Genomic DNA, 57,671 nt, shown 5'->3' with positions numbered 1-57,671 from the left:
TCTTATGTTCCTATAGACATTAAGTCCGGACTTGCTTTTGAGGGGGCTAATAGTGACGAGGACGAGGAAGGAAAACCTAAAAAACATTATGCAGTACAGCTAGCTTTATATGTTGATGTATTAAAAAAGAATGGTTTTAAAAACAATGATTGTGCTGTGGTTCTTGATATTGAGGGAAAGGAAGTCACCTACAATCTCAATGACGCTATGGGGCAAAGAGATAAGCGTACATGGTGGGAATTTTATGAATCAATAAAAAACAATGTTGGTATTTTGATGGAAAATAAAGCAACGAATAAGCCAGCAATGTCTGGAATTTGTAAGTTGTGCCCATGGTATCTAAGTTGTAGTAAGTGGGCAAAAGATAATGATGACCCAACTAACATCTTTTATGTCGGTCGTTCAGTAAGAGATGTTCTTGCCGAGGATGCAGGTGTAAATACTATTGATAGTCTTTTAAAAATTGATACTGACGGACTTCTGGAACAGAAAGAGAAAGACAAAACCTTTCTTAAAGGGGTAGGTAAATCCACTCTTGAGAAAGCTGTTAGGAGGGCACAAATTCTTAAGGTATCTAAAAAACCTCTTATTTATGGGGAATTAGATTTCCCTGAAGTATCTCATGAGTTATTTTTTGATATTGAAGATGACCCCACTCAAGAGTTTGTTTATATGCACGGAGTTTACGAGAGAACAAAGGAAAGAGAACGCTATTTGCATTTTACTGCACACGAAATAACAGCGGACGCGGAGAAAAAAGCGTGGGGAGATTTTTGGACTTATGTAAAATCATTACCTAAAGGAGATTTTTCCGTGTATTACTATTCTCATCATGAAAAAACTACATATAGCAAGATGCAGAAAAAATATCCTGAGGTAATTTCAGCGAAAGAGGTTGAAGAATTTTTTGATAATCCAAATGTTATTGATTTATACCAAGTTGTACTTAAGATGACAGACTGGCCGGTAGGTAGCTATTCTCTCAAAGCGCTCGCTACATATCTAGGATTTCATTGGCGCGACGAAACACCATCCGGGGCACTGTCTATTCAGTGGTTTAATGATTATATCAATACAAAAGACGAAAAAGTTATAAATAGGATACTTGAATATAACGAAGATGACTGTAAAGCCACGATGGTACTAAAGGATGGACTGGTTGCTTTAGGATAGATGTTTTTTATTTTGCTAAAATATAAATATGCCCCCAGACCCCCTAACACTCCCTCCCAAAGATACAACCGTTTCCGAACCCTCCCCTGTGCCCCCTGAGGCCGTGGAAGCCCCCGCAAGCGAAGTTATATCGTCTCCGGTCATTGATACGCCTGCCGTTTCTGAGCCACCAAACGAGCCTACAGCCCAAGCCCCCGAACCCGAGAAAACGGCTCAACCGGAAGCCCAAAATGAGCCTGATTTAGCTCTTGAACCGGTTGCCGAACCAGCCCAAACCCAAACGGCTCAAATACCGGCAAATGAGCCGTTGAAGCCCGAACCAATGGCTCAAGTTCCGACTCCGGCAGTAGAACCAAGAAGCCGAGCCCGTGAATTGCTAGCGATTGCGCGAAACGCAATGCAGTTCCGGAAACGAAAGAAACTGGAAAAGATTTTGGTATTGCTTGAGAAGCGGGCAAGCATAACTAACGACGAGGTGGAGAAACTCCTGCATGTGTCTGATGCCACAGCGACAAGGTATCTATCAACACTGGCGAAAGAAGGGAAAATCAAACAAACAGGCAAAACAGGAAAAAGCGTATCGTATTCTAAAATCTAAACAAGGGAGCGGGTGCGTGCGCGCACGGGAGGGAGGGGCAAGCACATGCATTTGCGCCTCGGGCATTTCCGCTATGGCGTCCATGACTAAAGGACGAGCGCCGACTCTATCTTGAAACGCGAAGCTAAGTAGCGGAAGCGACACTACTAAGGAAATATTGAAAACGAGGAGAGGGGTTGTGCGAGGGCGGACTCCGTAGGCACATAAAAGCGAGAGGAAAACACAGGCAAACCACTAAGGAAATACGGCACTGAATACTCCCGCTAACCACTGCGAGGAGGAGCCCGACGCTGGGGAGAGGATAACTTCCTCTCCCCAAATGGTCGCGGGCAAGCGAGCCGAACGGCTCATCTCCTGGTATTTGAGCCGTTGGCGAGAGAATGCCCGCTCCTAGACATCTAGGCGCTCGTAGCCATAGCGGAAATGCCCGAGGCGAATGCCGAGGATGGACCCCTTTAAGTCAGGAAAGCAAAATGATAGAGTAATGACCGAGACACGATTGATGTATTCTGAATTTGCATTTCGCCCGAAGCCCCATCGCCCATACCTAAATCAAAGAATTTCCCGCCGGACTGATAAAGAATGGAGAGCGATGGGGCGAAGGGCGACCGCGCGTAATCGCGCGGTGGGCGCCGAGTGAAGCGAGGCGTTACGAGCTCCGCTCGAAAAAGGTTCGTGCAAAGGATAGAATTACATCACAAACTGAAACTTCTTCGGCTCCTCTAAAATAATTTATGCCGATTTATATAAATAATCCGATTCTCTCAACCAGTATATTTATAGTAATTTTTGTTTTTGTTCTACTTATATCAATCAGGCGAAAAGAAAAACATGAGCTATTTTCTTTGGAGCTAACACGTGAACTTAAGGGATTGGCGATTTTAGCCATAATCTTTTCCCACGTTGGTTATTTCCTTTCAGATAATCATAATTTTTTATTTCCCCTATCTATTATGGCGGGCGTGGGGGTAAACTTATTTTTATTTTTATCTGGATACGGGCTGACCATTAGCTCGTTAAAAGAGAAGTTGCAAATCAGCGAGTTTTACGAAAAACGTTTATTAAGATTGTTCGTTCCTTTTTGGATAATTCTTATCATCTTTTTCCTACTAGACTTTTTCCTTCTACACATTTCATATAGCTCAACATACATTCTCAAAACTCTATTTGGATTTTTCGGAAGCGCTGATCTATTTACTGATATTGATTCACCTCTTTGGTTTTTTACCCAAATCCTCTTTTATTATCTAGTTTTTCCGTTACTTTTTCTCAGAAAACACTCTTGGTTCACAGCAATTCTTGTTTATATTTCTTCATATTTCATACTTCAGTTGAATCTTCCGGTCACTGAAAGTGTTTTCCATTTATATCAGTTACATATGTTGGCCTTCCCTCTTGGTGTAGCTGTTGCTTCGCTGTTTTCTAAATCGTCAGTTTGGCTACCGATAATTCTTAACAAAATAAAAAAATTAAATATATTTTGGAATAATCTAAGAATTATGAAGCATGTTATATATTATGGAGTTTTAACAGCCCTGTTAATCTTAGTTGGTTATACTGCATACTATTCTGGTGTAGGAGAAAGCTTATGGAAAGAACAGTTAATTAGTCTTGTCACAATGAGCGCTGTAATATTTCTTTTTTCTCTGAAAAAATTCGAGATTAAAGCTTTCTCGCTTTTTGGCCTTTATGCTTATGAAGTTTACCTGCTTCACTGGCCTCTGGTATCGCGCTACGATTTCTTTTTTAAATTTTTTCCCGGCTGGTTAGCTATGGTCTTACACCTTATCCTTATTCTATTTTTAGCTTGGCTTCTAGTAAAGATACAGAACCGTATCCATCAGATTAAAATGCCTCACAAAATATTAGAGTCAGAGCGTGGCATATAACCTAATCTTTAGACGTCAAAATTTAACCCTATTCAAATCGTTAAAAAACCATTATTATGCTTAATTGTTAGTTATTTTGTATTTATACGCGCGGTTAGCTCAGTTGGTAGAGCGACCCCTTGACGTGGGGTAGGTCAGAGGTTCGACTCCTCTATCGCGCACCTAAAAATAAGAGAAGCGCATTTTTATGTGCGCGATAAGCAAGTAACAAATTCACTTGCGCGAGAAGTCGAAAGTCGCAGTCTGTGAGGACAGACGAGACGGGGTCGCGGAATTTTTCAGCAGAAAAATATCCGTGACCGACCCCTCTATCACATTTACTTTTAATTTTTCAAAAACTTTAACCATCCCATGAAAATACTAGCCATAGAAACATCGTGCGATGAAACCGCGATTGCGATTTTAGACATTAAGGAAACTAAAACTGAAACAAAAGTTTCTGTTTTGGGTAACGCCCTAATTTCTCAAATAGAAATCCACGAACAATATGGTGGTGTATACCCAGCACTAGCAAAACGCGAACACTCAAAAAATCTTCTTCCAATTTTAAAAACTGCACTCAAAAAGAGTGGTTTACTAAAAACCAACAAAACTAAATCTTTTGACACTAAGACAATAAATAAACTAAAAACTTTACTCTCACACGAGCACGAACTTTTTGAATTGATGTGCTCCGATTTACCACAAATAAAAATTCCGAAAATTGACCTAATTGTTGTAACAAGTGGCCCAGGTCTTGAGCCAGCGCTTTGGGTTGGTATCAATTTTGCTAAAGCGCTAAATTTCATCTGGGGTATACCTGTTATTCCAGCAAACCATATGGAGGGGCATCTACTCGCCTCACTCCTTAAGGGCTCCACAGGAGAGAAATTTTCGCTCAAAAAGCCTATATTCCCAATGCTCTCACTTCTTATCTCCGGTGGCCACACAGAGCTTGTTTTGGCTAAAAAATGGGGTGTTTACAAAGTAGTTGGACAAACAAGAGATGATGCCGTCGGCGAAGCTTTCGACAAAGTAGCCAGAATGCTTTCTCTCCCATATCCGGGTGGTCCTCACATATCGCGTCTTGCCGAAAAATATCGAGGAGAGTACGGAGACGAAAAATCTTTATATCCCCTTCCTCGTCCAATGCTCAATTCAAAAGATTTTGATTTCTCTTTTGCTGGGTTGAAAACCGCTGTCTTGTATACTATTAAAAAAATCCCGAAGATGAGCGAATCTATTAAAGAATCAATTGCGTGTGAATTTGAAAATTCAGCGACAGAAGTTCTTGTTTCAAAAAGCTCTAAGGCTATAGAAAAATTTGGCGTAAAAACATTTACACTCGGGGGCGGTGTGTCAGCCAACAAACACATTCGTTCTTCGTTTGAAAAAACAATTAAGAATGATTTTCCAAAAACTGCACTCTTTGTTCCCTCTCAAACACTAACAACCGACAATGCAATCATGATTGGACTTGCTGGATATTTTAAATCAGACAAATTAAAAGCGCGGGTCCCCCTTTCTAGGATCCGCGCTGATGGCAATCTCTCGTTTTAGGCGACATGGACCAAGGTTCGGTCGATGTATGAAATGAGCTTCGGGTTGGCTTTGCAGTTTTCCCGAAACTTCTTCCACACCTCCGACCATTCTTTGTCCGTGATCAAAACGGAGATGAAGTGCCGATGAACCAAGTGTTCCCTTAGGACACTGTTCGCGTGGCAAATTCTTGGACTCTTTCGCAACACAGCAAAAGCACATTTTTTTTGGCTTTCCCATGCGCGACGACCTCTCTCGATTTCAGACTTACTCTTTTTCCCAAAAGAGCTTCCGAACCTGAAATCTTCGAGGGCCACAAGAAGTTCCCCAACGAACGAGATGTCTGGAGAATATCCATTGTCCACTGGATTTCCAAAAATCTCTAGGAAGGCCCCATCTGTTTTTTGTTTCTCACTCATGGCCATGCTCCTTTTCAACGTTTACAACAAAACCTCTGGTTATTGTACAACAAAAGATGCAGAAAGTAAAGCACGGTAGAAAAAACCCTTATTTATGATATGATTTTGTCATTATGGACGGAAAATTCCTTAAGCCGTACGACCCTAAAGAGACTGAGTCTAATATCTATAAACTCTGGGAAAATAGCGGATTTTTTAATCCAGATGTTTGCGTTGAAAAAGGTGTGACCGAAAGCAATGCTGAAATTTTTTCAATCGTTCTCCCTCCACCAAACGTTACCGGCACATTACACATAGGGCACGCTGCAATGTTAGCCATAGAAGATATACTGGTGCGTTTTAATCGCATGCGTGGAAAACGCACACTTTGGCTACCAGGAACAGACCATGCCGCAATAGCCACTCAGGAAAAAGTTGAAAAGGAACTTTACAAAAAAGAAGAAAAAACTCGCCACGACCTAGGGCGTGAAATTTTTCTGAAACGAGTAGAAGATTTCGCTCAAGATAGTCACGACACAATTGTTAACCAAATCAAACGAATGGGTTCATCGATAGACTGGAGCCGTGAAGCATACACTCTTGATAAAGAAAGAAATCTTGCGGTCAAAACGGCCTTCAAAAAAATGTATGATGACGAATTAATCTACCGTGGACATCGCATTGTTAACTGGGATCCAAAACTCCAAACAACAGTTTCCGACGAAGAGATTGAGCGCGTGGAAGAAAAAACATCTTTTTATTATTTTAAATACGGTCCGTTCGTTATTAGTACAGCACGCCCAGAAACAAAATTCGGGGATAAATATATCGTGATGCACCCAGACGACAAACGTTATGCGGAGTATACGGAGGGACAACAAATAGAGCTGGAGTGGATAAATGGTCCAATTAAAGCAACTATCATAAAAGACGCGGCAGTTGATATGGAATTTGGAACTGGTGTTATGACAATCACTCCATGGCACGATGCTGTCGACTTTGAAATCGCAGAGAGGCACAATCTTGATAAAGAACAGGTTATTGATTACAAGGGTAAGCTCCTTCCGATTGCTGGAGAATTTGCTGGGTTACATATAAAAAAAGCTCGTCCACTTATCGTAGAAAAATTAAAAAGTAAAGGATTGCTTGTAAAGACCGATGAAGACTATATCCACAACATTGCAACGGATAGTCGCGGTGGTGGAATCATAGAACCTCAAATTATGATGCAGTGGTTTGTGGATGTTAACAAGGAATTTAAACTACCATACTCGGAAATAAACGGTATCTCATCAGGAGACACAGTAACACTAAAAAAGTTAATGATTCAGGTTGTTGAAAATGGTCAGGTAGAAATTATTCCCGAGCATTTCTCAAAAATTTATTTCCACTGGATAAATAACCTAAGGGACTGGTGTATCTCAAGGCAAATATGGTATGGGCACCGTATCCCTGTTTGGTACCGTGGTGACGAAACTTATACAGGAGTGGAAACCCCAGAAGGAGATGGGTGGGAACAAGACCCAGACACCCTTGATACTTGGTTTTCATCTGGTCTTTGGACTTTCTCAACCTTGGGGTGGCCAGAAAAAACTAATGATTTAAAAAACTATCACCCAACTGATGTTCTTGAAACTGGATATGACATCTTATTTTTCTGGGTAGCAAGAATGATCTTAATGAGTACTTATCTAACGGGACAAATTCCATTCAAAAAAGTTTATCTACATGGATTGGTTCGTGATGGGCAAGGACGCAAGATGTCCAAATCTCTTGGAAATATTATTGATCCAGTTAACATGTCGGATAAATTCAGCACAGACGCAGTACGTCTCTCACTTATCATCGGAACTGCTCCTGGGAATGACTCAAAAATTTCTGAGGACAAAATACGCGGCTACAAAAACTTCGGCAACAAACTTTGGAACATCGCACGTTTTGTTCTTGAGAATACCGAAAACATAAAAACTGAAGATATAAAACTAGGAAACTGGCAGTCTAAACAAATGAAAGATTTTGAAAATATTTTAGCTGAAATTACTGGGGACATTGAAAACTATCGTTTCTACTTAGCTGGCGAAAAACTATATCATTATACCTGGCACGTTTTCGCCGATAAAATAATCGAGGAAAGCAAAACTCATTTAGGTGGTTCTGATCAAGATGACATAAACGCTACAGCATTTATGCTTAAAAACATACTTCACAACTTATTAAAAGCGCTTCACCCGTTTATGCCCTTCGTAACAGAGTCAATTTGGCAACTACTTCCCAACTCACCATCAAAAGGTCATAAAATATTAATGATTGAGAAATGGCCAATATGATACTCCCCAACATAGATGCTTATTTTTATTCTTTATTAGGTGGAGTTTTGCCGGCAATATTTTGGCTTTGGTTTTGGTTGAGACAAGATAAATTAAATCCTGAACCAAAAAGACTTCTCGCTTTCGTTTTTATAGTTGGGATGCTGAGTGTTGCGTTTGTCATTCCCCTTCAACAATATGTTCAATCTTTTCTCGAAGAAGGTGTGCAGACCTTATCGGCTTGGGCATTCATAGAAGAGGTAATAAAATTTTTAGCATTTTTCATAATTGTTTGGTCAAGTCGTTTTCTTGATGAGCCAATAGACTGCGCGATGTATCTCATTACTGCTGCGTTGGGTTTCGCTGCTGCTGAAAATGCATTATTTTTAATTGACCCGATAGAAAATGGAAACTTGGCGGAAGGATTCATAACTGGAAATCTTAGGTTCCTTGGGGCAGCTGTACTACACGCAGAAGGTAGTGCTCTTATTGGGATAGCGCTTGGGCTTGCTTTTTATGCAAGAAGTTATATTCGCACCATTGCGCTTATTTTAGGTCTATTTGCTGCAACTGCATTGCATACTTTGTTTAATTTTTTTATAATGAATGACGAACACAATAATGTACTTGGAGTATTTGCATTTTTTTGGATTGTCGCAGTCTTAATCCTTCTTGTCTTTGAAAAAATAAAACAAATAAAAGAGTAAATTTTTAATAAATAATAAACCAAAGCCTTTATGTCTAAAGACAAACGATCATTTTTCGAAAAATTAACTGGGAGTGTTTCTTTAAATGACGATAACGAGGAAACTCTTGAACAAGACGACGAAAAAGGAACCCATAAGGGCACAGCTCCTTGGATGGAAGAAGAGGCTGAGGACGCACAACTAACTGTTGATGTTTACCAAACACCAACTGAAATAATAATCAAATCTATTGTTGCTGGAGTAAAGCCAGACGATCTTCAAATCTCCATAACTCGCGACATGGTAACAATCAAGGGTAAAAGAGAGGAAAACAAAGAAGGTGAAGAAGACGATTATTTCTATCACGAACTGTATTGGGGCTCATTCTCTCGAACAATAATGCTTCCACAAGAAATAGAGCCGGAGGAAACAGAAGCCATTGAAAAGCACGGGCTACTCGTTATTCGCCTTCCAAAAGTTGACCGCGAAAAGCAAACGAAACTAAAAGTTAGGTCAATTTAAATACAATAAAAAATCCGCTTACGCGGATTTTTTATTGTATGGTGTTGTTGTGGTGCCGAGAGCCGGATTCGAACCGGCGACCCCTTCCTCTTCAGGGAAATGCTCTACCAACTGAGCTATCTCGGCATATTTATTTTTTATCTCTGAACATTCAGTCCTTTCAAAAAGTCACTGATAATATTCGCATCTGGAAATGATTGAGTTTTTTGCTGAATATCCTCAATCCCACCAATTAAACTAGTGTATGTTTCAAGAAGTGTCGTAATGTATGGCTGAAGATAGTAATATACCCCAAAAGTAATACCGACAATGAAGAGCCAGTACATTGCACTCATTACCATAGACCATCGCTGAGAGCGATGCATTTTCTTCAACAAATCGTTATTTTCCTCCGATATCTTAAGGGTTTTTTCAAGCAACTCACGCAATTCCTGATCCATAACAAATACTATAGCACATAGATAACCGGTGATAAATGTTAAAGGCGCGCTGTTTTAAGCGCGCCTCCTACTACTTATTGGCCATTTCTACAGGCCGCTCACGACCTGTGACTTCAGGGCGTAACAGTGCGGTGTCGTCATATTCGTGAAGACGACGACCTCGCAATCAGGGCCCGGGTCAATGACCTCGCGCTTCATTCGGCGCATGTGCCGACCCCTTTTCGCTTCGATCTCGACCACCTTCTTTTTGCCGATGACCGAAACATTGCTGTTGCGGAGAAAGCCACAAAGCTCGGAAAGGTTGGCGTTGATTCTGCCATTTTCCCCGACACGACACGGAATCATGTAACGCGCCGTAAAACCCGGCGAATACGCGACGGCCGGACGCTGGTACGGAGCCGGGGTTTCCTTGTCGAAAAAAAGATCGACGCGGGTAACCTTCTTCCTGCCGAAAGCTGGCTTGGCCTTCTTTCCGGTGGCAGGTTTTGTTCCTGATACAGTTTGCGAATCTTGCATGACTGTTTCCTTATTGTATGTTTTTAAACAATTAAAAACCTCCAAAGCTTGTTAGGCTTAAAGAACTTGTCCACCTTTCTTGTTAAGATTAAATGGGTAAAACCAGCCCAAACTATACAATACCGGATAAAAAAAGCAATAGTGTTGATTTGTACCATTGGCAGGAATCGGTCACTAATAATTTTGAAGACAAAATTTTCTTGACCACGGAAAAACAATTCAGCAGGAATCGCGAGTACGCTTTCGGTCACGGATAATTTTTCGTCGCCACTCAAAATTTCCTCGACCCCGGCTCACTTGTTTTTGTTGCTACAAAAACATAGTTCCGCCTTTCGATTCCTGCACGCGACTGAAGCAGTTCAGTCGCTCTCGGGCATAAAATAAAGAAGAACGGCTCGCTAGCCGTCTTCTTTATTTTATGCCCTCGGCAGGAATCGAACCCACAATTACCCCTTAGGACGGGGTAGTTATATCCATTTAACTACGAGGGCCTTCTGTCTATTTAATTACCGTTATATCTTACCTTAGATTCAACAAAAAACACTAGAAATCCTAGTGTTTTTTGGCCTTAATTCCTTTAAATTAGCTCTACAAACCAAGCAATTCTTCTACTCTTGGCTTATTAAATCCAACAATGGCTTCCCCTTCTATCACGATAACTGGAACTCCACGTTGTCCCGTTAGGTTAATCATTTCTTTTTGTCTTTCCATATCTTGTGCAACATTAAACTCTTCAAAGGAAACATTCTTATCTTTGAAATAATTTTTGGCCATATTGCAGTAAACACAAGTTGGGGTGCTATAAATAGTGACTTTTTTCATATAATTTTTACTATTTTTAATGAATGCTGATTATATCACAAACTTAAAATGGTAATAAATATTAAATTTTGTGCGGGTAAGCGAGCAAAGCAGTTTGCTCGCTTACCCGCACAGCTTTTCACTTTACTCAATCTGTGCGGGTACCGGGAATTGAACCCGGGTCTCAACCTTGGGAAGGTCGCATTCTGCCACTAAACCATACCCGCAAAATTAAAATTGATTCAAAAAAATTCAAAAAACTTACTGAGCCACGACTTCGATGTTGTTGCCTTTTTTTCTTCCTCTTCAACGACAATAATAACTCCTTCCCCATTTTTAACAACCCTAAATTTTGTTCTGAGTTCCTCTTCAATTCCTCTCTCGGTTTTAAGTGTTCCGATTTGTGCCCGAAGGGATTCTTCCCTTATTTGGACTGCAAGCAACTCATCTTCAGCAATTTTTCTTTTATCTGCGGTTAAGCGATTGGTTTGATACATATCAAATGTCGCGTTCCCAATGAGTAAACAAAAGAAAAAAACTATCCCAAACGTAACCCTAGAGTACAAAATACGGCGAAACCTCTTTTTGTCTTGAAATTCGAGCATTTTCTGATATTATAACCCTTAATTAAACTTTAGATATTATATGATATTCAACAAAGGAAACCGTAAAGTCGTCAGAATCACTTGGATAATAGTGAGTTTGCTCGTTGTGGTGAGTATGATTTTGTTATACCTCGCTCCTCTTTTTAGCTAAACTCTACTGATTTTTCATCATCGTCAAAAATACCTCTTTAGGTATATTAACTCTGCCTCCCGCTTTCATTCTCTTCTTTCCTTTCTTTTGCTTCTCTCTAAGCTTCATTTTTCGCGTAATATCGCCTCCGTAAAGATACCCTGTAACGTCCTTCCTTAGTGCTTTTAAACTACGGGACGAAAGGATTCTCCCGAGCGCTGTAGCTTGAATTTTGACCTCAAAAAGCTGTCTTGGAAGAACTTGGTGCAATTTTTCAACTGCTTTTTCCGCGTCTTCCTGCGCCCTTCTACGCGAGATAACGCGGGTAAAAGCCGGAACAACTTCGTCCGCAACAACAACATCAAGCCTAGTAACATCAGCCTTGCGCATCTCATTGATATCATAGGAAAGGGAGGCGAAACCAGACGACACGCTTTTCAGTTCATCGAAAAAATTTCTCATCAATTCACGAAGTGGAACCCTCGCACCAATCGAAACGCGGTTGTCTCCGAATATACTTGATTCTCCAACCTCTGCTTCGTGTTCATATAAAAGTTGCATAATTCCACCCACATAATCTGGCGGTGTAATGAGTGTAATCGAGGCCCACGGCTCAAAGGCTTCCGCGTAAGTTCCATCTCTTGGAAAAAGATGTGGGGAATAAATTTTTTCCCTCTTCCCTCCCTGATAAACAACTTCGTAATTAATAGATGGCGATGTGACAATAAGCTCAAGATTAAATTCTCTCCTTAACCGCTCGGTCACAATTTCCAAGTGAAGCATCCCGAGAAAACCACAACGAAAACCGCGACCAAGAGAGCCTGAAACTTCTTCCTCAAAAGAAAGAGACGAGTCAGATAATTTAAGTCTAACCAATGATTCTTTTAGGAGATCAAAGTCATCCTGACTTTCTGGATAAAGCGAAGCCCAAACAACCGGTCTTGGATTTTGATATCCCGGAAGTGCGGGTAATGGATTTTTTGTTAGCGTAATTGTATCTCCAACAGAAGCGATGCCGGGTTTTTTGATTGCCGTAACAATATAACCAATTTCTCCCGCAGAAAGTTTATCCGCAGGTTTTTTCTCGGGAGTGAAAATTCCAACATCGGCTGAAATAAACCTCTCGTTTGCTTCGCGAAAAGATAAATCATCCCCTTTTTTAATTTCACCATCCAAAACTCTCACGTAAACGATAACCCCTTGATGGTTTGAATATTCAAAATCAAAAACCAATGCTCTGAAATTATTTTTTTCATGATACTCCTCTTTTGGTGGAGGAACACGTTTTACTACCGCCCGAAGTAGTTCCTCAACCCCCTCACCGGTTTTTCCAGAAACAGCCAAAATATCACTTTCTTCACAGTCTAGTAAATTCATAACCTCATGCTTAACTTCCTCAACGCGGGATATTGGAGAATCTATTTTAGTCACAACGGGGATAATCTTAACCCCAAGCTCTTTGGCCATTGCAAGAGTTGTAAGAGTTTGAGCCTGCACACCTTGCGTTGAGTCGACAAGTAAAAGCGATCCTTCAACAGCCTGTAGTGCCCTGGAAACTTCGTACGAAAAATCTATATGCCCTGGGGTATCAATCAAATTTAATACATACGATTCCCCATCCACCATATAATCCATACGGACAGGTGTCATTTTGATGGTAATGCCACGCTCGCGCTCTAAGTCCATACGATCCAAGACTTGGTCGCGCATTTTGCGCTTTTCGATTGTGTGGGTTGCGTCAAGCAAACGATCGGCCAAGGTCGACTTGCCGTGATCAATATGCGCGATAATACTAAAATTACGAATGTGTTTTAAACTCATAAATTGAGCCGTATTTTAGCATAAATTTTGAACCCTGCCCCTTATATAAATAACAGTTTTTCTCTTCTCCCCTAACGAGGCTAACTACCTAAAAGCTAACTTTCTATACCTATAGCTCTTCTTGTGCCGGGGCAACAACATCCGCTTTCCAAAACTTTTTATGTAACGCAAATGAAATATCTCTAATTTCACTATTTTTTAAAATTTTTAAAACAATAATACCGAAAATAATCCCTATTCCTCCCGACAAAAATCCTTGGAGAAAAATTCCAACAGCAGTTTGGGTGTTTAAAATTAGAGCAAAAAAATTCAAACAATTATAGGCGACAAAACCCATAATGACTGAGGCGGAAAAGCTTTCAAAAAACGTTTTTCTTATTATGTGATAAAGGTCAATGTTAAAATCTTTTTCGAACATAAACCAATGCATCGTAGCGTTAATTATCGAAGCAATAGAATAAGCGAGTGGTAGCATCAAAACAATCGTCCCGGGAATATAATCAACACGCAAGATAGATTCTATAAAATACTGAAAGAAAGTATTTTTTTCAAAAAGTACCACCAACCAAAATGCTCCACCGATAGCACCGACCGAGGAAAATAAATTAATAAAAAGTGGTTTCCTCGTATCCCCGGCCGCATGATACCCTCTTGAAAAAAGAACTGTCAAACTTTGAGTTAGCACCGAAAAGGAAAATAAAGCGAGTGCCGCTGCTGTAAGGCGGGTATCATTCCAACTAAAAGCACCGGAGCCTAATATTGTACGCACTATCTGTGCTCGTAAAACAATAAAAAGTACTGTAATTGGTACAGACCAAAAAATTATGTGTCTTAAGGCGGTTATCATGTGCTCTACAAATCTTTCTTTTTCACCTCGAGTAAAAAACGACGCAAGCATCGGGAAGGCGGCCATTGAATATGCGACCCCAATTGTTGCCAATGGAACTGATTGCAAGTTAAACGAGAAATTGAAGATTGAAATAGACCCAACATACATAGTCGACGCCAAAGCACCTAAAGCAATCAAAACAAAATGGTTTGCAGAAAGGGTTATTGTTCGTGGCAAAGAAACAACAACAACCTGGGAAATGTCTTTCCAGTTCATTTCTTTAACAAAACGAGGCATAAAACCACGCTCGATAGCAACCGGCAATTGAACCAAAACATGTAGCAGGGCCCCAAAAACAACACCAAAAGCCAGGCCTTTCATCCCAAATGTCGGATAGAAAAGAAAAACACCGACAATTATTCCCGCGTTATACAAAACCGGAGCAAGAGCATAAACAAAAAACCTCTTGTAGAACTGGGTGATACTTCCAAAAATATTATTTGAAAGTCCTAGAATAAACGGTGACAAAAGCAGGATTCGGGAAAGTACTATAAGTGTATTTATTTGTTCTTCTGAAAAACCAGGGGCGATAAGTGGCGCTAGGTATGGAATTAAGAAAAAAACAACAACACTAGAAAACACCATCACTAGAGAAAAAATGGTGAATATCTCTGAAACAAATCTCTTTGCTTTTGTTTCGTCCCCTTCCATCCGAGAAAGAAATGGAATGATGACCGACACAGACACGAACGAAGCAATAACTACATACAACGCATCTGGAATGCGGAATGCCGCGTAATAAACATCTAGTGTTGGTCCTGCTCCAAAATAATTCGCGAACAAACGGTCTCTCAAAAGAGCCAGGATTTGTGACGCCACAGCAAAGAACCCAAGAAGAAAAGCGGCCTCGTGTAGACCGCTTACTTCTTTACTTAATGCGTCTATGATTCTTTTAACCATTTAAACAAGAATCATTACCTGATATTAATTTTCTTTTACTGGAGGATTACTCTTCTTTTCTGGGGATGGTGGAGGAACATCAGTTAACGCACTCTTTCCATCTCTAAGGTTAACAAGAATGTTCTTAACCTCTTGGTTGTCTGGATTTAGTGCTTCAACTTTTTCAAACTGAGCAAGAGCATCAGCCTTTCTTCCAACCTTGTCGTAACTTAAGCCAAGGAAGTACATTGCGTTTGAATAATTCCCATTAAGCTGTACTGCGCGCTCCAAAGAAAGAATTGCACCATTGTAGTCTTTGTTGGTGTATTTCAACAAACCCAACTGGAAGAACAAACCGACATCATTTGGTGACAATAACGAAGCTTGATCTGCTCTTGAAATCGCTTCTGCTATATTTCCCTCTCCTGCTTCAAGCTGAGAAAGGAAGAAGAGCGCATCTGTGTAATTGCTCTTTAGAGCGAGTGCTTTGTTAAGGTTTTCTCGAGCGGCCTTGTTGTCTTTGTTTGCAACCTCAAGACGAGCAAGTGTGAGGTATACAAGCGGACTTTGTGGGTTTAAAACAGAAGCCTGCTCGTAAGCTTTCTTTGCTTCGTCGTAAGCACCAGTAACACCGAGCTGAACAACAGACTCGTAAACTGATGCTAGATTCATCCAGTTCGTGTAGTTTGTTGCGTCATAATCGCGAGCCTTACGAGCATTTTCTATAGCATTTCCAAGAATAGCTTGAAATTGTGATTTTGCCTCTGCTTCAGTAAGGTTTTGCTGTTGGAATAAATTATTCAACTTAACCAAATAAACCTGAGAAAGTGATCTGTAGTAAAGATCGTTCTCTGAAAACTGAACTGCTTTAAGCAAGCCAACTTCAGCCTTGTCAAAATCTCCATCAGTATTCAAAGCCTGAATAGTCTTCTGGAAATTAATAGATGATATTGCTTTCTCAACAAAAACATAACCAAGTGCAGCCGAAGCAATCGTTAGAGAAATTAAAGCAAGCACAGAAACAAAACCAATTTTAGGACTTCCAAGGAGTGAGATTTGGTAAGTTTTAACAATCCCCTCGTTTATTAAGGTGGCAATGAAAACTCCTGTCATAAGGAATGCCAAGGCATAGATCACAACATTAGGAACGTAGAACATTGCGAAGAGCCATAAATACACAGACAAAAGGAAAGACGAGAGTATTGAATACTGAGCCATACGTCCCATATCAAACATGAGAATGCTCTTGACCCCACGGAAGAGGAAATATCCAAGGAATAAAACCCAAGCCAAAACACCAAAAAGTCCAGTTGTGACAGCGAACGATGGAATCAAACCAATCCCGGCGTTAAAGTCAGTTGCCCAGAAAATTGTTTCATTCAAAACTGCTGGTCGGTGCAATGCCCACTCTGATGAAAAACGGTTAGGACCACTTCCTAGTAGAAGATTCTGAGAAAGAGAACCCTTCACGATGTCATATGTAGCACTCCAGGATGGACGAACCTCTACTTGTGAAGCATTGAACTGTGTTGGCAAGAAACCACCAATTTTATCTCCGGAAAAAACATAAAAGAGTGAAATTAGAAGTACAACAAGTGCAATTACTGGAACCTTTGTCTTTGGTATCAAAGAAGGAGCTTCTTGATCATTTGTTGGGTTTTCGCTTTTGTTTAAGTAAATCGCAAAAACAAAAATCATAAGAGAGATTACAGCGAGAGCAATCCAGGCAAAACTGAAGTTAACAACGGCCAAGAAAAATACTGAGACAGCAAGAGACAAATAAGTGAGGTACTTAACAAAACCCTTAAGAGGTAATGTTTCAAGGGTTATCATGGAAAGAATAGCTATCATCCCAAAAAATGCCCCTAAATCGTTCCATTTACCAACAGTATTGGCGATTACACCAGAGAAGTTTCCTCCTAAAGTAAGGACATCTGCTCCTGCAAAAAGACGAATTCCTTGGTAAATAGCTACTACCAAGAAAGAAGCCATTGCCGACACGTAAACTGTGAACACTTTGTCTCTTGAATTAACCAAAATAGAAGCCAAGAACAAAAGAAGGAACATCACAAAAGTGAATGCAAATGTTCCGACTTCAAAACCTTGACCAAAAAGTGACATCGCTGGAACTTTTGAAGCAACAGCTGAAACTAAATATTCAAGTGGAAGTAATGCTGCGAACAAAACAAGAAGTGTTTTTGGTACAACAATCTTGCCATCCACCATACGCCCCACTAGCCACAAGGCTGTCGCGGCAACAATTAAGATAACTGCGAGGACACTCTTACTTACATCAAGAGAAATCCCACTTACAGACAAGAAAAAAACTGGTAATAAGAAAACTAAACCAACCAATAATCCAAACGGTAATGCCTCCAATGAAAACAATTTTTTTATTCCTTGCATGAAAATGAAAGTTATTTAAATTTATTAATTAAGTGTTCAATATTATATAAGAAATTTGGAATAACACACAATCTTAATTGTGTGTTAAAAAGTGGACAACAAAAAAGACCATAAAATATGGTCTTTTTTGTTTACCCTGAACCTATAAGCCGAATTCTGTACCCCGTGAGATGGCGGCGTCTTTCGACGCCTATCTCACGGGGCGACAGCCATTTATCTGGGCTCGTAATTACTTACGGGCTCAAGCGGCACTCCATCATAAAGATGGCACGGCCTTGCACTTAAGTAAGGATTTAGCCGTTTCACCCCTATATTTCTATAGGATTCCTCCACGTGGGAGGTCTAGCCTTTCGGCATCGACGTCACTGCTCGCACCTCTCGGATTGCTCCGGACGGGCGTTACCCGCTACCCTTCTACTGTCGCCGAACGGTTAGACAGTAAGTGTTCGGACTTTCCTCCCCAACAATAAAGTTAGAGCGACTGTCCGGTTCAAGGCCAAAATACTATAACACAAATCTTTAAAATTTAAATAGCTGGAATTTTTTCACACTAAATATTAAGAAAGAAGAAACGAGACTGTTTGTGGTAAATATTTTGCGACAATGTCTGGTCTTTCCAAATCGTGATCTCCCCCTTTAACTAAAATTGTCTTAAAATTTTTTAGGGAATTACCCTGACTTTCGAGTGGAATTGATCTATCGCTATCACCTTGCACAATAAGTAATTTTTCTTTAGGAATTATCCCCATCAATTCGCGATAATCTCTATCTTTATTTTCAAGGTAGTGAAGATTGGAAATAACGTGAGAATAGGTCATCATTCTATCTTTTTTCATTTCCCGACTAAAAGCGCGTTGGTCAAAAAACTTTTTGTAATTTGCCCAAGAAATTTTTCCTCCAGGATAACGCCTCTTCACAAAAGAATATTTTAAAATTTCACCCATATTAAGAGCCGGCCCAAGAAAAACAACCCTATCAAAAACATCTTTTTCTCTCGCGCATAAAATAATAGTCGCGGTACAAGCAAAGCTATGGGAAACTATCCGAATACTTTTAAGACGAGGCACTCGCTCACGAAAGGCTAAAACAGCAGCTCCTAGCTCTTTTGAAAGTTTGTCCGCCGTAATATCTTCGAACGACCCGTCTGACAAACCGCAACCAGAAAAATCAAAACGAAATAGATTTACCTTACCTTCTAGTTTGTTGGTTATATTCTTAAACTTTGGCTCCATCGAGGTTCTTCCAAATCCATGAGCAAAAATCACACCAGTACTCGATGGTGCCCGCTCAAAAATTCCACGCAAAGTTTCTCTTTTGTGATTCTGAAAAGAAATAAGCTCGCCGTTCATCCCGTTAGAAATAAGAAGTGCTGGCACTTCTGTATACCCGTTTAGTAATAATATCTATATTAATAATTTTCCCAATAATTATCCTCGTTAATAAAACATAACATCGTAATTTCGAACGGGATTCATTCGCGCTATTGTAACAGACGAATAAAATCAAAGCACGCAAAATAGCCTCTTATTTCCCTATTAATACTTTTTTAATTCCTACAAAGACGAAATAGATTCTTTGTTTTTAAAATAAATTAAAAGACCAATCATTAGAGCAACCAAAAAAATCGCCGAGCCAATAAAACAAGGCGTTATAAATGGGTTAGTAATCAACTGTCCTGAACACCCACGAACTGGCCCACCAGAACTAGCGTAAAAATTAAATGCATCTGGAAGAAAGTTACTCCATGCAAAAATAGTTGCTAGAGATAAAAACCAAGACATGAATTTCTCATGCTTTCTTTTCTCTTCTTCGCTCATCTTGGCCATACGAAGTGACCAAATAAAAGCTCCTATAAACGCAAATGCTCCGTAAAAACAAGGAGTTGCTACTGGGTTTGGTATTACGCAATTATCTAGTTTGAATATAGTTCCTTCGTATCCGTAAAATTTCTGGAAATCAGTAAACACGGTAACCCATGCGAATAAAGTCCCTATCAATAAGACAAGCGACAATATTCTCGGTAAATGTTCCCACGCCTTTTCTTTGGTCATATTTTAAGAGTTTATTATTTCTAAAACTATTTTACGATCACTACCCCTTTATCAACTGGATTATTCTCATTGTGATAAGCCCATGTGCCAGCAGAAACAAAAGTAAAATCATAGATTCCTCCACGACCAACGGTCTTGCTTTGATTCATTTCACCATAAAGAGAGCTTGTCTTGTCATCAGCAAAAATTCTCATTGCCTTGCTTGCATTATTAACAAAGCGAACTGACTTACCAGCTTTAATTTCAAGAGTTTTTGGAACAAAGCCCTTATCCGTATAACTAATCAAATAATATCCCTCTTTTGTCATGGCTGGTAAGGTAGTCCCTGTTTTTGTTGTGCTTGTCACAGCCGATTTAGTTGTTCCTGTTTTACCAGCAGTTTCATTCGTACTGGTTGAAACACCTGATTGTATTTCGTTCTGCACAGGGGCCACTACCTTTTGACTTTGAAATAAATAATAACCAACTGCAACGACAATAACTACACCGATGATAATATTCTTCTTGTTTGTTAGTTCCATAATTTTAAGCAAATATATAATATTGAAGACGCCACGCGACTGTAGCCGTCTTATATTTAAATACTATACCCTCGTGAATATTTTTGCGAACCACTTTTCCACTTTTTAAAAATTATTATTCAATAAAAACTATCATCGAATTATTTGCGTTACAACAATTTATAAAGATTGGCGTAATTTCTGCGCGGAAACCGCGAGAAAAAGAGGAAACTCTTTTCTAGCTTCATCTTCTGCTTCACTTTTAGGACCTTTTTCACTTTTTCTATGAGATACCCATTCCTCCATCTGAGTAACAACAAATCCATTTTTTGAAAGCGCCTTCATATAAACTTGAAGTGGGCGGTGAAACGAGTACGTCACCGCTGATTTTTTTCCGGCGGCAGTTTCTCCTGGGTGCATGTCAATTTTAATGCGCGCTTCCTTAAGATAGCCGTCTAGTCGACGAAATTGTATTTTCTTTTGTCCGTCATAACCCCACTCAGAGCGCTTTGGTATACGAAAACACGGATGATTCAAAACAAATACAAATTTACCGCCTGACTTAAGAACGCGCGCCACTTCTTTAAGAGCTTCATCCAAATGCTCAATGTTCTGCAGAGCAAGAACGCAAACTGCTTTATCAAACGACGAAGCCACAGCAAACTCCATTTTCCCGGCAGGCGCTATAAAAAAAGAAATTTCTGGTGACTGTTTTTTTGCTTTTTCTATAAGCTCACGGGCGATATCGGCGCCAACAACCTTCGCCCCATTTTTCAAAAACAATCTTGAAAAATATCCCTCACCGCAGGCAACATCAAGAACTTTTTCACCGCTGTTTAAAGCAAGAAGTCGGAGTATATTTGGGGAAATAACTTTCTCGTGATAAGTATTTTCATCGGAAAGATGCTCTCGATACCAGTCAGCAACCTCGCCCCATGATGTTTTTTTGGGTTTTAAAGTCATATTCTGCCTATTATATAGGAGTCTTTATTTCAGCACATCCCACATAGCTGGGTCTTCTCCACCATCAATCTTAAATATCGAGACTCCACGCACACCAAGTTTTTTCGCAAGATCGACTTTATCTTTAATTGCTTTTGCATCGCTCCACCACACAATATTTGTAAAATTTGAAACATTGCTTGTTGATAAGTTTTCAGCGACTGTTGAGGTTTTTATATTCTGATCTGGGTTATTACTTGGTTGTGTAGGAGGTACTGTTTCTACCGGAGTATACATAAAACCTATTTCGCCGGAAGAATTTCGTTGGGGAGTTATATTAAGAGAGAGAGCAAGGTCGGTTGCGTACCTGGGGTTAAATGCCCACTGTAAATCATAACGATATCCGTATTCTGATAACTTTGTCACCTTATATTCATAACCATAAGTAGCAATGCCTATTGATATTTTCCGTTTAGAAATATCTTTCATCGCAAGCCTTATTGATTTTTCTACCCAAGCAGGATCTGCCACTGGTATATATGGTGCTGTGCGGGCACGATTTAAAACAATATCTATTGTCCCTTGGTCATATGTCATAAAGCGCACGCGGTCACAATATTTATTTATCGCCACAAAATCATTCGCATATCTAATATCCTTCGGAATATTGTCGTACCTAGAATCAAGCGGTGTACGTGCTTCAATAGTACACATCACCCACTTGTTTCCCATACGCTGATAAAGCCCTTTTAAGAAAGTAGAAAAATATGGTTTTGTTTCTGCTTTCTTACCCTCAAAATCAATATCAATACCATCAAAACCTTTTTCTTTAACTAGGGCGGCAATTTCATCCTCTAGGGCAATTCTAGTTTTTTGATTAGACAAAATACGATGCAACATCTCTCCGTTGCTTGTCATAACAGTTGGAATAATACGAACTTTTTTCTTCTTCGCTTCTTTTATTAAGGTAAGCCAAGGCTCTTCGTCCATCTTGGCTGTATCGTTTAAGGTGCCGTCATTTTTGATTGTATATCCAAATGGATTTAACTCTGTAAAAGTATCGAGGTGAACCAAAGCATCCGCGGTCCCAGTCGCCTTTCTCCAGTATGGAATCCAACCGGAAACCTCAAGTGTACTTTTAAGTGGTGGTGCTATTTTTATACTCGGTTTAGTTGTCGTGGTTGTTGCCCCATAACCAATAAAGGGCAGAAGCACAACAAAAGCCACGAGGGTACCCTTAATAATTGTGTTTGTGATTTTTCCTTTCATTTTATTAATTAAGATGAACTCATTATATCACCACCAAAAAACTATTTACCCAGAACAAATCTTGCTAAAATTATCTAAATGAAAATTTCTCCCGAAGACTTTTGAAAAAATAATTATCCTCTAGCTCCGCAAAAGTTACCAACTGTGGTGAACCAGAAATAATAATCTTATCTTTTTTCCTCAATGGGAACGTCGTATCGCCATCGGCTTGTAGTAAAACGTCAATTGACTCCCGTCCGTTCTGGCTCGCCAAAAGATGATGCTCTCTAAACTCACCTACAACAATCTCTACACTATGTTCTGGCTTTATAACAATACTAGGCGTTGGTAAGCCATGATCCAACAATTCAGTAATAACGAGACATTGAATATCTGGAGAAATGATCGGGCCATGAGCAGAGAGGTTGTAGGCAGTCGAACCTGTAGCCGTCGAAACCAAAATACCACTTCCTCTAACCGACTGTATTCCGTAACCACCGATTCCGACTTCGAGCTCTACAACCCCGAGCAAATTGTGCACCAACACTTCATTTACAGCAGACGCCGAAAACACCTTTTCCCCGTTTCTTATGACTTCCGTTAAAAGCGTTGTTCTCTTAACAGCCTTGTAATCTCCATTGAAAAACTTTTCCAGTGCGGTAAAAAAATATTTCTCTTCACGAACCGAGGCCAAGAAACCAACATTGCCAAGATTAAGACCGATAATAATTGCATTTTTTCGTTTTACCATTCGCGCCGCCTCTAAGATTGTCCCATCGCCACCAAGAACGATGATTGCCTCGGCGTTAAGAATTTCCTCTGTTGTAGAAATATTTTTAGAATCAAGCCATTTTTTAATCTTTTTTGCACAATTAACAGCCCTCTCGTTCTCTTCTCGATAAAACAGAAAAATATTTTTTTTTGAATTTTTTAGGGATTTTTTCATGAATTTCTGAGCAATTAAACTAGAATGAAAATATAGCATGAGATAAAAAATTCATGTACTATTCGCAAATGACCAATAAAAACTGGGGATTTGATGTGCGAGACATGGACAGAAACGTGCGCCCACAAGACGATTTCTATCACTACGCGGGTGGTGGTTGGCTCAAGAAAAATCCAATCCCAGCAACAGAATCACGCTGGGGCTCTTTCACTATCCTACGATACGAAACTGAAAAAAAGCTTAAACTTCTTCTTAAAAAACTAGACAGTAAACAGCATTTTTCGGCAAATACACCTGAGCAAATGATTCGAGACCTCTATCGTTCTGGGATAAACACAAAAGAGCGTACACGCCTCGGCATTAAACCAATCGCCAATTACTTAAATCTGATTGACGATATTAAAAATACTGACGATCTCCTTTCTTGTATCACAGAATTTCACGTTATTGGCATCAACGTTCTGTGGGGTTGCGACGTAGACCAAGACATGAAGGATAGTAATAAGAACATTCTTTATTTTTATCAAGGAGGATTGGGTATGCCGGATCGAGATTACTATCTTAAAAACGACAAGGAGTCGTTGCGTGTCCGCGATGCTTACCGTCCCCACATATCGGCAATCTTTAAATTATCCGGCGCTAAAAAACAAATTCACGGCGAAATGTCCGAGATAGTTTACAAAATTGAACACCGTCTCGCAAAACACTCAATGACAAAAGAGGATATTCACGAAGTCGAAAAAATCTACAATAAAAAAACCTTGCCACAACTCAACAAAATTGCCCCAGAAATAAATTGGGGAGAATATTTAGTCCGTATCGGGGCTGGCACACCAAAAACACTCATAGTTTGCCAACCTAACTTTTTTAAAGAAATAAATCGCTGTATCAAAGATATTTCTATCGAGGATTGGCGCATTTACCTAAAGTGGCACCTACTGCGAAGTATGTCTAGTTTTCTAACGCCAGCCTTTAAAAAAGAAAGTTTCCGTTTTTACGGAACGATAATGCTGGGTTCAAAAAAAATGAAGCCACTTTGGCGCCAAGTTTTATCTGTTGTAAACGGTAGCCTTGATGAGTTATTAGGGGAAATCTATGTCAAAGAATATTTCAGTGCCAGAACAAAAGACCGAGCAATTGAAATGGTGCGGGATTTATTTAGCGCATATGAGGCACGCATTAAATCTCTCGACTGGATGAGCCCACAAACAAAAAGAAAGGCTCTCCAGAAACTACACGCAATGGTTTACAAAATTGGTTATCCTGAAAAATGGAAATCGTATCGTGGCCTAAAAATAGACGCGAGTGACTATGTTGGAAATATTATTCGTATCTCTATCTTTGAGCACAATCGTGCTATGAAAAAACTCAGAAAGCCCGTCGACCGGAAAGAGTGGCACATGAGCCCACAAACCATAAACGCATACTGCAATCAAACAATGAATGAAATTGTGTTCCCTGCTGCAATTCTTCAACCACCATTTTTTAACCCAAACTCCGATGACGCAATAAACTATGGCGCAATGGGTATGGTTATTGGACACGAGATAACACACAACTTTGATGACCAGGGATCAAAGTTCGACATAAACGGAAATCTTAAAAATTGGTGGACACCAGCTGACTATAAAAATTTCAAGAAAAAATCACATCCTCTTGTAAAACAGTTCAACTCCTACAAAGTAGCGGATGGTGTCTCAGTCAATGGCCAATTAACGATTGGCGAAAATATTGCCGATTTGGGTGGTCTCGCCATTGCTCTTGATGCATACAAACTAAACCTCGCTCGAACTGGCCGCCATGATATAGCGGGATTTACTCCTGAACAAAGATTTTTCCTCGGATACACTTTATTTGAGAGAGAAAATACTCGTCCTGAATTCCAAAAAATGATGGCAATTAACGACCCGCACTCGCCATCAATATTTCGAGTAAATGGACCTATCTCAAATCTTTCTGAATTTTACGAAGCATTCAACGTAAAGAAAGGAGACAAATTATATCGCGAACCAAAAGATCGTCTAAAAATTTGGTAATTGAAGAAATAGATATTAAAAAACCACAGGCTTTAACTGTGGTTTTTTAATATCGAAACTTAAGCTGATTTTCGAAGTTTCCTTAAATAAGGAGAGATGAAGTAATCAACCCCGTAATATCCAGCGACGCGCCAAGAAAGCATTAGGAAAATTCCTAAAATGAGAAAAATTGGATTAATACTAACTGTTCCAGCAAGTAAGAAATTGAGGTTCATAAATGCTCCAAAGAATGCCGCGATGCCAACAAGACATCCAACCATTAACCCGAGGCCGACCAAAACCTCCCCCACAGCAACCGCATTTGACCACAACATCACATTTGGTAACACAAAATCATTCAAAAAGGATGCGTACCACATCTGCACATCAGGATGTGCGCCAGAAGTTTTGGCTAAAGCTCCTTGTATAAATCCGGTCAATTTTGCTCCAGCTGTATAGCCAAACCATGCTCCATCTTGAACCTTGTCCCATCCTGCGGTAAACCACCCCCATCCAATATAAAGTCTAACCAAAAGCCACAAAGCCGCGCTCTTTGGACTTGAAAACAAAAAATGAGATATCGCCGACTCTTGAACAAAATGTATCGCCATAAAATATATTTAAAAAATTATTACTATCTACCACAATCACACACGTAAATTATACCCTATTCCCGAATCTTTTCCGACAACAAAGTGTTCTTAAAAAAATAACCTCCATTTCTGGAGGCTATTTTTTCTATTTAGGAAGTTTGGCTAGGTGTGTACACTTAAGACAAGCTGTTTGGCCATCGCGGGTTTTAATATATTTATAACCACAAGCACATTCAAGCACTTCGGTTACATGCTTCTTCTCTACCCATTTGCCATTTTTCTGAAACGTTCTAGTTGATGTTGTAAGATTTGGTTTCATATTATTTATGTTCAATAAATGTTAATGCTTTACCTTTCTTGCCCCCACGACCAGTTCGGCCTATGCGATGCACGTAATCATCGTAAGTCGCAGGGATATCATAATTGATGACATGAGAAACGTCTGGAATATCAAGCCCACGAGCAGCCACGTCGGTTGCAACCAAGACTTGTACACGATTGTCTTTAAACATTCCAAGCGAACGCTGTCTGCGAGCATGGTTTTTGTCACCGTGAATTGACTCCGCCTTAAATCCGCGTTCAACTAGTACATTTGATAACTTCTCAACGCCATGTTTTGTTCGCCCAAAAATAAGAACCTTAACAAACTCCTTTTGATTCAAAAGGTCATGGAGAGTATCAACCTTATTGGAAATATTAACCCTTACCACATCCTGATCCACATTTTTTGAAGTATCTCCTGTCTTAACGGAAATACGGACTGGTTCGTGTAAAAACTCATGAATTAGTTTTTCAATTTCTGGTGAAATTGTTGCCGAGAAAAATAGAGTGTGATGCTCTTTTGGCATTCCCGCCATAACAAAACGCATATCATTCACGAATCCCATATCAAGCATTCTGTCTGCTTCATCAAGAACGATGGTGCTAAAATCAGAAAGCTTAATTTTTGCTCGCTCAATCAAATCTTTTAAACGTCCTGGGGTTCCAATAATAAAATTATTTTTATAACGGAGTTCAGAAATTTGTTTTCCAATACTTGCTCCCCCGACACAGCACACAGAAAAAATCTTTGTACCGGTCCTTATTCCACGAGTAAATTCTTTTAGCTCCTCATCAATTTGAATTGCCAATTCGCGAGTTGGAACAACAATTAAAATATTATTCTTAGGATCAAGGCGAACTTTGTTTATAAGAGGAATAAGAAAAGCTGCAGTCTTTCCTGTACCAGTGTTAGCAATACCAACAATATCAGAACCTGAAAGAATGTGCGGAATAGCCCTGTCTTGAATTGGAGTTGGTAAGATATAGCCCTTTTTTATGATTGCCTCTTTTAGCTCTTGTTCAATATTAAAATCAGCAAATTGATGTTCTGGCTTGAAGTGCTCAATTTTTTCAGCAACAACAACGGCCTTGTTTATGAATCTTGAGAAATCAATTCTCTCGCCTCGCATTCCACTTCCTTTTGACTGACTGCGTGAGCTTCCACTTCTACTTCTACTATACCCTCCCGTACTAAAACGTGATGAACTGCCGCCACTTCTAAAAGAAGATGTTGGTCGTGAGTGTGATGAAGAGCTACCGCTCTTAAATGATGACGTTGGTCGTGATGTCGACGAAGAACTGCCACTTCTAAACGAAGACGCGGGTCGTGATGAATAAGACCCCTCTTTTTTAAAAGATGATGGTCTTGATTTAGAAAAAGGTTTTTTAGCACCCTCTCCAGCTCCAGATTTAATATTTCTTGTATACATAAAACGAATTAATTAGGGCTTTTTGCCCCCATAAACTACGGGTCATTAAGATAAAAGGCGACCGTTATGTCTCGCCAGTTTTTTAGATAAAGCTCCGATTTTGTGTGAGCCTTGGTATTTCGGGGAAACCCCTCAAAAACAAAAACCAATGAGATATTTAGTTATTTGAATATACTACACTCTAAATAGTGGGTTGTCAAGGCTAATATCTTCCCCGTTTTGTACCAATTAATACATTGCTCTTAGCTCTGATAGATGATAATCGAGGTCACTTCGTAGTGGATGATTTGGCCAAGCCTTCTTTATTGCCTCAATAATCTCAACATAATGCTCAATAAGATTCTCTTTTGGAACATTAAATCTGCGGAAGGTGTCGTCCCCTTCTCGGCGAAAATCTGAGATAAGTTCTGTGCAGTTTGCCACAGTGTCAGCCGCTTTTATAAGCAGGGAGTTCTTTGGGAGAGTGGCTATTTTTTTCACATTTTGTTTTTTGCGCTCAAGCCAAGGAACATGTCTATTTTTTTCGGTTACATCATCAACCATCTTAGAAACTTCTTCTCCAAAGCGTTTTTTAATCATCCCCACCGTGACTTTCTTGGTATCAACACTGTCCTCAACGGTATCGTGCAATATTCCAGCAACAACAACGTCTTCGTCTTTTGAAATACGAGAGAGGATAAGCCCAACAACAAGCGGGTGGATTACGTAAGGGACATCTTTTCCTTTTCGTTTCTGTTTTTGGTCAAGCTCGTGGACTCGAATAGCAACGCGGATAGATTCTTTGATTTTTTGAGTATATTGCATGTGAAAAAACAACTTTTATTAACAATGGAGTCAGCAGTATAGCAGGTCGTTTTAAAAATGAAACCTTTGACAATAAATTTTTAACAAAATTGATACAAAAAAAATACACCTTAATAAAAAACGGTGCATTTTAAAATGAATTTTATAGAAAAAAGTAATTAAAGCATTTGCCCAAGCTTAAACCCGACCCAAATTCCCAGAAATCCACCAACGGCAGTCAAAATAACCGAGGAAAAAGAAAATACGCTATCTCCCCACAGTAAAGGAAAGTATCCGCCGATAGCCGAACCGATGAACATTCCACCCCATATTAATTTTTTTGAATCTCCCACGAAAATTTAGTCTACTTTTTTCTCTACAACAATCGTGCACTTAGTGACTAGCGCTGCAATAGTACCTACAGCAGCAAGAGCTGGTGCCAAAATTGCTCCAACCGCGCCTATAGTAAGAGGTATCTCAATTAGGGTTTTTCCCTTTTCGTTCTTGATGATTATTCGACGGGCATTACCTTTTTTAACCAGCTTTTTGACAGTCCTAATAACATCCTCCCCAGAGACCTTAAATTCTTCAGTGTTATTTTTCATATGCCTATTTTACCGCACTTTTAAAAAACAAAAAGTGGTTTAAATATATTACTTAAGAGGAGCGGACGCAGCGGTTTTTGAGACGGCTTCGATAAGAGATTGACTCCTGAAAACCTTTGGAAGTTCGTTTCTCCAGTTTGGATTTTTGATATCAATGTCTGGATCAACGCCACGTCCTTCTATTGGCTGATTATCATCTCTTAGGGTTATGCTGTTCACGAGAAAAAGAGAATATTTTTCCCCTTGTGCGATGGTCGTCTCTATCGGATAAGTATTTTCAACTGTTCCCCAACCCCTTGTTGCCGTTCCGACAACATATGCCAACCCAAAGCGCTTAAATGCCGCAGTGGTGAGTTCTGCTGTTGATTGAGTCATGTTATCGGTAAGGATGGCAAATTCTTTATAGCGCTCAAGTTGATCAAATTTTGCCAAAACAGTACGTTGAACCTGATAATCCCCTTGATGAAACAAATCAAAAGCGTATTGCTTCTCTCCAATAAAAAGACCTAGAAAATACTGTAGAAAATCGAGCGCACCACCAACGTTTCCACGAAAATCAATTATCATACTGTCTAATTTTAGTGTCGTACTCGCATTGTTAACTATTACCCCAAATTCCTGCAAGGTGGTTGGAGAAATTTTACTAATCGCAAGATAAAGCGTCTTTCCCAAAACACGTCCAGAGACAGTTGGTTCTATTTTATTCTCATCATACAAAGCTTTTGAATTTTGGTCGGTAAGAACTTTGTGTGCATAGGTTATTTGCTCAAGTTCTTTCTTTGCTTCTGGTGTTCCATCCTTTGCAAGAACAGCCTCCTTTTCTTTAAACGCTTTTTCAACCACTTCTGGTGTTGCCCCCTTTTCTACACCAAGATTTTTATAAAGATCTGTTTCTGGGTTTATATTACTAACATTCTGTCTAAGAGCAGTCTCTTCCTTTGAAGAAAGTATTCCGTTTCTGCCAACCGGTTGGAGATTGTAAGTCACAACAACCAAAGTATCGAGAGTAAGCTTCTTTTTTGCTTCATCATCAGGAAGAGCTCCAATTGCATCAGAAATCATTTTAGCTGTCCCTGCGCGGTCTTTGGTAATTAGTGGTGGAGTACTTGAAGCATTCTGAGCTTTTTGAACAGAGAGCTGGAAATGTGTCGCGAGGTCTTCTTCTTTCATCTGGCTCCAATAATTTTTTAAAATACTGTCGTATGCCTCCATATCAAAACGAACGTAAGCATTGGCTTCCTCGGGGGTTTTGTATGTTATTGGCGCGATAGATGGATTGGAGTATTTATAATATCCAAACCCTGAAAGCGACAAAACGACAATCAGTGTCCCAATGAGAACGAAATTTCTTTTTAGAAAAAACATCATTTGTAATTACGACTATACCACGTTAAACAAGAAATCTTTTTGTGGACAACTCTATTTAACAAAAGAATTGGAACAAAAAACCGCCAGTTTGTGCAAAAAACAAAATATCACTAAAATGGGCACATGTATCAGGCATTGCAAAAAATCATAATCGCTGGAGTAATTTCAGTCACAGTAATTTTACTGTTGGACCTTACTTCACAAGCATTAATTGAAAAAAGTCGCCCACAAAAAACAACTCTATCAGAAAACCAAACAAAAGAAATTCAAAGAGTCTCCGCAGTAACACAACCTGTAGTATCTCAGTACATAAAAATCATTAACAGTTGTGGCCCATATTTTGCCGAACCATGTGTTAATGCTAGATCTGGACCAGGAGAAGGATATCCTGTTATCAGCCACTTGCGCACAGGCTTAATCCTAAAAACTTCTGGGCAAGTGGAGCGCGCTGGACGCGGTTGGTACAAAGTCGTGTTTGATGACTGGATTAGGTATCCAGAACGCGTGAATGAAGATTGGTTTGTATCTGCCGATTTTGTAGATTTATTTTCTGAAGAAGAAGAGTTGTTGCCAAAAAAGAATAACGATAAACCAAACACAAAACGAATTCTTGTAGACCGTGGAGACCAAATACTTTACGCCTACGACGGGAATGTTTTATTTATGAAGGAATCAATCTCAACAGGCCTTGAGTTTACCCCAACGCCTCGTGGACTATTCACTGTTTACAAAAAAACCCCAAGTCGTTATATGCAAGGTCCACTACCTGAAATTAGCGATCAATATTATGATCTTCCTGGCGTTCCGTGGAATTTATATTTTACCGAACAAGGTGGTGTCATTCACGGAGCCTATTGGCACGATAAATTTGGGCAACCTTGGTCACATGGCTGTGTAAATCTTCCACCAGAAAAAGCAGAAAAACTATACCGATGGGCAGATCTCGGTACAAGTATTCTTGTACAAGATTAATTTAATTCAACACCTTGAAAGAATTTAGAAATTTTTTATAAGAATCTGGGAAATTATATTTTTTTGCAGCATTCAATAGAATGTCGTGATACCAGCGTGAAGGCTCCACGTGTTCGCCACTTTTTTCAACAACTTCGTAAACTTCCGCCTCTATTTCTTTCCCGAATTCGTCTAAAACAACAGTGGTGAATCTTCGGTAACCAGTTGGATGCCCTTCATAACCATCCAATCTCTCTAAGTCATCCGAATTAAGTTTATGTAAAAGTCCCCAAACCTCATCTCCTTCACTTTTTATAATGTCCGCGCACCCGCACTGACCCTTTGTCGAAAAAAATGTATACGCGAGTTTGTAGTCTTTTAAGACGGCCTTGCCGACGATTGACGAACAAGGGCATCTTCCCTTCATTTGTTTTTCGTCTTGATTTGAACCGTAAGCAAAATATAAAGCCATTTTTTAATTATAGAAACTATTTGCCACAGTGCAACTCTCAAATGATTGCAAAAATATAGCTTTTAGGAGATACTGCCGACGGTTTTGAACAATCCACAAAAAAGGAGTTTCAGAATGGACAAGCCAAAGATTGTCGTATTTGCTTCAGGAACAGCCGAAGGGGGTGGTTCCGGTTTCAAAAAGTTAGTGGAGGCATCCAGAAATGGAGTCCTTGATGCACATATCATCGGGGTAGTTTCCAACCACGAACGTGGCGGTGTCTGGGAAAAAGCCTCTGCGCTTAACGTCCCATTCATCCATTTCGCGGGGAAATGGAGCGCGGCTGGATACCAAAGTATCGCAAGGGATACGAGGGCTGATTTTTTTGCCCTTTCTGGCTGGCTGAAGCTTGTGAGCGGACTTGATCCGCGAACCAACTTCAGTCCGAAAACCGTGTTCAATATTCACCCTGGTCCGCTTCCAGAATTCGGCGGCTCGGGACTTTATGGGCACCATGTTCACGAAGCTGTGATGAAAGCGTTCCACCAAGGAAAAATCAGAAGTTCTGCGGTCTCGATGCATTTCGTTACGGGAGAGTACGACCGTGGCCCCGTTTTTTTCCGGGTGCCGGTGAAGATTGAGCCTGACGACACGCCAGAGACGCTCGCAGAACGGGTCAACCGTTGCGAGCATTTATACCAAGCGGAAATTACCAACTTGGTGGTCAACGGATTTATCCGTTGGGACGGAAGGAGTCATCATTCCGTATGCCCAATCTTCAGCTCCTCCAAAAATTTCGAGTAACGAAGACTCGAGAGACAACAAAAGCGACCCGAAAGGGCCGCTTTTTTTCATATTAAAATTTTTTCCAAAAAAAAGACGGGTCAGAATGAACTGACCCGTCTGCATCTAAACTCGTTGCCGACTCCTCGACAACTAATCTTCGATGAAAAACTGCGATTCCTTCTTTACCCGCGGAAGACCGGGGGGCATTTCCGAGAACGCCGCCCGTGCAATGGCCATCGAGAGACCGGCGCTATTGCAATAAACGCCGACCTTCTCGTCCATCAATACTGGCCGTCCCGGTATCTGTGAAATCGAGAGCTCAGCTGCGAGCAACTCTTCACTTCCCGAATGGCCGAAAGCAACGCCGATAACCGGAATCCTCCAGCCGTTTGCGTGAAGGTGGGCGTCAAGAACCCCTGGCAAGGCGAATGCCTTCCCTCCGGCAGCAACGACGACATCTGCGCCGAAGCATCCTTGTTTCGTGAATTCCACGAGGTCTAGGGGGTTTCGGTGACAGCTCAATACGTGAATATTGAGCTCATGAAGGAGGCCGTTGCTCACATACTTCTTGGCGACCGCGATTGCCACTTCCGCTTCTTTGCGATCACTCACGCTACCGAAGACAACCGCCACCTTCCGCCCCGTAACGCCCAGCTTTATCTTCAGGGCCGTGGTGAGGTAGGAATCAATCCTCCGGCCGGTAATCAGCCAGAAGATGTAGCGATACATCTCGGAGGTCGCGATGATGAGGTCGTCGGGAATGGACATCCCGTGAACCTTTTTCACATCCTTGGGAGAAAGCGGGTCGAGATTGTTCACCCCGGCATCAATCCCCCAATTGCGGACCAACTGCTTGTCGTACGGCGGTGGTGCCTTGCGATTTTCATCCTTCTGGCTGGCCCGCCAGACATCCGCGCTCCAGAAACGACTGGAGTCCGGAGTGGCCACTTCGTCGCCTAAAACGAGTTGCCCTTCTTCGTCGCGTCCAAACTCGAGCTTGGTGTCGGCAAAAATGATGCCGTGCTTTTCAGCAAAACCACGCACGAACTCGTAAACGGCGAGTAAGGTTTTTGTTTCCTCGGGATATTTCACCCGCACCTCTTTGGCGTCCATCGGAATGTCATGACCCTCGACTTCTTTCGTCGTCGGAGTGTCAAACACGAACGGCAACTTGTCGCCGTCATGAAGACCTTTTGGCAAAGGAACACCAAAGACCTTTCCAGTCGTCTGGTATTCCTTGAGGGCCGACCCCGTCAGATACCCTCGAGCGATAAACTCGATTGGCACCATTTGAAGTTGCTTCACCACGAGCGCACGGGACTGCAAGTCGACATTACCCCGGAGATTGTCCGGGAGGTAATGATCGATTGCAGAACCAGCAGCAACGAGATGTGTCTTGCAGATTTTGGCCTCTTCCAGCTTGGTCATCCAGAAATGCGTCATGGCCGTCAGAATGATTCCCTTCCCGGGAATTATTGCATTCAGGACGTGGTCGAAAATACTGACCGCATCTGTTGCGACAGAAAGGAGTAAGCCACTCCCCAGATCATAGGTGTCGCGTACCTTTCCGCGATTCAAGAGCTTGAGACCCTCGAGAATCGTTCCTGCTGCCCGTGCGGGCGAGAGCTGTAACATGATGTTTCCTCCGCTTGAAAGTTTGGAATCTTAAATTGAAACATGTACATAAACCGCTCTGAAATTAACAGGAAATTGGAGAAATGTCAAATGGGGGGAGGTGTGAACTTGTGTATCAAAACAAAGTTTTTAATAACACCCAACTTGTCTTATTTTATACTTCTAGAAACCAAATTTTTCTTTTCTTTTATTGTAAAGTGTCTCTTTTTGTTTTTTAGTAATAAATCCAAAACTTTCAAGGTTTTTTATAAAACTTACTTTGTCGGTCTTTTTTTGCCATGATTTATATAAAGATAATATTGTAGAGTAAATTTGATTTCCTGCTTTGACCTCTCGCATAAAAAGTAAAGCTACAGCATTTTTTTCAACTATTTCAACAAACGTATTGTGAATCGACTCGAATGCTGGATTTTCATCAGTTTTTGAGTAAATAACCTTAAGAGAGAACTCTTCTAACATATTCAAAAACAGTATATGTTTATCTAAAACAGTTCCGTCCATCCATATATCAGGATAGTTTTTTTCTGCATCAAAGAAAATCGCTAATTGTCGATTAAAATTTACAGAAAATTCTTTTCTAATAAAATCTATAGTTTGGTTTTGTAGACTAATTCTAGAAGAAATAAAACCTGGGTTTCTCTCTTTAATATATCTCTGAACTTCGTCCCATTCAAGAATTATTTTTTCGCGAAAAAAAGTTATCTGATCTATCGTTGCAAACAATTCATCTTGTTTCTTTTTGTAAAAATAAGTAAGTAGTGCCACCCCGATTGAAAGTGACCCAGCTATGCTAAACAAGCTCTGTATCTCATTCAAACCAAATTTTAAGAACACAACCAAATAGACAAGAAAACTAGTAAATACTGTTAGTAAAATAACTGAAAATAATTTAATTTTTTTATAATTCATTTATTCCCGAGTTTAGACTAGTTTATATCATAATATATAGAGAGCTATGGAATTTCATTGGACTCGCCTCTCGCACTGCTGTGCTCGAAACCTACGCCCTCTCTTCGAGGGCTGCGGCCCGCGGTTCGAGTCCAAGTCCGTAATGTTCGCGAAGCTCACTAACTGCCGGACTTGGACTCGAACCAAGATACTCGCCTCCAGAGGGCGATGTCCTACCATTAGACGATCCGGCAACGTAATAAGAAACTTACTACAAAAAACATTATTTCTCAACCACGGAAGATAAAACCTATTTCTTGTGTCTCTTAGAAGACGCCTTCAAAAACTCAGTAAAAAGTGGGTGTGGAGCAAATGGCGTCGCCTGAAACTCAGGATGAAATTGTGTTCCAAGGAAAAATGGATGTTTACGCTTAGGCAATTCCGCGATTTCCATCAACTTGCCGTCTGGTGAACGCCCCGAGAAAACGAGTCCGGCATTTTCCAGTCGTTCGACATATTCGTGATTAACCTCATAACGATGCCTGTGTCGCTCTGAAACTTCTTTTGCTCCATAAGCTTCGCGAGCAATAGTTCCCTCTTTCAAAACTGCAGGATATGAACCGAGCCTCATGCTTCCGCCATAATCTCGTCTTTTTAATTTTTCTTTTTGCTCTGGCAAAATATCAATCACTAGATGCTCTGCGCTTGGATCTATCTCCGCAGTATTGGCGTTTTTTAATCCTAAAACATTTCTTGCATACTCAATGACAATAAGTTGCATTCCATAACAAAGTCCAAGATATGGAATTTTATTTTCGCGGGCGTATTTAATCGCCGCAAGTTTTCCGGCGATACCAGATTCACCAAATCCACCAGGAACAACGACTCCGTCATATTTTTCCAACTGTTTAACTTTCTTGGGGTCCAATTCAAAATCTTTTGAGTTGAGCCAGGTGAGCACTGGGCGTTTTTTCAAATGATAAGCGGAGAATTTTATTGCTTCAATAACAGAAATGTACGAATCGGCCAAAACGAAATCACCTGTATCGAAATATTTTCCAACAACAGCGATTTTAATTTCATCTTTAAATTTCCCGACACCTTCAAAAAATTTTCTCCAGTCAGCTAAGTCGGCGCTGTTCTTTGCTTTTAGTTTTAACTTCTTCAGTAAAATCTCTCCTAAATGATCACGCTCTAAATTGAGTGGGATATCGTAAATACTATCAACATCTGGGGCAGAGATAACACATTCAGGAGAGACGTTACAAAATAGTGCTAATTTATCTTTTCGTTTTTTGTCGAGAGGGCCCTGACTGCGCGCCACAATAATGTCTGGGTGAATTCCCGCGCTTGATAGGGCGCGCACGGCGTGTTGGGTCGGCTTTGTTTTCATCTCTCCGACTTTAGATGGCACTGGAAGATATGAAACAATAACAAACGCCACACTTTCTGGTTTACGAAGTTTCATCATACGAGCAGCTTCTAGAAAAAGAATGTTCTCGTATTCACCGACAGTTCCGCCAATTTCAATCACCACCACGTCAGCGTTTGCTCGTGCACCAGCGCGCTCTATTCGCCCAATAATTTCAAGGGGAATATGTGGAACCACCTGTACACACTTCCCGCCGTACTCTAAATTGCGTTCTTTCTTGATGACAGACTCATACACCCTCCCTGTGGTCATATAATTGGCCCGAGAGAGCTTTACACCCAAGAAACGCTCATAGTTACCCATGTCCTGATCCGTCTCGAAGCCGTCTTCAAGCACGAAAACCTCCCCGTGTTCAGTAGGGTTCATTGTGCCTGCATCCACGTTTACATATGGGTCAATTTTAATCGCGGTCACTTTAAGACCGCGAGATTGTAAAATTTTTCCGATAGATGAAACTGTTACCCCTTTCCCGACGCCTGATATAACACCCCCAACCACAAAAATATACTTTGTTTTATTTTGTTTCATTTAACGGTTATTTTAAATATTTTCTAACTGCAAGCACGCTTGATATCGCTCCCAAAAACGCACCAGACAAAATCAAAATGAAGAATATCTCAAAAAAGTTTGAAAGGTAGTAATCGAAAATATTTATTCCACCAAAAAAGTTGGTTGTAGTTTTACCAACCCAGATTGTTGTTGGGACGAAGAGTATCAATGCAAATATTGCCGAGAAAACTCCATACAAAATTCCACCGACAATAAACGGTCCACGCACATATGAATCGTTTGCTCCAACAAGTTGCATAATGCCAATCTCTTCCCTTGAGATGTAGATCACAAGGCGAATTGTGTTGAAGGAAATTAAAACCGAAAGTATTGCCAAAGCAAAAGCTAATGCAAAACCAATTTTTCTCGAACCATCGATAATGCTTGAGAGACGATCAATGACACTTTTATTTTGATTGTAATTAATTTTATCAATAATTCCACTTGATTGAGCGCCAAGACTGTCGCTTTGCAAAAAGCGAACAATTGCCTCGTACTGGGAAGGATCTTTGGCCTTGATATTTAATGATGCGCCAAGTGGATTATCTCCGAGTTCATCAAGAGCCTGAAGTGTCAGGTAATCATTTTCGTGACGCTTTTTAAACTGCTCAAGAGATTCAACACGAGAAGTATATTTTACAGAAGAAACCTCTGGTAGTTCCTCTAGACGCTTTTTTATAGAAAGAATTTGCGACTCATCCGTTGAAGTTGTGAAGTATGTATTTACATCAACGCGGTCTTTAATCTGAGTCAATGTGTAATCAAGGAGTGCCTGTAAAAAAATAAGCGACCCCAAAAAATATAGGGTCGTTGTGAAGATAAAAATAGAGGAGAGAGAGACGGTGCCAGTGCGCCAAAAGTTGGTTATGCCGGCTTTTATGATACGTCTCAAATCAGTCCCAATCATGTCCCAATCAGTATAACAGAAACGGCTAAATCGAACAAAAAATATTAAATTACATCACGTAACGGCCCTTCTCGTCATCTCTTGAGATTCGGCCATTTTCCATAGTAACCACTCTTTTCCCTAGCGAATCAATCACACCCTTGTTGTGCGTCGTTAAAATAACAGTTGTCCCTAAATCGTTGATTTTTTTCAAGATTTGAATAATTTCCTGAGTATTTATTGGATCAAGATTACCCGTTGGCTCATCGGCAATTAAAACATCTGGCTGGTTTATGATTGAGCGAGCAATAGCCACTCTTTGGCGCTCTCCACCAGAGAGTTCTCTTGGAAAATTCCACCTCTTCATACCCAAATCAACAAGCTCAAGTGCATGTGGAACGTCGGAAGCAATCTCTTCGTCGCTTCTTCCAGCCGCCTCCATCGCAAAAGCTACATTTTCATACGCGGTTTTATTGGGCAAAAGTTTAAAATCTTGAAAAACAACGCCGATTCGTCTTCGATAGCTTGGTATTTCTTTTCCGCGGAGAGTTTGTACATCAATTGATTCAAAAAAGACCTTACCAGATGTTGGCTTCTCTTCAACCATAAGCATTTTAAGGAGTGTTGTCTTCCCTGCACCAGAATGACCAACGATTGAAACGAATTCCCCGGGCGAGATTGTAATGGTCACGTCCTCAAGCGCAACTGATTGGTCTTTATATATTTTTGAAACTTTATCGAAATAAATCATTGTTTGCCTTTACTCTTTGATATACACCATTTTTACCAGTGGAACCATTATAACACAAGCACATAGTTCTCTTAATTAAATTTATAATATCAAATATTCAATTTTTAAATAAAATTTAATGAGTTAATTTTTAAAATTAAGAAATTAAGAGTTATTTTTATATTTTAAATTAATAATTAAAAATTTCTACAACCCTTTCTCCGCTTCGATGAATTCCTCAATTTTTCCTTCTTCCAAAACTCCGTCAACATCAGCGGTCTCAACACCAGTCCTGTGATCCTTAACCATTTTGTACGGATGTAAAACATACGAGCGTATTTGATTCCCCCACTCAATTTCAGTTGTTTTTGAAACGTACAATCCTTTTTCCATAGACTTGCGCTCATCTTCCATTTTTTTAAACAACTTTCCTTTCAAAATTTGCATAGCTCGAGCACGGTTTTGCTCTTGCGAACGTTCTGTTTCTGCGTGAACGGCAATATTCGTAGGTAGATGTACCACCCGTACCGCCGTCTCTCTTTTGTTCACGTTCTGTCCACCTGGACCAGAAGAGCGCGCGAATTCAATCCTTATATCTTCTGGAGCAATTTGAATATCACTTTCCTCTCCTTCTTCAAAATCTGGAATAACCTCAACCATCGAAAAAGAGGTGTGTCTCAGTTTTTTGGCGTTGAACGGCGAGATTCGAACAAGCCGATGAACGCCGGATTCGTTCTTTAGCGTGCCATAAACATTCCTCCCCGAAATCTCGATTGTAATGTTGCGATATCCGCCATGGTCATTTTTATTTTCATGAACAGTATGCGAAGCAAAACCTTTTTTTGCGAAAAATCTTTCGTACATACCAAAAAGCATTCTGGAAAAATCTTCTGAGTCATCACCGCCCGCACCAGAAAAAATGGTCATCACCGCATTCCCTTTGTCATAACGAGCAACACCATCAAGGTCGTTTTTTAACTGTTGAAATTCTTTTAAGATTGCTTGAGCGGAAACTTTATCATTCCAAAAATCTGCCCTCACCATTTGAGCCTCAATTTCAGCTATGCGTTTTTCTGTAGCTTGCTTATCTTTCATTTTGGAGCCACCTCCCAGAATCGAACTGGGGACCTTCTCGTTACGAGTGAGATGCTCTGCCAACTGAGCTAAGGTGGCACACTTTAAACACAAATTAATCATAACATTCTATACGAACAACCCTCTCTGGAGCCGTTGTCCGGGATTGGTCACAAATATTTTTCTGCTGAAAAATTTCGCGACCCCGCCTCGCGCCGTCGCGCTCCGGCTTTCAATCCCGAACGCCAGTAAATTATGTTACTGGCTACAACCCTCTCTGGAGCCGTTGTCCGGGATTGAACCGGAGACCTCGTCATTACCAATGACGTGCTCTACCAACTGAGCTACAACGGCAAATCAAACAACGCAGAAATAGTAATCTATTTCTGCGTTTTCTCAAAATGGATACGGGGGTCAGGGGGACTTGGTCACGCATAAAATTTTGCTAAATTTTTGCGCGGCCAATGGGACGCTTGGCTAGTCGTATTTTTCTTGACTGAAAAATCGCTCAGCCCGCCCTCGCGGTTTTTGCCTTTCGCTACACTCAAACAAAAACATCGCTCCGGGCTTCAAGTCCCACCGCAAGACATTCAAATGTCTTGCTTTGCCGCGCAAAATTAAATCCCCTTTCGGGGATTAATTTTGCGCGGCCAATGGGACTTGAACCCACAACCTCTCGCGTGACAGGCGAGTGCTCTAACCAGTTGAGCTATGGCCGCATTTTCGATTTTTTCAAACCGTGTGCCGATGAATGGAATCGGACCATTGTCTAAGGCTTATGAGTCCTTCGTTCTACCATTGAACTACATCGGCAATCTATCATAATCGTGACATGACCTTGGAAACTTCGCGACTGTCACCCACGTTTACTTGTTGCGGGGGCCCGACTCGAACGGGCGCCTCAAGGTTATGAGCCTTGCGAGATACCACTTCTCCACCCCGCTATAATAAAAATCCCCCATTAAGAGGTTTTGCTGATTATACCCCCACACAAGAGCCGAATGCAAGCTCTCACTATCCTCTAAATTTCCTATTTAAAGATACTCAAACTCACGAAAAACTTGCTCATATAAACCAACAACCCTCTTTGCCTCGGCGTATGTTAGCTTAAACCCAGAACTTTCATGAACAATTTGATTTCGTACTTTGTGAGCTTCCCACGCACTTTGCAGACTCTGGAAATCAGCTGGTTCAACAACCTTTAGCCTCTCCCCTAAATCCTGTCCGTCATACCCCATCTTCTTTACAAGTTCATCTAAAATATTATCTGCTTCAATAACGGCAAATTTCCAATCCGCCTCACTCTCGCTATTTAAGTGGTTTTGAACTACAGCCCATCGCTCATTCCTTATTTTTTCCCCAGAATCTTTTATTTCTATAATTTTCAACTTCTCGTTTTCTTCCTTTCTTATTTCACTAAGCCGAATAATGCAGTAAACAATTCCAGCAATTAAGAAAACGGCTAATATTTGTAAAATATTTTTTAAAATAAGTAAAAAATCATCAAAAGAAATTCCCAAGGAAGAGCCTAAGGAAATTCCGGAAGAAGACCCTCCAGAACTTCCAGGCAAATTAATACCTGTAAAAAAGAAATAAATATTATTAAAAATCTGATAAATCAGATTAAAAAAATATTCGAGGTTAAGAAAATTTATATCTCTCCCCTGTCCGGTTGGTGCAAATATTGGATTATCAAGCATGGTTTTCGCGAATTAATTCAAACTTCTTCCCCAAACCAAAAAGTGTTTCCTCTCCACCTCGACGAGCAATGAACTGAATCCCGAGTGGAAGTTTTTGTTCTGTAAACCCTGACGGGATGGAGATAGCTGGTATTCCGGCCAAGTTAACTGGCACGGTAAAAATATCAGCTAGATACATAGCAAGGGGGTCTTCTGATTTTTCTCCAATCTTAAAAGCTGGCACAGGAGAAGTCGGTGTAACAATGGCATCAACAGAAGCAAAAGCTTTTTCAAAATCTTCGTTTATAAGCGCACGCACAGCGTTGGCTTTATTATAATAAGCATCATAGTACCCAGAGGAAAGAACGTATGCCCCGAGCATAATTCGACGTCGTACTTCCCGACCAAACCCATCTCCTCTAGTTTTCATATAAGAACCTAAAACATCTCCACCATCCTCTGAAAGTCCAAAACGAACACCATCAAATCGCGCAAGATTAGTCGAAGCTTCTGCGGGCATCAAAATATAATAAACAGCGAGAGAGTGCTTTAAGCTTGGTAAATCAACGTCTCTTATCTCTACTCCATCCTTTTTCAAAAGTTCTAGTGAGCGTTCAAAATTCGCAAGAACTTCTTTGTCTATCCCGGGAGCTGAAACAAAATCTCGCGGAACTCCAACAACAAAAGGGTTGTCTTTTTTTTCTTTAAAATCATAGGTATCGTCTGGCAATGAAGTGCTGTCCATCTTGTCGTGACCAGAGATAGCACGGAATAAAATTTCAGCGTCAGCAACAGTTTTTGCAAAAGGGCCAATTTGATCCAACGAAGAACCCATCGCCATAAGTCCGTGGCGAGAGACACTACCATATGTTGTTTTTAGCCCCACAACACCACAAAGAGATGCTGGCTGTCTGATTGAGCCACCAGTATCAGAACCAAGCGCCCCTAAAACACTACCCATTGCAACAGCGGCAGCAGAACCACCAGAGGAACCACCGGCAACTCGCGACAAATCGTGTGGATTTTTTGTCACGCCAAAAGCGGAGTTTTCTGTTGAGCCACCCATAGCAAATTCATCCATGTTTGTTCTCCCAATAAAAACTGCACCCTCATCTTTTAGTTTTTTAATTACAGTTGCATCATACGGCGCAACATATCCTTCTAAAATTTTTGAAGCAGCTGTAACGTGGCGACCTTCAATAAGGATGTTGTCTTTTATTGCGATTGGCACACCAAGGAGCATCCCCTTGTCGCCATTTTTTCTTTTCTGATCTGCCACCTTAGCCTGCTCTATCGCGTCACTAAAAACTTCAAGATAAGCGTGAACATCTTCCTCACGTTCTAAAATAGCAGAGAGAGCGTTCTTCACTAAATCTTCTGAAGAAAAATCTCCGTTTGAGAGTCCTTTTAGCGCTTCTTCAATTGTTAGTTTATTTAAATCAACAGACATATTTAAAACACTTGTTTAACTTTCAAATATCCATCCTCCGTATCTGGGGCATCATTTAAAATCACCTCGGTATAAAGACCGCTTTCGTGTGGCTCTCCATCTTCACGCATAACGTTTCTTAAGGTCCCTGCCTCAAGCACACGCTCACCGACTGAAACTTTTTCAATTTCAGAAACGTACCCCAAAATTGAATCAAATTCTAGGGCTATTTTCTCCTTCTCCTCATCGGTGAGGGAAAGGCGTGAAAGCTTAGCTAACCTGTCGATATCTTCCTTTTTCATATAAACACTATAGTAACACACAAAAAAATGAACAAAAAAGGCTATTTTACAGAAGTTTTAGAAACTCATCTTCGTCCAACACTTTCACTCCTAATTTATTGGCCTCATCAAACTTAGAACCAGGCTCCCCCCCAACCACCACATAGTCTGTTTTTACAGAAACAGAACTTGAAACACTTCCTCCTAATGATTTTATTTTTTCTTTTGCTTCATTTCTTCCCATTGAAGAAAGAGTACCGGTCAGTACAAACGTCTTCCCAAAAAATTTTCCGCGAGGCTTTGATTTCCCTTTTTCAATTTTAACTCCCTGCTCAAGATAGCCCTCAATAATTTTTTGATTGTGCTCATCATTAAAAAAATCGGCAACACTCTTACCAACCACTTCCCCAATCCCAGGAACAAGAGATAGCTCTTCTTCTTTTGCTTTCATAATTTTTTCGAGAGTCAAAAAATGCTCCGCCAAAAGCGAGGCGGTCTCTTCGCCCACATGCCTAATACCTAGCGCCACAATAAATTTTGCAAGTGAAATTGTTTTTTTGGATTGAATCTCTTTTATTAATTTATTTGCGGAAATATCAGCAAAACGCTCAAGTTCGATAATGTCATCAACGGTTATAGAAAAAATATCAGCAGGCCCTTGAATTATTTTTTCGTCCAAAAGAAGTTCTATTGTCTGGGGACCAAAACCTTCGATACCAAAGGCGCGAGCGGAATGAAGTACCCTTTCTCGGTCTTGCGCAAAACACCTCTTGTTTGAACAAACAATCGCCACCTCTCCAGGATTTTTTGACACATTAGAACCACAGACAGGACAAATTGTTGGTGGAATAATTTCTTTCGCACTCTTTGGGCGAAGATTTTTTAAAACCTCCTTCACTTTTGGAATAATTTCTCCAGCCTTATAAATAACAACTGTGTCGCCGATTCGAATATCAAGGCGAGCAATTTCATCCGCATTATGAAGTGATGCGTGCTTAACTGTTGTCCCAGCAATTAAGGTTGGTTTTAGTGTGGCAACCGGCGTAAGCGCACCAGTGCGTCCAACAAGCCATTCCACCGCCTCCACAACGCTGGTTGTTTCCTCTGCTGGAAATTTCCAGGCGACTAAACCCCGTGGAGTTTTACCAACAACCCCAAGAGATTTAAAAACACTGTTGTTGTTTATCCTTACTACCGTACCGTCTATCCAGTAGTCAAGTTTCTCACGCTTTGAATTCACTTCATTAAAAAACTTCTCTACTTCATAAAGATTATTCGCGACTCTCCCTAACGGATTCACCTTAAAACCAAACTGTGACAACACCTCCCACTCCTTGTCGTGCGTCTTTGTGCCATGATCACTTATCAAATCCCATGCGGAAAACTGAAGGGGTCTCATGGCTGTGATTTTTGAATCAAGCTGGCGCACACTTCCAGCAGCTGCATTACGTGGATTTGCAAACTCTGCCTGCCCCTCTCTCTTAAGTTCTTTATTTAATTTTTCAAATGCTTTCAGTGGGAAAAATATTTCTCCGCGCACAACGATATGTTCAAAATTAGAAACTTCCTCTTTTGGTTTTTGAAGCACGAGTGGCACCGTTTCAATTGTTCGAATATTTTGTGTTATATCCTCCCCCATAACTCCATCACCACGAGTAGAAGCCGTCTTTAAAACCCCGTTTTCATAGACAAGCTCAACGGCAAGTCCATCTAGTTTGACCATACAAAAAAATGGAGAGATTTCACGACCAATAAATTTACTAACTCTAACTTCCCAAGCTTTAAGTTCGGTAAGTGTAAAAACATCCTCAATTGAAAGCATCGGCGCTTCGTGTTTGATTTTTCCGAATTTTGCGAGTGCCTGCCCTCCCACTCGTTGAGTTGGTGAATCAAATGTTATTAATTCTGGAAATTGCTGTTCAAGCTTATAAAGTTCGTGTTTTAAAGAGTCGAGAGACGCCTCGCTTATTGTTTCCTTATCTAAAACATGATACTGGTATCGGTGAAAATCAATTTCTTTTTTAAGTTTTGAAATTCGTTCCTCAGCTTCTTTTTTATCCATAACTAATAGGTTATACGAATACCTCTCTCAACGCGACGTGGGTTTGTTGGATCGCAGGTATTATATCCATGCGAATCAATTTTAGTTTTTTCGTTTAGTAATTCATCAATATATTTGGAGACAACAACATCAACAACTGTAGCGCAAACTCCAGAGCTAAAAATATTTAAAGTAAAAGTTGATGTTGCCGCTGTTGCACTTGGGGGTGGGTCACTCGGGTTGGTTGAGAAACTAATTGTAATATTCTGCCCACCGCAAGCAGTTGGTATCGTAAGTGGCATCGGAGAGACAGGGGTATCAGAACTTGGAAAAACGCTATTATTTTCATACCCTGGAAGTGGGTGTTTTACGTCCCAATAAAGCGCACACTCTGTCCCCGCATCAGCAGAATAAAAAGCCTTCTGTGATTCACGCCCAGTTGAAGAAATGATTAACTCCTTATAGGCAATAAGGATTATTCCAGAAATAATAGACAAAACTATACTCGATATAATAAGCGAAAAAAACAAAACAAAACCATTATTTTCTATTTCTTTTTTTGTCTTTTTATTCATAAAATTATGGCCAGTTGGTTAACACGTCTTCAACAGATACTGTCCTGTCTCCGCTACGCGACACCCAGGTAACCGTAGAATTAATCTTGATTTCGTATGCGCTAATCTTTGAAAGCTTTATCGTTCTTACATATTTGGTATTTGCCCAATCACTATAATTTCCATACCAAGAAATAACGCCAGCTGAGTTCTCTTGGATATTAGGACAAACCCCACCACAAGCATTAATCGTATTATTAACAGCATCAACATAACAACCACTTCCGCTATAGCAAGATGTTGATGAGCCGTCCCCAAGATTTCCTTGGTCCCACAGTGCGGTACCACTTAGAACATTATTATCTCTAGTAGTTCTAACCACCTCTATTGCTTCCTGCGCTAAATAAACCGCGGTAATTTGATCTTGAGCATAATTTGCAGCAAAAAGGGCCCGCGCAACTACCGACATCGGCATAACAACAGAAATGAGTAAAATAAAAATAGCAACAATTGATTCAACTAGAGTAAATCCACCATTTCCTTGCTTTAAATTGTTCTTTTTTAAAAAATTCATAATCATATTAAAAATCAAGAACTCTCTGGGAAGCCGAGGTTTGAATTTTAAACCTTGTCTCCAGCTTTGTTCCTGGTTTAGCGACGCCTTCAACAAAAATGACAGCGAATGGTTGTGGTACTCCTGTTGCCCCGGCACCTCTCACAATAAATCGAAGTGATTCTATTTGAATATCAGGAGAAGTTATTGGTAGAGCTTCAGCATTAGTTCTGCCTGGGTTTGTAACACCAATAACTTTTTTCATTATTCTTGGATTAGCATCCGCACTTAAGGAATATGTCACATGATCACCTTGATAGTCCGTAAAAGTAATTTCTGTCCCGTCGTTACAATCTCTTCCCGGAAGAATAACGACGTCTGAGTCGCAACTATAGTTTTTACCAACTCGAAGATTTCTTGCCATATTTTCAACAGCAAAATTTAAATTGTCTAAAACATTTCTTTTTGTTTGTGCCTTTGCGTTGGCGTCTTTGACAGTAATAAGTGCCATCACGCTAACTGTTGCGACAACAACGAAAAGGGACGTCGCGACCATGAGCTCAATAAGAGTGAAGCCCTTCTGTTTGTTTGTATTATTTTTAGTTTTATTTAAAAAAATCATATTTGATTATTAAGAACAAAGTCTGTCACCAATACTTATCTGTCCGGTCAACCAAATACTTACTTCCCTATATCCGCCGTTTGCTGATCTAATAGTAACCTCTACGTCCGCTGGGTAAAAGCGCGCTTCCTCAACCAGCACATAAAAATTCGCATCAGGGTTTGGTCTCGTGAAGACAACGTCCACAGTACTAAGGTTTTTAACATCTAAACAGCTTGAGGAAATTTTATTTGCCGACAACGCGCTTATGGTATTGTTATTTTTTAGCGTTATTCTTTCGACGTCTTCACTCTCGCCAGAGTAGCGACCATCATTATCTCTATCCACAAAAAGAATAAAAGAATTTGAACTATTTGGGAAATAAACACCGTACGATGGGTGCGCATTAACAACACCAATTCCATAAACCTGTGCTTGTCTTATCACAATGGCTATTTGTTGAGCCAAATTTTCAAGCGAAATACGCTCAGAGACATCTCTGTAGTTTGTCAAAGTAACGGTAGACAACAACCCAACGATTGCAATAACCACAATCATTTCAATAAGCGTAAAACCGGAAGCCGCGATTATCTTATAGCTTTTAGGGATTAAGTTCATTAGTTTTTGTTTCATTTATTTTTGTTGAACCACTTTCTTTTTCATCTCAGGCGAACAGCCTTCTTTGGGTTGTTTTAATCAAAAAATCCGAGAATGCTCCAGAAATTAATTTCGCAGAAAAACGCAAGAATAGTTCCTAAAATTAAAAATGGAGCAAACGGCACTTCTGTCTTCATTGTAATTTTTTTACTAAACAAAGACAACAAAATAATACCAACAACACCGCCTACCCAAAATGACATCATAAGCGCAGCTACCGCCCCCCACAATGGCATCATCCAACCCAAACCAAGAGTCAGTTTAACGTCGCCAAACCCCATTGCTCTCCCTTTTGAAAAAAACCAAATAAGGAAAAGTGGCAATGCTACAATTGGACCAGACAAAAGATCTGGTAAAACAGAAGTGGTCGAATCACCAAAAATAAAGATGGCGGACAAAGCTACGACAACTGTGCGCAAAAATGCAATGGAAATAAGTAGATAAACAAGTTTATCGGGAATTATTTTATGCTTAACGTCATAAACACCAATAGCAATAAGAATACTAAATAGCACCGAGTAGGAGACAAAAGAAAGAAAGAGACCAATATCGTAAAGGTTGCTAATCCCAGTGTTTAAAACCACAAGAAAAAAATATAAAAATTTCTGAGAGAGTGCGAAAAACAAAGTGCCTGTTATAACTTCCACTATTGGGTACTGCCAAGAAATTTTACTCCCACACCCCCGACATCTTCCTCTTTGAAAAATAAAGCTTAAGACAGGAACAAGCTCATACCAAGCTAATGTCTTACCACAAGAAAAACAAAAAGAGCGCCCAGATAGCGTCTTCCCTGTGTTATGACGGAGACTAACAACATTCAAAAAACTTCCAATAATTGTCCCGAGAATAAAAAAGGTTACTCCAATAATTGTTGCCATATGATACTCAATTGTATCACGCCAAACAAAAAACCAGCTTTCAAGCTGGTTTTTTGTTGCTAAAAAACAAAGATTTTTTATTCTTTACAAACACCACTAAGAAAACCACGGTCTACACCAGCGGGTGTAACAACCCTAGATGCTCCAGTACTATCAACACACCACGATGTTGCTGGTGCGGTTTTAAGAGGCATTGATACTGCCCAAGATGATGCAGTACTAACACAACTACCGTTTGCCATACCGGTTGAACTAATTGCGTTTCCAGCAGAAGTAACCTGACCCTTAATTACGGGATCTGCAAAAAGTGTGTCTGCGGTTGCGGCACAAGCAGCAACAGCAAAGGCTGTAGGGGTTGCGTCAACACCATAACCACCATTTGTATCGTAAAGCATTTCAGCTTGTACTCGAATACCCTCAAGGTTGCCTTTAATGGCTGCGTCTGCTCCTTTACCACGAGCTGTATTCAAAGACGCAAGAACAATAGAAGAGAGGATGCCGATGATGGCAATAACGACCAAGAGTTCAATAAGCGTAAAACCTTTATTACTTCTGTTCATATTTTTTAATTTAAATTATCTATTTGGCTCATCAAAAGCCTTAATTTTTAAGATTTTTATATTATATCAGCCCGATTAGAATATAGGAAGACATGTGTGGACAACCAGCTAACTAGCTTCTTTAGTTTGTAGCTAGTTAGCTTCGTTAGCTTTTTAAATCCCAATTTTCTCCCTAACAAGCTAAGGAAGCTAAAAGCTACTTTCCTGCCAAATTAGAACCCTGACGAAGCAATGTTGTAAATCGGCACCAATACAGAGGCGAGCAAGATTCCAACACCAAGTCCAAGTGCAACAATCATGATTGGCTCAATCAAACTCACCAATGTGTCGACTGCGGTATTCACCTCACGGCGATAGAAGCGAGCTACTGTTTTTAATATTGGAGCGAGTTTACCTGTTTCCTCTCCAACCCTAATCATCTGTATCATCATATTTGGCATTTCCTCGTATTTATACAAAGCGTCAGAAAGAGGAACTCCACCACGAACATCTTCCGCTACTTTAGATAAAATTTCTTCATATATTTTACTGTCCACAACAGAAGCACTGATTTCAATAGAACGAACCATAGAAATTCCCGAGGAAAGCATTGTGTCCATGTTATCGGAAATACGAGAAAGGTATAATTTTTGGAAAAGATCCTTAACATAAGGAATTGATAATTTTAAACGATCAACATACAAACCACCCTCAGCCTTAAACTTAAATTTCCAAAAATAAACAATAAAGCTTATCAAAAGGAGTAAAAAAAATAACCCATAATCAACAAGGAAGCCACTCATAAACAAAACTACTTGTGTGTAAATAGGAACCGTCTGCCCGCTTTCTTCCAAAATTCCTGCGAGCTTTGGAATAACCATCGTAAGCATCAAAATCATAACAACAAAGAAAGTACCGATAACGAACGCAGGATAAATCATAGCTCCGCGAGCCTTTGCTGTGAGTTCATATGATCTTTCCATTTGATCCGCGAGACTAACAAAAGTATCAGACAATTTTCCAGATTCTTCTCCGGCCTTAACCATGTTCACGTAAAACGGAGAGAATAGAGCTGGCCTTTTTGCCATGGCCTCTGAAATAGAAAGTCCACCTTGAATATCGTCAGAAAGAAGAGTTAGGTTGTTTCGGATAATTGTTTTTTCAGATTCTGCAGCAAGCAACCTAAACGCCTTAAGCACTGAAACATTTGCGTCAAAAAGTGTCGCAACCTGTCTAGAAAGCATAACAACGTCTTTTGCTGAGACACTTTCAAAAAGAGCGACTTTTTGACTGAAAAAACCACCGGTCTTACCTTCTTCGATTTCTTCAAGCGAGGCAACGACTAAACCACGACGCTGAAGAGCCGTGATTGCCATTTCTTGAGTTGCAACATCAATAGTGCCTCTCTTTTCTTGCCCGTCTTGAGTTATTGCTTTATATGAAAAAATCATACCAGTACTTTTTTATTATCTTAAGAAAGTGATCTTTCCAAACCCTTTGGATTAAGCGAGTAAGTGTAAGCGCTCTCTGGTGTAATTTCACCCATTGAAACAAGTTCCAATAATGAGTGGTTCATATCTATCATTCCCTGCTCTGAACCAGTTTCAATAACCATATTTATTTCATGCGTTCTCTTTTCTCTAATCAAATTCGCAACGGCATTGTTCTTTATTAAAAGCTCGTATGCTGGAATCATTCCACCAGAAATACGTGGAACGAGTCTTTGTGAAAAAATGCCAAGCAAACTTGAGGCGAGTTGCACACGAATCTGATCTTGCTGTCCTGCGCTAAACGAATCAACGATACGATCGATTGTTTGGGCGGCATTATTTGTGTGTAAAGTAGAAAAAACAAGATGTCCGGTTTCGGCGGCAGTAACAGCCGTTGCCATTGTCTCAGGATTTCTCATTTCTCCAATCATAATGACGTTCACGTCCTGTCTAAAAACAGAATTTAGACCCGTCTGAAAATCTTTAGTATCTATCCCCACTTCGCGCTGGTCTACTATTGAACGATTTTGCTCAAAGATATATTCAATCGGATCTTCAATAGTGACAATATGCTCTGCTCTTTCGGTGTTTATGAGGTTAACCATTGAAGCGAGTGTTGTTGATTTACCTTGACCGACCGGACCAACAACAAGGAAAAACCCCTGCTTCCTCCTTGCAAAATCAGCAAGTATTGGTGGTAGTTTCAACTCTGGCAATGTCTTCACTCTTGGAATAAGTCGTAACGCGATACTTACCATCCCCTTTTCCATAAAAGCACTTCCTCTCATTCTTGCCTCTCCATTATTAAAATCGTACGAAAAATCAAACTCTTGTTTTTCAAAAAATTTCTTAGTTCTATCTTTTCCAACCAATGCTTCCAATAAACCGACCGCATCATCTTTTGTAAGCACATCTTTTTTTACAAGATAGTTAAGATTTCCAGAAACACGCACTGCTGGATGTCTCCCTTCTGAAATATGTAAATCTGAACCACCTTCGGCGATTACAGTGGTGATTAATTCTTTGAGTACTTTGTTATAATCCATTTTTCAAAATTACTATTATTATTTATTTGGAAATTCCCATTATTTCCATAACCTTATCAACAACTTCAGTTGGAGTAGCTGTTGCCTTAACGATATATCCCTTGGCCCCCAAACTTATTCCCCTGTCTATATCTTCCTGCTGTCCACGATTTGAGAGTATTATTTTTGTTGCACCTTTAGCTAAATTTTCTTTTTTAATTGCCTCCAATACCTCAAACCCATCCATCGATGGCATGACAATATCGAGCAATACAATATCTGGAGTAAATCCACTTCGTAGTTTTTGAAGAAGATCAAGACTCCCTAGAGAGGCACTCACATCAAAACCGCGCTCGGTAAACTTTAAACTATACATATCAAGCAAAAAATTATCGTCATCAACAATAATTATTTTTTTATTTACTTTTTCCATAATATGTATATTCCTTCACAAAAACGAGCTTTCTCTTTTCATAAAACCTATGCGAAGACACTATATATCATACTACAAAAATACGTTATCCACCTCATTACAGTGAATTAACTTCCTGAAAAGCTATTTCGCCCCGAAGTGCTTTCATTATTGCGTCTTCTCTCATTGTGAGCATTCCTTTCTTTCTAGCAATTTTCCAGAGCTCTATGTCTGTTGGATCCTTCAAAATCATAGCTTCCACTTCTTTGTCGATATCAAAAATTTCAAACACAGCAACACGTCCACGAGTACCAGACGGACATTCTGGCGATGGCTCAACACTGTAAACATTACCCTCAAGATTTAAATTTTTCTTATATTCATCAGGTAAATCTGCAAACTGCTTATCAAACATCATTTTAATAGCCCCCTCAACAGGCATTGGTCTAATTGATGTTGGACATGCGATACGAACCAAGCGCTGTGCGATTGAGAGTGTAAGTGTTGGAGCAATCAAATAAGGATCAATACCCATATCAACCAAACGAGGAACAGTTCCGATTGCGTTGTTGGTGTGAATCGTGGCAAAAACCATGTGGCCAGTCAAAGAAGCTTGGATGGCAAGCTCGGCTGTCTCCTTATCGCGAATTTCACCAACCATTATCACGTCCGGGTCCTGACGCAAAATAGAACGGAGACCTGATGCAAAGCTATATCCAATCTCCGGAACAATCTGTGATTGATTCATTCCAGGAATATTGTATTCAACTGGGTCTTCCAAACTAACAACATTTCGTTTTTCACGATCCAGTTCATTCAACATCGAATAAAGGGTTGTAGTTTTTCCAGAACCAGTTGGCCCGCTAATCAAAACCAAACCATACGGCTCAACCATGGCCTTTCTTATTTTGGCTAAGTTTTCTGGAGTAAGGCCGATACTATCAAGAGGTTTAACACCCTTTTCAGAATCGAGGATTCTCATTGCTATCTTTTCTCCGTAAAACGTAGGGAGCGAAGAAACACGAATATCAACTTTTCTACCATCAAGCTTCACTGAAAAGCGACCGTCTTGAGGTTTTCGTTTTTCGTCCAACTTTAAGTTGGCAAGAATTTTAATACGAGAAATAACAGCTGCATAAACTTTGAGTGGCAAAAACAAACTTGTGTGTAAAACACCGTCAACGCGAAACCTAACCTTAACCTTGTCGCCGGCATTTTCAATATGAATATCAGAAGCACCACCTTCTGTTGCGTGACGTAAAATGACCGCCACTATTTTAGATACAGGAGCATCTTCAATAATTTTCTCCGTATCAACCTTTTCCTCTGTCTTCCCCTCATCAAGATCCATATCCCCTTGTGGTGGAGTAAGATCCTCAAGCGCATGCGTCACCTCACCTGTCAGACCTTTGTAGTTGTTGATAATTCCATTGAAATCAGATTTGGAAATAACGAACATTTTAAACGGCATCCCAATCTTTGAAGCGATGAATTGAAGTGCATTGCGTGTATCTATGTTGTCTGGATCCAAAAGACCAACCTCAAGCACCCCTTGAGTAACACCGATTGGCACAAATTTATAGTAAGTAGCCGACTCTTCGGGAATATATTTGAGCACATCAAAAGAAATGGCCTTTATATCTATTTGACGTACTGGAACATTTGAATATTCAGATTTTAATCTGACAATAAGGTCTTCTTTTATTCCTTTACCAATTAAAATATCGTCGATGTCTGTATCCCCATGAGACAGGCGTGAATTTATTTCATCAAGCTCACTTGTCTTGATGATTTTTTCTTCAGCGAGCTTGTCGAGAAAACTCATAGTTATTTAAAAATAATTTTAATTATTAGCTTTTTTATTGTGATAATCTTCCGGAAGTTGTACCGGTGTTAGTTTCAAGAGAGGTAGAAATAAATGGGTTCTTTCTTCCCGCTTGTTCCTCCGTCAAATTAACACTGTGATCTTGTAGCCGAGTAAACGACGCCTCGGAAAATAATGCTTTATCTATCCGAATTGTTTTTAGGTTACTTAATATTTTTAAAATTTGAGAACCAGTAGTGTCGTTTGATGTCTCCAAACCAGAAGCAGCTGGAACAGCCGTAATTAAACTATTTTCATCTTCAGATTTCACAATAAAGGAAGAGTATGCCCAAAAGCCGACCCCAATGACCACTGCTGCTATGATGAAATTTTTTATATTTGGCGAAATCATATTCTCTTTCTTATTTTAACCAAAACGTATTAAGTTCTATTCTAAAGGTATACAAATCTTTATCTTGCGAAGACATCGGGGCGTCAAAGATAACAGACTTTATCTCAACCAAGCGCAAGCTCGTCTCAATCTCCTTTAGGAAAGAAACGCAGGTGGGGTATGAGGCAACCATGGTGAATCCGAGGGTTACCGTTCCGTAATCTGAATTTCCAAGATCTGGAGCATTAGTTGGAGCTTTTTGACCAATAGCGGTCTTAGGGACAGCTTGCGGTGTACTTCCAAACTCAATCGCGCGAAGAATTACTCCGTAACGCTTAGCGATATTATTGATTTCAAGAATAAGGCGGATATTATCGATATTGCTTGGCAATAATTTCTCTAGTTTAAGCTTTTGCTCTTCGGGAATTTCGTTGACTATACTTAAGAGTTTATCTTTTTGACCAAGAATAAGTTTTGAGTTGTCGAGAGCCTCATTATAACTAGCAAGTTCAACTTTCTTTGCTTGTATCTTTTCGTAATTTGGATTGGTAAACATAAATAGCATCAATCCTGATGTTCCGAGCAATAAAATTGGAAAGATTATTTTAAACATACTAGTTGGAATTATCGTTACTATTACTCTCCCCTGTCCACAACAACTGGTCGCGATAGGAAATAAAAATTGGATCAACCGTAAGTTTTACTCTAAAAATAACGTTACCTTTTTCGTCCAGGTTAATATTAGAAAAAACATTTTCCTTAATATTTTTATTCTTAGCAAACTCTGACGACTGGAGAGCAAGTGTTTCATAACTTTTTGCTTCTCCATCTAACTCCACTGTTACATCACCTTTCAAATTGTTCGAGTATTCAAATTTATTAAAGCGAACGCTTTTTAGCGTGCTGGTCTGCAAAAGTTCGAAAACTGGAGAAATCACTGTGTGCTTCTGAAGAAGATTTTTTGATATCTCAATCCTTCTCCCTAATGCTTTAAGATTTTCAATAGTTGGAAGTTCAAAAGCTCCTTGCGCTCTCTTTAGGCTCTCACTAGCACTAGTAATATCGCTTGTGATTTTTTTCTCGTAAAGAAAAACTCCAGCTGCCCCAAGAATTGAGGCAATAAAAATAAAAACAGAAATAATAAGAAAAATACCAATAGGCTTTTCTTGGTTTCCATTTTCTTTAACCAAAGACTTCCTTGGAATGAACGATGTTTGATTTTGTGATGGGTAATCCATTGAATTATGAGATGTCCCGTATAAAAATATGTTTAATCAAGTTCTTGTAACCTTCTTAGTGCCAAACCAATCGCTACAGCAAACTCCGGCCCTGCTTCTTGTAAAACTTCTGTCAAAAACGCAGGAGCTTCAACTTTTGAAAACGGATCGCCGTAAGAAACTTCGGCTTCTAGGTTCTTTGCCGCCACTTCGCGGAAACCTTTTAAAAGAACGCCACCGCCAATAAGTATAATTTTTGAAACACTCTTACCGTATTTTCTTTCGTAGTTTAATAATATCCTATTCGCCTCTGAAAATACATACTCAAGAACTGTGGATGAGATTTCTGCGACGACTTTCCCCTCTTCTGTCTGTGTTTGAGACAATCCATATAATCTTTTTAATTCTTCTGCACGGGAAGATGAGACTCCAAGTGAGTTTGAAATATTTAAAGTAATATCCTGTGATCCTCTATTTATAGTATGTGAACTTTGCATCACTCCTCTTTCAACGATTGAAAGCTTTGTCATTCCAGCCCCCATATCAAACAGCATTGTTGGCGCCAAGTCGTGTCCAAAAGTTGAACGCACAGTGCTAAAAACTTCTATTTCAAAAAATCCTGGCTTTAGGTCGTTTCGTAACGCCACACCCTTTAGTCTTGAAAGCACTTCGTTGTGAATGGCAACAATTAAAACATCCGCTTTTTGAACTTTTGCAGTTGGGGCTGAGCTAGATTTTTCTGGCTCGCTTACTTCTGTTGTCGCACTATCAAACTTTGGAATAATCCACCAATCAAGTGTGACTTCAGAAATCGGCACGGGGATATATTTTCGCGCTTCTATCGGAATAATTTCTTGAAGTTGTTTTTCAACAAGATACGGAATCTCAACAAATGAAATAAGACTACCGGAAAGAGGAATCGCGATTGCGCACTCTTTTGTTGTCACATTGGCTTCGCGAAAAATATCTGCAACAGCCTGAGCGATTTTTTCTTCTGAAAGATTGGTCATTCTGCCAACATCAAGACCAGCAATTGGACCAAGAGCAAGCTCGCCATAAGTTTCAAGCACAGCCTTTCCGCCTTTCTTTTTAAGCTGGACAACCTTAACAAAAGAAGAGCCAATGTCGATACCAACGACACTTTGGCTTTTTGGGGTAAAATTGAGATTAAGTGACCCAAAAACTTTTTTGAAAGGATTGTCCATAAAATTAAAATATCAACTACGCCTAATAGGGCAATATTTGAAAAAGTATTTACAATAGTATAACACAAAGAATTCACCAATTTTCATGGTATTTGTTATTAACACAAAAAAATTACTGAAACCCCTTCGTGACGTTTTAATATTGCTATCTTCTTCAATATATCCAGTTTCTTGCCTTGGGTGCGGAAAAGAAGATGTTGGTTTGTGTGCTGAATGTCTTGCTGTTTTACCACCGCCAGACTTTACACAAGAAGAGCAGATCGTTTCTGCCTTTTCTTATCAAAACAAAGTGGTCAAAAAAGCAATTCGGAGCCTAAAATACAAAAATGGTCAGTACTTGGCGCCGATTTTAGCCAAAGCTCTTTACGAAAGACTGCTTCCAGAACTAGCCGACCGAAAATTACTCCAAAACTGGAGTGGGGCGCTTTTGATTCCAATCCCCCTTTCAGCAAAGCGTCTTAAAAAACGCGGGTATAACCAAGCGGAGCTTTTAGCAGAATCTTTGATTAAAGAAGACTGTGGAGAAAATTTCACTATCGAGAAAAACGCCCTCATTCGTTCTATTGATACTCCACCACAGGCTGACATAAAAAACAAAGGTGAGCGAAAAAATAATGTGCGAGGATGTTTTACCGTAAAAAAACCAGAACTTGTGCGCGGGAAGAATGTAATTTTAATAGACGATGTCGCAACAACCGGCGCAACTCTTCATGAAGCTGAACGGGCTCTCAAAAAAGCCGGGGTAAGAAAATTTCTGAAAATTACCGTAGCGCATTAAAGTAGAATTATTCATTGGCTCAACACGAAAAAATGTGTTAAGTTTTCTCATATTGGAGACGTGATAATGTAAACGGAAAGCGTGCAATGTTTATACAATATATGGAGACGTGGCTGAGTGGATGAAAAGTAAACTGCTTTACTTTTCATCCGGTTTCGAGAGAAGCGAGAAAATGGCCGATGCCGTTAGGCAGGCCATAGGAGGAAGCGAATTCAAGCTATACTCTAAAGAGGAATCGTGCAATGTTTATACAATATATGGAGACGTGGCTGAGTGGTCGAAAGCACCTCACTGCTAACGAGGCGTCCCTTAATCGGGACCGTGGGTTCGAATCCCACCGTCTCCGTTTTGAAGCTCCGTGAAAAACGGAGACGAG

General features: G+C 40.1%; 57 protein-coding genes, 11 tRNA genes and 1 other RNA gene (1 of these 69 running past the window's edge). 13 read left to right on the top strand and 56 right to left on the bottom strand.

Going from position 1 to position 57,671, the window contains the following annotated elements; genetic code table 11:
* The 5 genes from WC724_00345 to tsaD form a co-directional block, all read left to right on the top strand.
* Window positions 1–1,173, top strand: partial view of a TM0106 family RecB-like putative nuclease gene (locus WC724_00345; GenBank protein ID MFA6077457.1) — the 3' portion only. It extends 321 nt beyond the left edge of the window; 1,173 of the gene's 1,494 nt are visible here — the last part of the coding sequence; its start codon lies off the left edge, out of view; its stop codon occupies window positions 1,171–1,173.
* 28 nt (window positions 1,174–1,201) lie between these two features.
* The gene (locus WC724_00340) at window positions 1,202–1,771 is read left to right on the top strand and encodes a winged helix-turn-helix transcriptional regulator (GenBank protein ID MFA6077456.1); all 570 of its coding nucleotides are present in this window, start codon (window positions 1,202–1,204) and stop codon (window positions 1,769–1,771) included.
* 734 nt (window positions 1,772–2,505) lie between these two features.
* The gene (locus WC724_00335; protein MFA6077455.1) at window positions 2,506–3,660 is read left to right on the top strand and encodes an acyltransferase family protein; all 1,155 of its coding nucleotides are present in this window, start codon (window positions 2,506–2,508) and stop codon (window positions 3,658–3,660) included.
* 88 nt (window positions 3,661–3,748) lie between these two features.
* Window positions 3,749–3,821: transfer RNA gene (locus tag WC724_00330), tRNA-Val, on the top strand.
* 190 nt (window positions 3,822–4,011) lie between these two features.
* Window positions 4,012–5,199 carry a tRNA (adenosine(37)-N6)-threonylcarbamoyltransferase complex transferase subunit TsaD gene (gene tsaD / locus WC724_00325; protein MFA6077454.1) on the top strand — a complete coding sequence of 396 codons (1,188 nt, stop codon included), beginning with the start codon at window positions 4,012–4,014 and terminating at the stop codon, window positions 5,197–5,199.
* Here the strand turns inward: tsaD and WC724_00320 are convergent.
* Window positions 5,196–5,597 (bottom strand): hypothetical protein, encoded by a 402-nt coding sequence (locus tag WC724_00320; protein MFA6077453.1) that lies wholly within the window; start codon window positions 5,595–5,597, stop codon window positions 5,196–5,198. The genes tsaD and WC724_00320 overlap by 4 nt on opposite strands.
* Window positions 5,598–5,710: 113 nt before the next feature.
* On the opposite strand from WC724_00320, the gene WC724_00315 reads away from it, so the two are divergent.
* Genes WC724_00315 through WC724_00305 form a run of 3 tightly spaced genes read left to right on the top strand, consistent with a single transcriptional unit; the run spans window position 5,711 to window position 9,090 of the window.
* A complete protein-coding gene (locus WC724_00315) occupies window positions 5,711–7,903 on the top strand; it encodes a valine--tRNA ligase (protein MFA6077452.1) in 2,193 nt (730 codons plus the stop codon).
* On the top strand, window positions 7,891–8,589 hold the full coding sequence (locus tag WC724_00310) for a PrsW family glutamic-type intramembrane protease (GenBank protein MFA6077451.1): 699 nt from the start codon (window positions 7,891–7,893) through the stop codon (window positions 8,587–8,589). Before WC724_00315 ends, WC724_00310 begins: the two co-directional genes overlap by 13 nt.
* A gap of 30 nt (window positions 8,590–8,619) precedes the next feature.
* Window positions 8,620–9,090 carry an Hsp20/alpha crystallin family protein gene (locus WC724_00305; protein ID MFA6077450.1) on the top strand — a complete coding sequence of 157 codons (471 nt, stop codon included), beginning with the start codon at window positions 8,620–8,622 and terminating at the stop codon, window positions 9,088–9,090.
* A gap of 50 nt (window positions 9,091–9,140) precedes the next feature.
* Here the strand turns inward: WC724_00305 and WC724_00300 are convergent.
* The 17 genes from WC724_00300 to WC724_00220 form a co-directional block, all read right to left on the bottom strand.
* Window positions 9,141–9,216: transfer RNA gene (locus tag WC724_00300), tRNA-Phe, on the bottom strand.
* A gap of 11 nt (window positions 9,217–9,227) precedes the next feature.
* Window positions 9,228–9,530: a hypothetical protein gene (locus WC724_00295; protein MFA6077449.1), complete on the bottom strand. Its 303-nt coding sequence runs from the start codon at window positions 9,528–9,530 to the stop codon at window positions 9,228–9,230.
* Between the two features lie 87 nt (window positions 9,531–9,617).
* A complete protein-coding gene (locus WC724_00290; GenBank protein MFA6077448.1) occupies window positions 9,618–10,046 on the bottom strand; it encodes a hypothetical protein in 429 nt (142 codons plus the stop codon).
* Between the two features lie 419 nt (window positions 10,047–10,465).
* Window positions 10,466–10,537: transfer RNA gene (locus tag WC724_00285), tRNA-Arg, on the bottom strand.
* Between the two features lie 97 nt (window positions 10,538–10,634).
* A complete protein-coding gene (locus WC724_00280; GenBank protein ID MFA6077447.1) occupies window positions 10,635–10,868 on the bottom strand; it encodes a glutaredoxin family protein in 234 nt (77 codons plus the stop codon).
* 135 nt (window positions 10,869–11,003) lie between these two features.
* Window positions 11,004–11,074: transfer RNA gene (locus tag WC724_00275), tRNA-Gly, on the bottom strand.
* 15 nt (window positions 11,075–11,089) lie between these two features.
* Complete coding sequence (locus tag WC724_00270) at window positions 11,090–11,344, bottom strand: hypothetical protein (protein MFA6077446.1); 255 nt, start codon at window positions 11,342–11,344, stop codon at window positions 11,090–11,092.
* A 262-nt stretch (window positions 11,345–11,606) separates the two neighbouring features.
* Complete coding sequence (lepA, locus tag WC724_00265; protein ID MFA6077445.1) at window positions 11,607–13,403, bottom strand: translation elongation factor 4; 1,797 nt, start codon at window positions 13,401–13,403, stop codon at window positions 11,607–11,609.
* Window positions 13,404–13,512: 109 nt separating this feature from the next.
* Window positions 13,513–15,192 carry a lipid II flippase MurJ gene (locus WC724_00260; protein ID MFA6077444.1) on the bottom strand — a complete coding sequence of 560 codons (1,680 nt, stop codon included), beginning with the start codon at window positions 15,190–15,192 and terminating at the stop codon, window positions 13,513–13,515.
* A 24-nt stretch (window positions 15,193–15,216) separates the two neighbouring features.
* Entirely contained in the window at window positions 15,217–17,577 is a 2,361-nt protein-coding gene (locus WC724_00255) for a tetratricopeptide repeat protein (GenBank protein MFA6077443.1), read from the bottom strand.
* Window positions 17,578–17,706: 129 nt separating this feature from the next.
* Window positions 17,707–18,074: RNase P RNA component class A (gene rnpB, locus WC724_00250), an RNA gene on the bottom strand.
* A 60-nt stretch (window positions 18,075–18,134) separates the two neighbouring features.
* Window positions 18,135–18,926 (bottom strand): alpha/beta hydrolase, encoded by a 792-nt coding sequence (locus WC724_00245; protein ID MFA6077442.1) that lies wholly within the window; start codon window positions 18,924–18,926, stop codon window positions 18,135–18,137.
* Window positions 18,927–19,130: 204 nt separating this feature from the next.
* On the bottom strand, window positions 19,131–19,628 hold the full coding sequence (locus WC724_00240) for a hypothetical protein (GenBank protein MFA6077441.1): 498 nt from the start codon (window positions 19,626–19,628) through the stop codon (window positions 19,131–19,133).
* A 26-nt stretch (window positions 19,629–19,654) separates the two neighbouring features.
* Window positions 19,655–20,149, bottom strand: coding sequence for a hypothetical protein (locus WC724_00235; GenBank protein ID MFA6077440.1), 495 nt, complete (start codon window positions 20,147–20,149; stop codon window positions 19,655–19,657).
* Between the two features lie 159 nt (window positions 20,150–20,308).
* Entirely contained in the window at window positions 20,309–21,091 is a 783-nt protein-coding gene (locus WC724_00230) for a class I SAM-dependent methyltransferase (GenBank protein ID MFA6077439.1), read from the bottom strand.
* Between the two features lie 24 nt (window positions 21,092–21,115).
* A complete protein-coding gene (locus WC724_00225) occupies window positions 21,116–22,339 on the bottom strand; it encodes a glycosyl hydrolase family 18 protein (protein MFA6077438.1) in 1,224 nt (407 codons plus the stop codon).
* 70 nt (window positions 22,340–22,409) lie between these two features.
* Window positions 22,410–23,303 (bottom strand): NAD(+)/NADH kinase, encoded by an 894-nt coding sequence (locus WC724_00220; GenBank protein MFA6077437.1) that lies wholly within the window; start codon window positions 23,301–23,303, stop codon window positions 22,410–22,412.
* A 29-nt stretch (window positions 23,304–23,332) separates the two neighbouring features.
* Between WC724_00220 and WC724_00215 the strand changes: the two genes are divergently transcribed.
* Entirely contained in the window at window positions 23,333–25,300 is a 1,968-nt protein-coding gene (locus WC724_00215) for a M13 family metallopeptidase (GenBank protein MFA6077436.1), read from the top strand.
* Window positions 25,301–25,359: 59 nt separating this feature from the next.
* Here the strand turns inward: WC724_00215 and WC724_00210 are convergent, their stop codons facing one another.
* From WC724_00210 to WC724_00180, 7 genes are all read right to left on the bottom strand, one after another.
* Window positions 25,360–25,890 carry a DoxX family protein gene (locus WC724_00210; protein MFA6077435.1) on the bottom strand — a complete coding sequence of 177 codons (531 nt, stop codon included), beginning with the start codon at window positions 25,888–25,890 and terminating at the stop codon, window positions 25,360–25,362.
* Between the two features lie 127 nt (window positions 25,891–26,017).
* On the bottom strand, window positions 26,018–26,191 hold the full coding sequence (locus WC724_00205) for a hypothetical protein (protein ID MFA6077434.1): 174 nt from the start codon (window positions 26,189–26,191) through the stop codon (window positions 26,018–26,020).
* Between the two features lies 1 nt (window position 26,192).
* Entirely contained in the window at window positions 26,193–27,623 is a 1,431-nt protein-coding gene (locus WC724_00200) for a DEAD/DEAH box helicase (protein MFA6077433.1), read from the bottom strand.
* A 228-nt stretch (window positions 27,624–27,851) separates the two neighbouring features.
* Window positions 27,852–28,427 carry an HD domain-containing protein gene (locus WC724_00195; protein ID MFA6077432.1) on the bottom strand — a complete coding sequence of 192 codons (576 nt, stop codon included), beginning with the start codon at window positions 28,425–28,427 and terminating at the stop codon, window positions 27,852–27,854.
* A gap of 158 nt (window positions 28,428–28,585) precedes the next feature.
* Window positions 28,586–28,759 (bottom strand): hypothetical protein, encoded by a 174-nt coding sequence (locus WC724_00190; GenBank protein MFA6077431.1) that lies wholly within the window; start codon window positions 28,757–28,759, stop codon window positions 28,586–28,588.
* A gap of 6 nt (window positions 28,760–28,765) precedes the next feature.
* On the bottom strand, window positions 28,766–29,011 hold the full coding sequence (locus tag WC724_00185; GenBank protein ID MFA6077430.1) for a DUF4342 domain-containing protein: 246 nt from the start codon (window positions 29,009–29,011) through the stop codon (window positions 28,766–28,768).
* A gap of 48 nt (window positions 29,012–29,059) precedes the next feature.
* Window positions 29,060–30,379: a S41 family peptidase gene (locus WC724_00180; GenBank protein MFA6077429.1), complete on the bottom strand. Its 1,320-nt coding sequence runs from the start codon at window positions 30,377–30,379 to the stop codon at window positions 29,060–29,062.
* 123 nt (window positions 30,380–30,502) lie between these two features.
* On the opposite strand from WC724_00180, the gene WC724_00175 reads away from it, so the two are divergent.
* A complete protein-coding gene (locus WC724_00175; GenBank protein ID MFA6077428.1) occupies window positions 30,503–31,351 on the top strand; it encodes a L,D-transpeptidase family protein in 849 nt (282 codons plus the stop codon).
* 1 nt (window position 31,352) lies between these two features.
* On the opposite strand, the gene WC724_00170 is transcribed toward WC724_00175, so the two are convergent.
* Window positions 31,353–31,802, bottom strand: a complete 450-nt coding sequence (locus tag WC724_00170) for a gamma-glutamylcyclotransferase family protein (protein ID MFA6077427.1) — start codon at window positions 31,800–31,802, stop codon at window positions 31,353–31,355.
* 114 nt (window positions 31,803–31,916) lie between these two features.
* On the opposite strand from WC724_00170, the gene WC724_00165 reads away from it, so the two are divergent.
* The gene (locus WC724_00165; protein ID MFA6077426.1) at window positions 31,917–32,585 is read left to right on the top strand and encodes a formyltransferase family protein; all 669 of its coding nucleotides are present in this window, start codon (window positions 31,917–31,919) and stop codon (window positions 32,583–32,585) included.
* A gap of 132 nt (window positions 32,586–32,717) precedes the next feature.
* Here WC724_00165 and WC724_00160 read toward each other — a convergent pair whose 3' ends face one another.
* From WC724_00160 to pilM, 30 genes are all read right to left on the bottom strand, one after another.
* Window positions 32,718–34,202 carry a phosphoribosylaminoimidazolesuccinocarboxamide synthase gene (locus tag WC724_00160; protein ID MFA6077425.1) on the bottom strand — a complete coding sequence of 495 codons (1,485 nt, stop codon included), beginning with the start codon at window positions 34,200–34,202 and terminating at the stop codon, window positions 32,718–32,720.
* A 162-nt stretch (window positions 34,203–34,364) separates the two neighbouring features.
* Entirely contained in the window at window positions 34,365–35,111 is a 747-nt protein-coding gene (locus tag WC724_00155; protein ID MFA6077424.1) for a hypothetical protein, read from the bottom strand.
* A gap of 162 nt (window positions 35,112–35,273) precedes the next feature.
* A tRNA-Gln gene (locus tag WC724_00150) sits at window positions 35,274–35,344 on the bottom strand.
* Between the two features lie 56 nt (window positions 35,345–35,400).
* A complete protein-coding gene (locus WC724_00145) occupies window positions 35,401–37,050 on the bottom strand; it encodes a CTP synthase (protein MFA6077423.1) in 1,650 nt (549 codons plus the stop codon).
* Window positions 37,051–37,057: 7 nt separating this feature from the next.
* Window positions 37,058–37,978 (bottom strand): permease-like cell division protein FtsX, encoded by a 921-nt coding sequence (locus WC724_00140; GenBank protein MFA6077422.1) that lies wholly within the window; start codon window positions 37,976–37,978, stop codon window positions 37,058–37,060.
* 49 nt (window positions 37,979–38,027) lie between these two features.
* Window positions 38,028–38,708, bottom strand: coding sequence for a cell division ATP-binding protein FtsE (gene ftsE / locus WC724_00135; protein MFA6077421.1), 681 nt, complete (start codon window positions 38,706–38,708; stop codon window positions 38,028–38,030).
* A 186-nt stretch (window positions 38,709–38,894) separates the two neighbouring features.
* Window positions 38,895–39,782 (bottom strand): PCRF domain-containing protein, encoded by an 888-nt coding sequence (locus WC724_00130; protein MFA6077420.1) that lies wholly within the window; start codon window positions 39,780–39,782, stop codon window positions 38,895–38,897.
* A gap of 2 nt (window positions 39,783–39,784) precedes the next feature.
* Window positions 39,785–39,860, bottom strand: a tRNA-Thr gene (locus WC724_00125).
* Between the two features lie 179 nt (window positions 39,861–40,039).
* Window positions 40,040–40,115, bottom strand: a tRNA-Thr gene (locus tag WC724_00120).
* Window positions 40,116–40,406: 291 nt separating this feature from the next.
* Window positions 40,407–40,480 (bottom strand) — tRNA-Asp (locus WC724_00115).
* A 23-nt stretch (window positions 40,481–40,503) separates the two neighbouring features.
* Window positions 40,504–40,574 (bottom strand) — tRNA-Met (locus WC724_00110).
* 60 nt (window positions 40,575–40,634) lie between these two features.
* Window positions 40,635–40,705 (bottom strand) — tRNA-Met (locus WC724_00105).
* A gap of 90 nt (window positions 40,706–40,795) precedes the next feature.
* Complete coding sequence (locus tag WC724_00100) at window positions 40,796–41,461, bottom strand: hypothetical protein (GenBank protein MFA6077419.1); 666 nt, start codon at window positions 41,459–41,461, stop codon at window positions 40,796–40,798.
* Window positions 41,454–42,890, bottom strand: a complete 1,437-nt coding sequence (gene gatA, locus WC724_00095; GenBank protein ID MFA6077418.1) for an Asp-tRNA(Asn)/Glu-tRNA(Gln) amidotransferase subunit GatA — start codon at window positions 42,888–42,890, stop codon at window positions 41,454–41,456. The genes WC724_00100 and gatA overlap by 8 nt, the downstream gene beginning before the upstream one ends.
* Before the next feature lie 2 nt (window positions 42,891–42,892).
* Window positions 42,893–43,171 (bottom strand): Asp-tRNA(Asn)/Glu-tRNA(Gln) amidotransferase subunit GatC, encoded by a 279-nt coding sequence (gene gatC, locus WC724_00090; GenBank protein MFA6077417.1) that lies wholly within the window; start codon window positions 43,169–43,171, stop codon window positions 42,893–42,895.
* A 46-nt stretch (window positions 43,172–43,217) separates the two neighbouring features.
* Window positions 43,218–45,212, bottom strand: a complete 1,995-nt coding sequence (ligA, locus tag WC724_00085; protein ID MFA6077416.1) for an NAD-dependent DNA ligase LigA — start codon at window positions 45,210–45,212, stop codon at window positions 43,218–43,220.
* A gap of 2 nt (window positions 45,213–45,214) precedes the next feature.
* Entirely contained in the window at window positions 45,215–45,766 is a 552-nt protein-coding gene (locus WC724_00080; GenBank protein ID MFA6077415.1) for a hypothetical protein, read from the bottom strand.
* A gap of 4 nt (window positions 45,767–45,770) precedes the next feature.
* Entirely contained in the window at window positions 45,771–46,319 is a 549-nt protein-coding gene (locus tag WC724_00075; GenBank protein ID MFA6077414.1) for a type II secretion system protein, read from the bottom strand.
* A 7-nt stretch (window positions 46,320–46,326) separates the two neighbouring features.
* Window positions 46,327–46,920: a type II secretion system protein gene (locus WC724_00070; GenBank protein MFA6077413.1), complete on the bottom strand. Its 594-nt coding sequence runs from the start codon at window positions 46,918–46,920 to the stop codon at window positions 46,327–46,329.
* A 9-nt stretch (window positions 46,921–46,929) separates the two neighbouring features.
* Complete coding sequence (locus tag WC724_00065; GenBank protein MFA6077412.1) at window positions 46,930–47,532, bottom strand: type II secretion system protein; 603 nt, start codon at window positions 47,530–47,532, stop codon at window positions 46,930–46,932.
* Between the two features lie 59 nt (window positions 47,533–47,591).
* Window positions 47,592–48,434: a prepilin peptidase gene (locus tag WC724_00060; protein MFA6077411.1), complete on the bottom strand. Its 843-nt coding sequence runs from the start codon at window positions 48,432–48,434 to the stop codon at window positions 47,592–47,594.
* A 77-nt stretch (window positions 48,435–48,511) separates the two neighbouring features.
* Window positions 48,512–48,994, bottom strand: coding sequence for a type II secretion system protein (locus WC724_00055; protein MFA6077410.1), 483 nt, complete (start codon window positions 48,992–48,994; stop codon window positions 48,512–48,514).
* Window positions 48,995–49,206: 212 nt separating this feature from the next.
* Window positions 49,207–50,424, bottom strand: coding sequence for a type II secretion system F family protein (locus WC724_00050; GenBank protein ID MFA6077409.1), 1,218 nt, complete (start codon window positions 50,422–50,424; stop codon window positions 49,207–49,209).
* 20 nt (window positions 50,425–50,444) lie between these two features.
* Entirely contained in the window at window positions 50,445–51,509 is a 1,065-nt protein-coding gene (locus tag WC724_00045) for a PilT/PilU family type 4a pilus ATPase (GenBank protein ID MFA6077408.1), read from the bottom strand.
* A gap of 22 nt (window positions 51,510–51,531) precedes the next feature.
* Window positions 51,532–51,921, bottom strand: coding sequence for a response regulator (locus WC724_00040; GenBank protein ID MFA6077407.1), 390 nt, complete (start codon window positions 51,919–51,921; stop codon window positions 51,532–51,534).
* 97 nt (window positions 51,922–52,018) lie between these two features.
* Complete coding sequence (locus tag WC724_00035) at window positions 52,019–53,725, bottom strand: GspE/PulE family protein (protein ID MFA6077406.1); 1,707 nt, start codon at window positions 53,723–53,725, stop codon at window positions 52,019–52,021.
* A 34-nt stretch (window positions 53,726–53,759) separates the two neighbouring features.
* The gene (locus WC724_00030) at window positions 53,760–54,116 is read right to left on the bottom strand and encodes a hypothetical protein (protein MFA6077405.1); all 357 of its coding nucleotides are present in this window, start codon (window positions 54,114–54,116) and stop codon (window positions 53,760–53,762) included.
* Between the two features lie 10 nt (window positions 54,117–54,126).
* Window positions 54,127–54,708: a hypothetical protein gene (locus WC724_00025; protein MFA6077404.1), complete on the bottom strand. Its 582-nt coding sequence runs from the start codon at window positions 54,706–54,708 to the stop codon at window positions 54,127–54,129.
* Between the two features lies 1 nt (window position 54,709).
* Window positions 54,710–55,333: a hypothetical protein gene (locus WC724_00020; GenBank protein MFA6077403.1), complete on the bottom strand. Its 624-nt coding sequence runs from the start codon at window positions 55,331–55,333 to the stop codon at window positions 54,710–54,712.
* A 32-nt stretch (window positions 55,334–55,365) separates the two neighbouring features.
* The gene (gene pilM / locus WC724_00015) at window positions 55,366–56,517 is read right to left on the bottom strand and encodes a type IV pilus assembly protein PilM (GenBank protein MFA6077402.1); all 1,152 of its coding nucleotides are present in this window, start codon (window positions 56,515–56,517) and stop codon (window positions 55,366–55,368) included.
* Window positions 56,518–56,602: 85 nt separating this feature from the next.
* On the opposite strand from pilM, the gene WC724_00010 reads away from it, so the two are divergent.
* The gene (locus WC724_00010) at window positions 56,603–57,295 is read left to right on the top strand and encodes a phosphoribosyltransferase family protein (GenBank protein MFA6077401.1); all 693 of its coding nucleotides are present in this window, start codon (window positions 56,603–56,605) and stop codon (window positions 57,293–57,295) included.
* Between the two features lie 259 nt (window positions 57,296–57,554).
* Window positions 57,555–57,641 (top strand) — tRNA-Ser (locus tag WC724_00005).
* The last annotated feature ends 30 nt before the right edge of the window (window positions 57,642–57,671 follow it).

The sequence above is a fragment of the Candidatus Paceibacterota bacterium genome, from assembly GCA_041661305.1.
Classification (GTDB): domain Bacteria; phylum Patescibacteriota; class Minisyncoccia; order Phycocordibacterales; family VMEP01; genus VMEP01.
The sequence above is the reverse complement of the archived record's forward strand: the minus strand, read 5'-3'. Positions and strand labels throughout refer to the sequence as shown.

Coding starts and splice junctions, on each gene's coding strand:
- WC724_00340 (MFA6077456.1), top strand. CDS start 1,202: ATGCCCCCAGACCCCCTAACACTCCCTCCCAAAGATACAACCGTTTCC.
- WC724_00335 (MFA6077455.1), top strand. CDS start 2,506: ATGCCGATTTATATAAATAATCCGATTCTCTCAACCAGTATATTTATA.
- tsaD (MFA6077454.1), top strand. CDS start 4,012: ATGAAAATACTAGCCATAGAAACATCGTGCGATGAAACCGCGATTGCG.
- WC724_00320 (MFA6077453.1), bottom strand. CDS start 5,597: ATGAGTGAGAAACAAAAAACAGATGGGGCCTTCCTAGAGATTTTTGGA.
- WC724_00315 (MFA6077452.1), top strand. CDS start 5,711: ATGGACGGAAAATTCCTTAAGCCGTACGACCCTAAAGAGACTGAGTCT.
- WC724_00310 (MFA6077451.1), top strand. CDS start 7,891: ATGGCCAATATGATACTCCCCAACATAGATGCTTATTTTTATTCTTTA.
- WC724_00305 (MFA6077450.1), top strand. CDS start 8,620: ATGTCTAAAGACAAACGATCATTTTTCGAAAAATTAACTGGGAGTGTT.
- WC724_00295 (MFA6077449.1), bottom strand. CDS start 9,530: ATGGATCAGGAATTGCGTGAGTTGCTTGAAAAAACCCTTAAGATATCG.
- WC724_00290 (MFA6077448.1), bottom strand. CDS start 10,046: ATGCAAGATTCGCAAACTGTATCAGGAACAAAACCTGCCACCGGAAAG.
- WC724_00280 (MFA6077447.1), bottom strand. CDS start 10,868: ATGAAAAAAGTCACTATTTATAGCACCCCAACTTGTGTTTACTGCAAT.
- WC724_00270 (MFA6077446.1), bottom strand. CDS start 11,344: ATGTATCAAACCAATCGCTTAACCGCAGATAAAAGAAAAATTGCTGAA.
- lepA (MFA6077445.1), bottom strand. CDS start 13,403: ATGAGTTTAAAACACATTCGTAATTTTAGTATTATCGCGCATATTGAT.
- WC724_00260 (MFA6077444.1), bottom strand. CDS start 15,192: ATGGTTAAAAGAATCATAGACGCATTAAGTAAAGAAGTAAGCGGTCTA.
- WC724_00255 (MFA6077443.1), bottom strand. CDS start 17,577: ATGCAAGGAATAAAAAAATTGTTTTCATTGGAGGCATTACCGTTTGGA.
- WC724_00245 (MFA6077442.1), bottom strand. CDS start 18,926: ATGAACGGCGAGCTTATTTCTTTTCAGAATCACAAAAGAGAAACTTTG.
- WC724_00240 (MFA6077441.1), bottom strand. CDS start 19,628: ATGACCAAAGAAAAGGCGTGGGAACATTTACCGAGAATATTGTCGCTT.
- WC724_00235 (MFA6077440.1), bottom strand. CDS start 20,149: ATGGAACTAACAAACAAGAAGAATATTATCATCGGTGTAGTTATTGTC.
- WC724_00230 (MFA6077439.1), bottom strand. CDS start 21,091: ATGACTTTAAAACCCAAAAAAACATCATGGGGCGAGGTTGCTGACTGG.
- WC724_00225 (MFA6077438.1), bottom strand. CDS start 22,339: ATGAAAGGAAAAATCACAAACACAATTATTAAGGGTACCCTCGTGGCT.
- WC724_00220 (MFA6077437.1), bottom strand. CDS start 23,303: ATGCTATATTTTCATTCTAGTTTAATTGCTCAGAAATTCATGAAAAAA.
- WC724_00215 (MFA6077436.1), top strand. CDS start 23,333: ATGACCAATAAAAACTGGGGATTTGATGTGCGAGACATGGACAGAAAC.
- WC724_00210 (MFA6077435.1), bottom strand. CDS start 25,890: ATGGCGATACATTTTGTTCAAGAGTCGGCGATATCTCATTTTTTGTTT.
- WC724_00205 (MFA6077434.1), bottom strand. CDS start 26,191: ATGAAACCAAATCTTACAACATCAACTAGAACGTTTCAGAAAAATGGC.
- WC724_00200 (MFA6077433.1), bottom strand. CDS start 27,623: ATGTATACAAGAAATATTAAATCTGGAGCTGGAGAGGGTGCTAAAAAA.
- WC724_00195 (MFA6077432.1), bottom strand. CDS start 28,427: ATGCAATATACTCAAAAAATCAAAGAATCTATCCGCGTTGCTATTCGA.
- WC724_00185 (MFA6077430.1), bottom strand. CDS start 29,011: ATGAAAAATAACACTGAAGAATTTAAGGTCTCTGGGGAGGATGTTATT.
- WC724_00180 (MFA6077429.1), bottom strand. CDS start 30,379: ATGATGTTTTTTCTAAAAAGAAATTTCGTTCTCATTGGGACACTGATT.
- WC724_00175 (MFA6077428.1), top strand. CDS start 30,503: ATGTATCAGGCATTGCAAAAAATCATAATCGCTGGAGTAATTTCAGTC.
- WC724_00170 (MFA6077427.1), bottom strand. CDS start 31,802: ATGGCTTTATATTTTGCTTACGGTTCAAATCAAGACGAAAAACAAATG.
- WC724_00165 (MFA6077426.1), top strand. CDS start 31,917: ATGGACAAGCCAAAGATTGTCGTATTTGCTTCAGGAACAGCCGAAGGG.
- WC724_00160 (MFA6077425.1), bottom strand. CDS start 34,202: ATGTTACAGCTCTCGCCCGCACGGGCAGCAGGAACGATTCTCGAGGGT.
- WC724_00155 (MFA6077424.1), bottom strand. CDS start 35,111: ATGAATTATAAAAAAATTAAATTATTTTCAGTTATTTTACTAACAGTA.
- WC724_00145 (MFA6077423.1), bottom strand. CDS start 37,050: ATGAAACAAAATAAAACAAAGTATATTTTTGTGGTTGGGGGTGTTATA.
- WC724_00140 (MFA6077422.1), bottom strand. CDS start 37,978: ATGATTGGGACTGATTTGAGACGTATCATAAAAGCCGGCATAACCAAC.
- ftsE (MFA6077421.1), bottom strand. CDS start 38,708: ATGATTTATTTCGATAAAGTTTCAAAAATATATAAAGACCAATCAGTT.
- WC724_00130 (MFA6077420.1), bottom strand. CDS start 39,782: ATGAAAGATAAGCAAGCTACAGAAAAACGCATAGCTGAAATTGAGGCT.
- WC724_00100 (MFA6077419.1), bottom strand. CDS start 41,461: ATGCTTGATAATCCAATATTTGCACCAACCGGACAGGGGAGAGATATA.
- gatA (MFA6077418.1), bottom strand. CDS start 42,890: ATGTCTGTTGATTTAAATAAACTAACAATTGAAGAAGCGCTAAAAGGA.
- gatC (MFA6077417.1), bottom strand. CDS start 43,171: ATGAAAAAGGAAGATATCGACAGGTTAGCTAAGCTTTCACGCCTTTCC.
- ligA (MFA6077416.1), bottom strand. CDS start 45,212: ATGGATAAAAAAGAAGCTGAGGAACGAATTTCAAAACTTAAAAAAGAA.
- WC724_00080 (MFA6077415.1), bottom strand. CDS start 45,766: ATGAATAAAAAGACAAAAAAAGAAATAGAAAATAATGGTTTTGTTTTG.
- WC724_00075 (MFA6077414.1), bottom strand. CDS start 46,319: ATGAATTTTTTAAAAAAGAACAATTTAAAGCAAGGAAATGGTGGATTT.
- WC724_00070 (MFA6077413.1), bottom strand. CDS start 46,920: ATGATTTTTTTAAATAAAACTAAAAATAATACAAACAAACAGAAGGGC.
- WC724_00065 (MFA6077412.1), bottom strand. CDS start 47,532: ATGAAACAAAAACTAATGAACTTAATCCCTAAAAGCTATAAGATAATC.
- WC724_00060 (MFA6077411.1), bottom strand. CDS start 48,434: ATGGCAACAATTATTGGAGTAACCTTTTTTATTCTCGGGACAATTATT.
- WC724_00055 (MFA6077410.1), bottom strand. CDS start 48,994: ATGAACAGAAGTAATAAAGGTTTTACGCTTATTGAACTCTTGGTCGTT.
- WC724_00050 (MFA6077409.1), bottom strand. CDS start 50,424: ATGATTTTTTCATATAAAGCAATAACTCAAGACGGGCAAGAAAAGAGA.
- WC724_00045 (MFA6077408.1), bottom strand. CDS start 51,509: ATGGATTATAACAAAGTACTCAAAGAATTAATCACCACTGTAATCGCC.
- WC724_00040 (MFA6077407.1), bottom strand. CDS start 51,921: ATGGAAAAAGTAAATAAAAAAATAATTATTGTTGATGACGATAATTTT.
- WC724_00035 (MFA6077406.1), bottom strand. CDS start 53,725: ATGAGTTTTCTCGACAAGCTCGCTGAAGAAAAAATCATCAAGACAAGT.
- WC724_00030 (MFA6077405.1), bottom strand. CDS start 54,116: ATGATTTCGCCAAATATAAAAAATTTCATCATAGCAGCAGTGGTCATT.
- WC724_00025 (MFA6077404.1), bottom strand. CDS start 54,708: ATGTTTAAAATAATCTTTCCAATTTTATTGCTCGGAACATCAGGATTG.
- WC724_00020 (MFA6077403.1), bottom strand. CDS start 55,333: ATGGATTACCCATCACAAAATCAAACATCGTTCATTCCAAGGAAGTCT.
- pilM (MFA6077402.1), bottom strand. CDS start 56,517: ATGGACAATCCTTTCAAAAAAGTTTTTGGGTCACTTAATCTCAATTTT.
- WC724_00010 (MFA6077401.1), top strand. CDS start 56,603: ATGGTATTTGTTATTAACACAAAAAAATTACTGAAACCCCTTCGTGAC.